Origin of the sequence: Streptomyces sp. G-G2 (genome assembly GCF_030063135.1) — a bacterium.
Classification (GTDB): Bacteria; Actinomycetota; Actinomycetes; order Streptomycetales; family Streptomycetaceae; genus Streptomyces.
On the sequence record NZ_JASISO010000004.1, the window covers coordinates 230,687 to 276,471 of the forward strand.

The window sequence follows — 45,785 nt, forward strand, 5'->3', positions numbered from 1 at the left end:
GGCCTCCAGGGTGGGCGAGGAGGTCCGTACGAAGGCGATGTGCTCGCTGACCAGCGGCGCGCCCAGCGCCACGGCCCGCTCGGCCAGGGCGGCCAGCCGCGCCGGATCGGGCCGGTCCGCGCCGCCGAGGCCCATCCCGACGCCGTGCGGGACCACCGCGGTGCCGCGCTCGCGCAGCCGCAGCAGGGACGAGGGGAGGTGGCCCGGGCAGATGTTCTCGGCCACCACCTCGACCCAGTCCAGGTCCGGCAGCCGTTCCACCGCCTCCGCGATCTCCGGACGCCAGCCGATGCCCACCCCCAGGTGTGCCATGCGTTCCATGAACCCCTCGCCCCCTTCCACCGGCCTGTGCCGGTGTCATGACCCCGGCGAAGACACGCCAACCGCAGGATAGGGACGTTCAGAGCAATATTTGAGGTTCCCCCGGGATGCCCCGAGCTTCCGAGGGGCCCGCTACCGCAGCCGCTCGCGCAGGGCCGGGTGGTCGGAGACCACCGTGCACGAGCCGGGCGCGATCTCGGTGAAACCCGCGTCCCGGACCACCGGCAGCCCGCTCCCGCTCAGCTCCGCCCACCGCTCGGGCGGGGCCGTCCGCACCGCCAGCCGGAACCCGGCCGCCCGCCAGGCGTCGCGCTCGGGGCCGGTCAGCTCCCACCACGCGAGCTGGGCCGCGTGTCCCACCTGGGCCATCTCCTTGCCCGCCGACATGTCCAGCTCGGGGTTGAGCCACAGCACGGGCAGCCCGGGCTCCGCCGGACCCACCGGCTCCGGGTCGTCCAGGTCGGTGCCGGAGACCTGGAGCTTGGCCAGCTCCTTGGGCCAGCCGTCCAGGGGGACCGGCGGGAACACCCGGACCTCGGCCCCCGCGCCGTGCACGGTGAGGCCCGGCAGGGTCTCCGCCTTGTGCCACTCCGCCCCGCGCGCCCGGCGCACCACCTTGCGGATCCGGGCGTCCTGCCAGTCGCGGACCGCCTCGGCCCATTCGCCCTCGCCGAGCGCCCGGTCGTCCGACAGCAGCACCAGCACCGCGCGGGCCGACGTCTCCAGGGCGTCCGTACGGGCGGGCGGTCCGGTCTTCTCCAGTCGCACCACCAGCGGCAGCACGAACTGCGGGGCCTCGTCGCGGGCGGTGGGCTCGGTGCGGAAGGGGTACTCGGGCTCGGCCGAACCGGTGTCGGGCGTACTGGTGTCGGACGTACCGGCGTCGGGCGTACCGGTGGTGGACGTACCGGTGTCGGCCGTGTCGTGGGCGCTCATCCGGCCAAGTCTGCCACCGCGCCCCCGCCCGCCGATTCCGGCCTCCGACTTCAGGAGGATGCCCGGGAGGCCCCGGCCGCGCGAGGATCCGGTGCATGAAGAGTGATCTTTTCGCCTCAGAGAACCTGGCCCAGGCCCCCTCCGCCCCCGGCATGGAGCTGCAGAACGCCAAATCCGTCAAGTACACCGTCAACGGGGAGATGCTCGCCCGCCAGGGCGCGATGATCGCCTTCCGGGGCAACCTCCAGTTCGAGCGCAAGAGCCAGGGCATCGGCGGCATGCTCAAGCGCGCCGTCACCGGCGAGGGCCTGGCGCTGATGGCCGTCCGCGGGCAGGGCGAGGCCTGGTTCGCCCACCAGGCCGGGAACTGCTTCATCGTCGACATCGAGCACGGCGACGCCCTGACCATCAACGGCCGCAACGTCCTGTGCTTCGACCCGACCCTGTCCTACGAGATCAAGATGGTGAAGGGCGCCGGTATGACCGGCGGCGGCCTCTTCAACAGCGTCTTCACCGGCTACGGGAAACTCGCCCTGGTCTGCGACGGCAACCCGATCATCATCCCGGTCACGGCGCAGTCGCCCGTGTACGTCGACACCGACGCGGTGGTCGGCTGGAGCGCGCAGTTGGAGACGGGCCTGCACCGCTCCCAGTCCGTGGGCTCGATGATCCGCGGCGGCTCCGGCGAGGCCGTGCAGCTGATGCTGCGCGGCGAGGGCTTCGTCATAGTCCGCCCGAGCGAGGTCACGGAGACCCCGGCCGCCCACTGAGCCCGACGTCCGGGCGCGATATCCAGCCCGTCCGGCGATTGAGGTCCGGGTCCGGGCGGAGCCCGGGAAACGGAGGAAGGGCGGGGTGGGGTGCGGCTCCGCGCAGCGGCACCCCTGTGCCCCGACCGCCCGGCAGGCCGTGCCCGTACGCTCGTACGCATGGACCAGCGGAACGAGACCACCACGGACCAGCCCACGACGGCCGCGGCCGACGGTCCCGCGGCGTACTGCCCCGCCCCGGCCGCACCGGCCGGGCGGGTGCCCGGGCCGCCGTTCGCGGACTGCCTGGAGTGCGGCGAGCCCACCGAGTACGGGGTCGCCACACCCGGCGTGGTGCTGTGCCCGGTGTGCGAGTGGCAGGAAGCGCAGCGCACCGCCTGCTCGGGCTAGCCCGGGCTACTTCCCGATCAGGTCGGACACCTTCACGAAGCGGTAGCCGCGCTTGCGCAGCTCCGGGACGATCTTGCGGACGGCCTCCTCGGTGACCGGGGCGGCGCTGCGGGTGCAGTGCATGACCACCACGGAGCCGGGCTTCACCCCGGCGAGCACCTGCTCGGCGACCGGGTCTGCGTCCTTGGCGAAGGCGTCTCCGCTGACCACGTCCCACTGGACGGCCGTGACCTTGGCCGTGGACAGGGTGCGCAGGGCCTCGTCGTCGTAGCAGCCGCCGGGGAACCGGAAGTACGGGACGGTGTTGACCGCGCCCGCCGTGCGGAAGGCCTCGAAGGCCCGGTCCACGTCGGCGCGGGCGGCGGCGGCGTCGAGCGCGGGAAGCCCGTAGCAGGGGGACTTGAAGGCGTGGTGGCTGTACGAGTGGTTGGCGATCTCGAAGGTGGGATCGGTGCCGATGGCCTTCGCCTGGTCCGGGTACTCCTCGGCCCAGCGGCCGGTCATGAAGACGGTGGAGGGCACCTTCAGCTCGCGCAGCGTGGAGATCAGTTTCGGGTTGTCGAAGTGCTCGCCGGCCGCCGCGCGCGGCCCCTGGTCCGAGGTCATGTCGGCGTCGAAGGTGAGCGCGACGGTCTTGTCCGTCTGCTGCCGGGCGCGCTCGAAGACCGGGGTGAGGCCGCCCGGGCCGGGGGCGATCGTGGGGGCCTTGGACGGCGCGGCGGAGGCGGCGGGCGAGGGTGCGCTGGGAGCCGGGGCCGGGGCGCCGCCCGACCGGATCGCGCCCGCGGCGGCCCCGGGGGCGGCCGTACCGCTCCCGCAGCCCGCGAGGGCGGCGCCGAGCGCGACAACGACTGCCACTTTGCGTACAGAAATGGTCACGTACGCAAAATATATGACTATGTGGAGAGCAGGCGGGAGCGGCACTCCTTCACATCGAAGTCACCCGCCGGGTAGCGCGGGTCGAGGGCATCCAGATGCTCCAGCAGCAGCGTGCCGACCGCCCAGTTGCGGTACCACTTGCGGTCGGAGGGCACGAGGTACCACGGCGCGGCGCCGGTGGAGCAGCGCTCCAGGGCCAGCTCGTACGCCTCCTGGTAGGCGGGCCACAGGGCGCGCTCGTCGATGTCCCCGGGGTTGAACTTCCAGTGCTTGCCGGGATCGTCCAGGCGGGCCAGGAGGCGCTCGCGCTGTTCCTCGTAACTGATGTGGAGGAAGACCTTCACCACGCTCACCCCGTCGTCCGCGAGGGCCTCTTCGAACTGGTTGATCCGCGCGTAGCGACGGCGCAGCTGGTTGCGCGGGACGAGTGCGCGGGCCCGGGCGATCAGTACGTCCTCGTAGTGCGACCGGTCGAAGATCCCGATCTCGCCGGGCTGCGGCAGGGCCTTCTTGATCCGCCAGAGGAAGGGGTGCTCCAGCTCCTGCGGGGTCGGCGCCTTGAAGGCCCGGATCCGGCAGCCCGAAGGGTTGAACAGGCCGACCACGTGCTTGACGGTGCCGCCCTTGCCGCTGGTGTCCATGCCCTGGAGCACGAGCAGCACCCGGCGGCGGTCCCCGGCGGTACTCGCCGCGTAGAGCCGTTCCTGGAGCGAGGCGAGCCGCTCGCCCATGGCGGCGGTGGCGGCCAGTCCGGCGGCCTTGTCCGTGGGCCCGACCGGGGTCGCCCGGGCGTCGAACCGCTCCAGGGAGAGTGCCTCCCCACCGACCCGGAGGGCCTCCCGGGCGCTCACCGCGTCGTCCGGGCGCCCCGCCGTCCCGGTCGTGCCCGGCTTCGTCTTCCGCTTCGTCATCGCTGCCCCGATCCCGTCGACTCCCTCGCATCCTTCCGCAGGCGGAAGGGAAGCGCGAGGCAGGCGCCGGGCCGGAGCGGGCGGTGGCGCGGGCCGGGCCCGCGCGGGGTCAGAGCAGCTCGGCGGAGAGCGTGATCGTGGTCCCCGTGAGGGCCTGGCTGACCGGGCAGTTCTTCTTGGCGTCCTCGGCCGCGGCGGCGAAGGCCTCGGCGTCCAGGCCCGGGACCTCGGCGCGCACGCTGAGGTGGATGCCGGTGATGCCCTCACCCGGCTGGAAGGTGACGTCGGCCTTGGTCTCGACCCGGGTGGGCGGGGTGCCCGCACCGGCCAGGCCGTGGGAGAGGGCCATCGAGTAGCAGCTGGAGTGCGCGGCGGCGATCAGCTCTTCCGGGCTGGTCTTGCCGTTGGCCTGCTCCGCGCGGGAGGGCCAGGAGACGTCGTAGGAACCGACCCCGGAGGAGTCGAGGGTGACGACGCCCTTGCCGTGGAGCAGGTCGCCTTCCCAGACGGTGTGCGCGTGACGCGTGGTGGCCATGGCGGATCCCTTCACATAGGTGGAAGCGCCGGGCGGTCCCGCGACCGGCCCGGCGCCCCCAAACCTACTGGTCCACCAGGTCCTTCGCGTCGCGGGCGAGCGCGGTGAGCCGCGAGATGGCGCGGAAGTACTTCTTGCGGTAGCCGCCGTTCAGCATCTCGTCACTGAACAGGCGGTCGAAGGGGACCCCGGAGGCGAGCACCGGTATCTCGCGGTCGTACAGCCGGTCGGCGAGCACCACCAGCCGCAGCGCGGTCGACTGGTCCGGCACCGGGCCGACGTCGGTGACGCACACCGCGGCGATGCCCTCCGTGAGCGCGCCGTAGCGGCTCGGGTGGACCTTGGCCAGGTGTTCGAGCAGCCCGGGGAAATCGTCGAGGCTGGCGCCGGGCGTCGCGTACGCCGCCTTGGTCACCTGCTCGTCGGAGTACGGCGCGGGGGCCTCGGGCAGGCCGCGGTGGCGGTAGTCCTGGCCGTCGATGCGCAGCGGGCGGAACCGCGCGGACAGACCCTGGATCTCGCGCAGGAAGTCGGCGGCGGCGAAGCGGCCCTCGCCGAGCTTGCCGGGCAGCGTGTTGGAGGTCGCGGCGAGCGCGACGCCCTGTTCGACGAGCCGGGAGAGCAGCGAGGAGACGAGGACGGTGTCGCCCGGGTCGTCGAGTTCGAACTCGTCGATGCACAGCAGCCGGTGTCCGCCCAGGGTCCGCACGGTCTGCTGGAAGCCGAGCGCGCCGACCAGGTTGGTCAGTTCGACGAAGGTGCCGAAGGCCTTCAGCGCGGGCTCGGCCGGGGTGGCGTGCCACAGGGAGGCCAGCAGGTGGGTCTTGCCGACGCCGTAGCCGCCGTCGAGGTAGACCCCGCGGGGCCCGGTGGACGGGGCGGGCTTCTTCGCGAACCAGCGGCGCTTGCCCGCGCCGCTGGAGTGGGCTCCGCCGAGTCCGGCGGCGAAGCCGCTGAGCACGGTGACCGCCTCGGACTGGCTGGGCTGGTCCGGGTCCGGGTCGTACGTGTCGAAGCGCACCGAGTCGAACCGGGGCGGCGGCACCATCTCGGCGACGAGCCGTTCGGCGGGTACGTGCGGGGCACGGGCGCACAGGGCGAGCGGACCCGCGCCGGGGCCGCCACCCGGTCCCGCGTCGGCTATCGGGCTCCGCCCGGCCGCGTCGGGGGCAGCGGCACCGGAGGGGGAGAGAGATGTTGACACAGCACTTAACTCTACGGGTCGTGTCACACTGCACCGATGCGACGCCTGCTCCCTGTGACCGATCAGACATCTCCCGTCGGTGGCGGCCACCCGTGGTCCCTGGACGAACTGGCGGACGCCTACGCGTACCCCTCGCTCGCCGGGGGAGCGCACTGGCTGCGCGCGAACATGGTCTCCTCGCTGGACGGCGCGGGCCAGCACGACGGCCGCTCGCAGCCCCTCTCCAGCGAGACCGACATGCGGATCTTCGGCACCCTTCGGGCGCTGGCCGATGTGGTGGTGGTCGGCGCGGAAACGGTTCGCCAGGAGGGGTACCGCCCGGCCCGGGCCCGCGAGGAGTTCGCCGCCCGCCGGGCCGCCGCGGGCCAGGGCCCCGCCCCGGTCATCGCGGTGGTCACCGCCAGCCTGGACCTGGACTTCAGCCTGCCCCTGTTCACCGCCCCGCTGGTGCCCACCCTGGTCCTCACCGGAGCCGCCGCCCGCGCGGACGGGGTGGCGGCGGCGACCGCCGCCGGGGCCGAGGTGGTCTTCGCGGGCGAGGGCGCCGGGGTGGATCCCGCCCGCGCGGTACGGGCGCTCGCCGAGCGGGGGCTGCGCCGCCAGCTCACCGAGGGCGGGCCCCGGCTGCTGGGGCAGTTCGTGGCCGCCGGGGTGCTGGACGAGCTCTGTCTGACCCTCTCCCCGCTGCTCGCGGCGGGCGACGCCCAGCGGATCGCGGGGGGCCCGCGGATCGACGTACCGCACCGGCTGGCACTGGCCTCCCTGCTGGAGGAGGCCGGGTTCCTCTACACGCGTTACCGTCGGATCTGACAACGAGCGGAATTTGTTGTTCCGGTTAGCTTCCGCTGGGCACACATACCTGCGCGAGCCCCGTGCGCCAGCGGGGCAGGATGGTTTCCGCAGGGGCCGACCGCGGCCCATGAAGGAGAGGGCGCCCGTGTTCACGAGCGTTTTGATGATCGAGCAGCCTCTGACATCCGAAGACGTGGACTTCGTCACCACCCTGCACGGAGACGACCCGGTCTCCTTCTTCGTCCTGATGCAGCCCCGGGGCGATCAGGACCGGCTGCTGCGCGCCATCGACGATGTCGCGCTCGGCGAACTGCCCGAGGCCCTGCACGAAGGGGACCTCCCCGAGGGGGACGCCGCCCGGGGGCCCGCCGACCAGGCCCTCGCGGCATCCCTGGAGGCCTTGCGCAAGAAGGGCGCCAGAGCCGTCGGGCAGGTCATCGAGGACCACCCGCTCGACAAACTGAAGGCCGTGGTGGAGGAGACGGGGGCGGACGAGGTGATCGTGCTGACGGCCCCGCACTTCGTCGAGGAGTTCTTCCACCGGGACTGGGCCTCCCGCGCCCGGCACAAGGTGGAAGTTCCGGTGCTCAAACTCTTCGCCCACAGCGAATAGGCTGGGCCCGACGTAGACAGCGCAGTTCTCACGACGCATTTCTGACCATCAGGAGCGACCTGTATGACGCCCGGCCTGCCGACCGCCATGGAACGGCCCCACTTCATCGGCATCGGCGGCGCCGGGATGTCCGGCATCGCGAAGATCCTCGCCCAGCGCGGCGCGCGGGTCGCCGGAAGTGACGCCCGCGACTCCGAGACCGCCGCGGCGCTGCGCGCCCACGGTGCCACCGTCCACATCGGGCACGCCCCCGGCCACGTCGCCGACGACGCCACCTGCGTGGTCGTCTCCAGTGCCATCCGCGCCGACAACCCGGAGCTGGCCCGCGCCGCCGAGCTGGGCGTCCCGGTCGTGCACCGCTCCGACGCGCTCGCCGCGCTGATGGACGGCCTGCGCCCGATCGCGGTCGCCGGTACGCACGGCAAGACCACCACCACCTCCATGCTGGCGGTCTCCCTCTCGGCCCTGGGCCTGGACCCCTCCTACGCCATCGGCGGCGACCTGGACGCCCCCGGCTCCAACGCCCACCACGGCGAGGGCGACATCTTCGTGGCCGAGGCGGACGAGAGCGACCGCAGCTTCCACAAGTACGCGCCCCAGGTCGCCATCGTGCTCAACAGCGAGCTGGACCACCACGCGAACTACGCCTCGATGGAGGAGATCCACGACTCCTTCGAGACCTTCGTCGGCAAGATCGTCCCCGGTGGCACCCTGGTCGTCTCCGCCGACCAGGAGGGCGCCGTCGAGCTGACCCGCCGGGTCCGCGACCTGTCCTCCGTCAACGTCGTCACCTACGGCGAGACCGAGACCGCCGACGTCCGCGTCCTGAAGATCACCCCGCGCGGGCTGGCCGGCGAGGTCACCGTCCTCATCGGCGGCAAGCTGCTCACCTTCACCGTCTCGGTGCCCGGCCGCCACTACGCGCTCAACGCCGTGGCCGCTCTCGCCGCGGGCGTGGCCCTCGGCATCCCGGCGCACAACCTCGCCTCCGCCCTCGGCAAGTACACCGGGGTCAAGCGCCGCCTCCAGCTCAAGGGCGAGGCGGCGGGCGTCCAGGTCATCGACTCCTACGCGCACCACCCGACCGAGATGACCGCCGACCTGGAGGCCATCCGCGGCGCCGCCGGGGACTCCCGGATCCTGGTCGTCTTCCAGCCGCACCTCTTCTCCCGCACCCAGGAACTGGGCAAGGAGATGGGCCAGGCCCTCGCGCTGGCCGACGCCTCCGTGGTCCTGGACATCTACCCGGCCCGCGAGGACCCGCTCCCCGGCGTCACCAGCGAGATCATCGTCACCGCGGCGCGCGCCGCCAACGCCGACGTGAACGCCGAGCACGACAAGAGCGCCGTCCCGGACGTCATCGCGGGAATGGCGAAGCCGGGTGACCTCGTTCTCACCATGGGCGCGGGTGACGTGACCGACCTGGGTCCGGCCATCCTGGCCCGGCTGGCGAACTGAAGGGGACGACGCGCGATGGCGTACGAGATCGAGAAGCCCGACGAGCAGTGGCAGGCGGAGCTGACCCCGTCGGAGTACCAGGTGCTGCGCCTGGCCGGGACCGAGCCCGCCTTCCGCGGTGAGTACACCGACACCACCACGGCCGGCGTCTACTCCTGCCGGGCCTGCGGCTCCGAGCTGTTCCGTTCGACCGAGAAGTTCGAGTCGCACTGCGGCTGGCCGTCCTTCTTCGACCCGAAGGACAGCGACGCCGTCGAGCTGATCGCGGACACCGCCCACGGCATGGTCCGCACCGAGGTCCGCTGCGCGAAGTGCGGCTCCCACCTCGGGCACGTGTTCGAGGGCGAGGGGTACCCGACCCCGACCGACCAGCGCTACTGCATCAACTCCATCTCCCTGCGCCTGGCCCCCGCCGAGGGCTGAGCGCACCGCATCCCGCACGCCGGGGCCGCCTGTTACCGAACAGGGGGCCCCGGCGTCGTCGTACCGGGCGGCCGCATTGCCGCGCCCCGCGCCATGTCCCGCGCGCGGCAGTGCAGTTGGCCGGTTGTACCTCGGCAGGTCATGGAGGAGTTCCCTGGAGGAGAGCCGGGCACGTTGTCCTTGGGTCGCCCCCGGCGTCCCGCAACGCCCCTCCTCACCCCCAGAGGTCTTCACACCATGGCAGAACTCGATCGTCGCCGGTTCCTCCAGATCGCCGGTGGCACCGCCGCCACCGCGCTGCTCTCGGAGAGCATCGCCCGCGCCGCCGCCATCCCCGCGCAGGGCGCCACCGGCACCATCCAGGACATCGAGCACATCGTCGTACTGATGCAGGAGAATCGTTCCTTCGATCAGTACTTCGGCACGATGAAGGGCGTCCGCGGTTTCGGCGACCCGCGCCCCGTCCTCCAGGACAACGGGAAGTCCGTCTTCTACCAGTCCAACGGGACGAAGGACATCCCGCCCTTCCACCCCCAGGTGGGCGACCTGGGCATGAAGTTCGTCGAGGGCCTCAACCACGACTGGGCCGGTGGCCACCAGGCCTACAACAACGGCAAGTACGACAAGTGGGTCCCGGCCAAGACCACGACCACCATGTCGTACATGAACCGGAACGACATTCCGTTCCACTACGCCCTCGCCGACGCGTTCACCGTCTGCGACGCCTACCACTGCTCCTTCATCGGAGCCACCGACCCCAACCGGTATTACCTCTTCTCCGGGTACACCGGCAACGACGGTACCGGCGGCGGCCCGGTCCTCGGCAACCAGGAGGCGGGCTACGGCTGGAAGACCTACCCCGAGCGCCTGGAGGCGGCCGGAGTCTCCTGGAAGATCTACCAGGACATCGGCGACGGCCTGAACGCCGCCGGATCCTGGGGCTGGATCAGCGATGCCTTCCGCGGCAACTACGGCGACAACTCGCTGCTGTACTTCACCTCGTACCGCAACGCCCAGCCCGGCGACCCGCTGTACGAGAAGGCCCGTACCGGTACGAACGCCAAGGCGGGCGAGGGCTACTTCGACAAGCTGCGCGCCGACGTGCAGAACGGCGCCCTGCCGGAGATCTCCTGGATAGCCGCGCCCGAGGCCTTCAGCGAGCACCCGAACTGGCCCACCAACTTCGGCGCCTGGTACATCTCCCAGGTCCTCGACGCGCTGACCTCGAACCCGGCGGTGTGGGCGAAGACCGCCCTCTTCATCACCTACGACGAGAACGACGGCTTCTTCGACCACGTCGTCCCGCCGTACCCGCCGGCCTCCTCGGCCTGGGGCCTGTCCACCGCCGACGTCACCAAGGACCTCTACACCGGCGGGGTCACCGGCTACGCGGCCGGTCCCTACGGGCTCGGCCCGCGCGTGCCGATGATCGTCGTCTCGCCCTGGAGCAAGGGCGGCTACGTCTGCTCCGAGACCTTCGACCACACCTCGGTGATCCGCTTCATGGAGAAGCGGTTCGGCGTGCGGGAGCCCAACATCACCCCCTGGCGCCGCGCCGTCTGCGGTGACCTCACCGCGGCCTTCGACTTCACCAGGGCCGACGCCGCCCCGGCCGCGCTGCCGCCCACCGCGGGCTACCTTCCGCCCGACCACAACACGCACCCGTCCTATCACCCGGTGCCGCCCACCACCGGCGCCCTGCCCGCACAGGAGCCGGGCTCCAAGCCCACCCGCGCGCTCGGCTACGCCCCGTACGTGGACGGCGCGGCCACCGTGTCCACCGGCACGTTCACCCTGACCTTCGCCGGCGGCCCCGCGCTGGGCGCGCACTTCCACAGCACCTCGGGCAACCGTACGGACGGCCCCTGGCCCTACACGGTCGAGGCGGGCAAGACCCTCGCCGACACCTGGAGCACCAGCAGCTCCACCGGCAACCAGATCAACCTCACGGTCTGGGGCCCCAACGGCTTCCTGCGCACCTTCAAGGGCCCCGCGAAGAAGGCGGGCCCCGAGGTGAGCGCCCGGCACAACGGGACCACCGGCAACCTGGTCCTGTCCATGACCAACGCGGGCACCACCGCCGTCAATCTCACGGTGACCAACGCCTACGGCGGCGCCGCCCAGACCTTCAAGGTCCTGGCCGGGGCCACGGCCTCCTGCACCGTGAACCTCCAGAGCACCGGCCGCTGGTACGACGTGAAGGTCGTCTCGGACACGGACGCCACCTTCCTGCGCCGCTTCGCGGGCCACGTGGAAACGGGCGTCCCGGGCGTCTCCGACCCGGCGATCAGGACCGCCTGACCCGGTCCCGGGCGGTGTCGGGCACCCGGCGCCGCTCGGGGTGGCGGGGGCGCGGGACCGGACCGTCGACGACCCGGACGCGCACCGTGCGGGATGATCGGCGTCACGGTGTGGTGGTGGGCCCGCTGGGCAGAACGTACGGCGTCGGTTTCCGTCCCGCAGCCGGTCCCGGCTCCGGCACCGGCTCCGTCACCGAGGGAGAACGCATGGCCATCGCCCACCGCAGGATCGGCACCGGTCCCGTCCGCGCCATCGTGCTGCACGACTGGTTCGGGACCTCCGCGCACTGGGGCTCCGCGCTGGAGTACCTCGATCCCGAGGGGTTCTCGTACGCCTTCCCCGACTACCGGGGCTACGGCGACCGCAAGGACGTCCCCGGCCGGTGGACCGTGCCCGAGATCGCCGACGACGTGCTCGCGCTCACCGCCGAACTGGTGCGGAGCACCTGGCAGGCCTGGTACCCGGACTGCCGCGTCCACACCCTCCCGGGCTCCGGCCACTACCCGCCCCACGAGACCCCGGTCGCCTTCGTGACGGAGGCCGAGGCGTTCCTGCGGACATAAGGGCATAGGGGCGCAAGGGGGCAGGAGCACAGCGGCGTGAGGCCACCGCCACACGAAAAACCCGTGGGGGGTACGAGGAAAACCTCGTACCCCCCACGGGATCAGGGTGAGTGACGGGACTTGAACCCGCGGCCACCTGGACCACAACCAGGTGCTCTACCAACTGAGCTACACCCACCACGAAGGGTGGCGGAACCACCCGTTCGATGTGCATGCACAGCATAGCCGATCAGGGGGGTGCTCCCGCGACACCGTTTACCGGGCCGGGCCGCCCGGGTCCCGCCCCGCCGTCGGCCCCCGGCCGCCCGGCGCACCCCGCCCCGGCGCGGCCGTGGCGCTCGCCGTGCGGGGCGCGGCAGGATCGCCCCATGGCCTTTGACACCGCACCCGACACCGCCGGGACCGAACCCGCCCCCTTCACCGCCGCCGACTACGCGGCCCGGATGGCCGCCGCCGCGCGGAGCGCCGCCGACGCCGGGCTGGCCGGGCTGCTGATCGCCCCCGGGCCCGACCTCACCCACCTCACGGGGTACCGGCCCGTGGACACCGAGCGGCTGACCCTGCTGGTCCTCGCCGCCGGACAGGACCCGGTGCTCGTCGTCCCCACCCTCGAAGCCCCCGACGCGGCCAAGGCGGCGGGCGCGGGCGCCCTGACCCTGCGCGACTGGACCGACGGCAAGAACCCCTACGGCGTCACCGCACCGCTGCTCGACGTCAGCGGCCGCTTCGGCGTCAGCGACAACACCTGGGCGCTGCACCTGCTCGGCCTCCAGCGCGAGGTGCCCACCACCTCCTACGTGCCGCTCACCGACGCCCTGCCCATGCTGCGGGCGGTCAAGGACGAGCGGGAGCTGGCCCGGCTGGAGGCCGCCGGGGCCGCCGCCGACGCCGCGTACGCCCGGATCCTCGGCGTCCGCTTCGCCGGGCGCAGGGAGACCGAGGTGGCCGCGGACCTGGCCGCCCTGCTGCGCGAATACGGCCACTCCCAGGTGGACTTCACGGTGGTCGGATCCGGGCCCAACGGCGCCAACCCGCACCACGAGGCCGAATCGCGGGTCATCGAACACGGCGACATGGTGGTCCTCGACTTCGGCGGCCTCAAGCACGGCTACGGCTCCGACATCTCCCGCACCGTCCACGTCGGCGAGCCCACCGCCGAGGAGCAGCGCGTCCACGACATCGTCCGCGAGGCCCAGCGGGCCGCCTCCGAGGCGGTCCGCCCCGGCATCGCCTGCCAGGACGTGGACCGGGCGGCCCGCGCGGTGATCACCGAGTTCGGCTACGGCGAGCGGTTCATCCACCGCACCGGCCACGGCATCGGCGTCACCACGCACGAACCGCCCTACATGATCGAGGGCGAGGAGCAGCTCCTCGTCCCGGGCATGTGCTTCTCCGTCGAGCCGGGCATCTACCTCCCGGGCCGGTTCGGCGTCCGGATCGAGGACATCGTGACGGTGACCGGGGACGGGGGGCGCAGCTTCAACAACGCCCCGCGCGAACTCGCCGTCGTCGAGTAGCCCCGGCACCTTCGCGGCCCGCGCTCACGGGCCCAGGACGACCGCCGACTCACCGGGCAGGCGCAGGCGGCCGTCCGGGCCCGGACGGTCCACCGGCTCCCACGCGGCGAGCACCCGGACCCCGTTGCGGCCCAGCGCGATGGTCACCGGTTCCGGGGACAGGTTGACCGCGACCCGCACGTCCCCGCGCCGGAAGGTCGTCCAGCGCCGCTCCTCGTCGTGGGCCACCCGGACCGCCGCGAGATCGGGGTCGCGCAGGTCGGGCAGGGTCCGGCGCAGCGCGATCAGGGTCCGGTACCACTCCAGCAGCCGGGCGTGGGCCGCCGCGTCCGGCTCGGCCCAGTCCAGGCAGGACCGCTCCCGGGTGGCCGGGTCCTGCGGGTCCGGGATCTCCTCCGCCTTCCACCCGTGCGCCGCGAACTCCCGCCGCCGCCCGCTCCGTACCGCCTCCGCGAGGACCGGGTCGGGGTGGTCGGTGAAGTACTGCCAGGGGGTCCGCGCCCCCCACTCCTCGCCCATGAACAGCATCGGCACGAACGGCCCGGTCAGCGCCAGGGTCGCGGCGCAGGCCAGCGCCCCCGGCGACAGGGACGCGGCGAGCCGGTCGCCGAGCGCCCGGTTGCCGATCTGGTCGTGGGTCTGGGTGTAGCCGAGGAACCGGTGCGCCGGGGTGCGGCGCCGGTCCACCGGACGGCCGTGGGCGCGGCCCCGGAAGGAGGACCAGGTGCCGTCGTGGAAGAAGGCCCGGGTCATGGTCTTGGCGAGGGCGCCCAGCGGGGCGACCGCGAAGTCGGCGTAGTAGCCCTGGGACTCGCCGGTCAGCGCGCAGTGCAGGGCGTGGTGGAAGTCGTCGTTCCACTGCGCGTGCAGTCCCAGGCCGCCGACCGCGCGCGCGGTGGTGGTGCGCGGATCGCACTGGTCCGACTCGGCGATCAGGAACAGCGGACGGCCGCTCTCCGCCGCCAACGCGTCCACCGCCGCCGAGAGTTCCTCCAGGAACGTCAGCGCCCGCCCGTCCGCCAGCGCGTGGACGGCGTCCAGCCGCAGCCCGTCGATCCGGTAGTCCCGCAGCCAGGCCAGCGCGCTGCCCAGGAGGTACGCGCGGACCTCGTCCGAACCGGGCGCGTCCAGGTTGACCGCCGCGCCCCACGGGGTCTGGTGGGTGTCGGTGAAGTACGGCCCGAAGGCGGGGAGATGGTTGCCGGAGGGCCCGAGGTGGTTGAGGACCACGTCCAGCACCACCCCGAGCCCGGCGGTGTGCGCGGCCTCCACGAACCGGACGAGCCCGGCCGGGCCGCCGTACGGCTCGTGCACCGCCCAGGGCGCCACCCCGTCGTACCCCCAGCCGTGCCGCCCCGGGAAGGAGCACACCGGCATCAGCTCGACGTGCGTCACCCCGAGGTCGCCGAGGTGGCCCAGCCGGGCGGCGGCCGCGTCGAAGGTGCCCTCGGGGGTGAAGGTGCCGACGTGCAGCTCGTACAGCACGGCGTCCTGGAGCGGGGTCCGGGGCGCGGGGGCCGGAGAACCGGGGAGCAGCGCCTCGAAGTCGACCACCGCCGAGAGGCCGTCCGGTCCGTCCGGGAGCCGCCGCCCGCGCGGGTCGGGCCGTACGGCCCGATCCCCGGCCGCGGGGTCCGTGTCCAGCAGGAACCCGTACCGGTCCCCGTCGGCGGCCGGGGCCCCGACGGTCCACCAGCCCGCCCGGTCCGGGTCGCGAGCCATGCCCTGCGCGACGCCGTTCAGCCGCAACCCGACCTGTCCTGCCTGCGGAGCCCACACCTCGAACTGCATGGACGGTCCCCTCGTCTCGGCGGTCCCCGGTCTTTCTGCCACGACCGGGTCTTGGCTCGGCCATCATCGCGGGCCCGGCGCGGGAGTTCTGGACACTTGGGGCACGACGGGCCGACAATCACCCTGTGACGTCCAGTTTCGAGTTTCCCGCCTACCCCGTGCACCGGGTCTCCGACGCGGAGCGCGACCGCGCGCTCGGACATCTGCGGGACGGCGCGGCCGACGGCAGGCTCTCGCACGACACCTTCGTGCGCCGGATGGAACTCGCCCTGGTCGCACGCCGGTCGGAGGACCTCGCCGTCCTCACGGCCGACCTCGACACCCGGCTCCGCGGTGCGACCGAAAGCCCCCTGACCCGGCGGCTGTTCGGCTGGGTCGGCCGGGTCTCCGCCGTGAGCGTGGGCATCCGCCGGGCCTGGGCCGCGGAGAAGCTGCCCCGGCTGCTGCTGCCCCAGCCCGGCACGGTCGGGGAGGTCCTGAGCATCGGCCGCGACCCCGGCAGCGGACTGCGCCTCGGCCACGAGACGGTCTCCCGCCACCACGCCGAGCTGCGCCCGCAGAACGGCCAATGGGTGCTGCGCGACCTGGGATCCACCAACGGCACCACGGTCAACGGCCAGCGGGTCGGCGGAGCCGCCGTGGTGCGCGTGGGGGACCAGGTCGGCTTCGGGAGCATGAACTACCGGCTGTCCGCGCAGTAGACGGCGCGGACGGCCCCTGCCGCCTGCTCCACGGAGTTCGCGTTCTGGGACGCGGCGCACTACCTCCACATGGACTGCCTCTACCTCGTCGGGGGCGCGCGCGGGCACGGCCTCGGCGCGGCCCTGATGGCCGCCGTCGCCGACCTCGCGCGCGAGCTGGGCCTCGGAGAGGTCCAGCGGCAGACCCCCGACTGGAACGAGGGCGCGATCCGCTTCTACGACCGGCTCGGCGCGACGGGCGTGGCCAAGCGCCGGTACGGATGGCCCGTACCGGCCGCCGGGACCGCCCCGCGCGCCGGTCCCCGGGCCGCTCAGGGACTGACGGCCAGGAGCCGCTCGTACGTTGCCAGTACGGTCCGGGACTGGTGCTCCACCTGCGTGGCCACCGGCACCCAGCGTGCCTGGAACCGGGCCGCGAAGGCCTCGCACCAGACCGTGACCAGCCGGTCCAGCGCGGGCGCCGCCGGATGCCCGGCCGCGTGCAGCACCCGCAGCAGCATGGCGGCGGCCCGCAGCGCGAGCCTGCGCGCGAAGGCGTCGATGCTCCCGATGTACGCGGCGCTCGCGTCCGGGGGCGCCGCGCCCCCGGACCACTCGGCGGCGACCCGGGGGATCAGCGCGAGCGTCCAGTCCACCGCGCGCAGCAGCGGCCCCGACACCGGGTCCTCGTACGACAGGTCCGGCCGGGTCCCGGCGAGCACCCGGGCCACCTGCTCGGCGTCCGCCGTGAGCCGCCGGGCCAGCATCCGCAGCGCGCTCCGGGGGTCCGGGTGCGGCGCCGGGTCGTCCACCAGGTCACTGGCCCACATGGGGACTTCGACGATGGCGGTGGTGCCGTCGTAGACGTGGGCGTGGTACCAGGTGCTCAGCCGGGTGTCCTCCGGGTGGAACACCCCGGCCGCCCCCTCGCCCGGCGCGGGCATCACGAAGATCCCGGGGCCGGGGGAGGGCCAGCCCGCGGCGTCCGAGGCCCCGGTCTCCACCGGGATCCGCAGTTCGGCCGCCGACTTGGCGAAGGGTTCGGCGAGCCCCGGTATGTCCCGGGTGAGCTGGACCCAGCTCCCGCCGAGGTCCGTCGCGTGCAGGGACACCTGGAGGACCGGGCGCAGTTCGTCGATGAGCGCGGTCAGGGCCAGGGTTTCGGGCGGCAGCCGGTCCGGAGGCAGTAAAGAGGGCGCCCACTCCGGCTGTTCGGGCCCGGGGGGCCGGAAGAAGTTGCGGTGGTAGTCGAGGATCGAGTGCGGGTGGGGCGTGCGGTGCAGCGCCGCGCCGTCGGGATCCGCGCAGAGCAGGAAGTGCCAGCCGCACCCGTCGCGCAGGGCGGGGTCCGCGACGACGCGGCGGGCGACCGACAGGGCGGTGGGCCCGCCGACGGGTTCGTTGGCGTGGGCCCCGGCGACGACCAGGACGTTACGGCCGTCGGCGGCGGAGCCCCGGCCGGGGACGCCCTGGCCGGGGGCGCCCTGGCCGGGGGCGCTTCGGCCGCCGGAGTGTCGGGCAGTCGAGCTTCGGACGGAGAGCAGCCACAGCGGCCGCCCGCCCCGGGAGGTGCCGGTGCGGCGGAGCCGGACCAGGGAGGGATGCCGGTCGGCCAGCGCACCGGCGGCCAGGGTGAGTTCGTCCGGTGTCGGGTAGCGCATGTCTCGGAGGAGGGTCACTGTGATGCTCTGCCCGCCTGACGTGCGCCCCTACCGCTCCGCGAGCCCCGGGTTGCCGGACTGCCGCTCCCGGACCAGTACCGCCACCGGGGCGCCCGCCAGGAGGTCCGCGACGGGGACCCGGCCCGTCCAGGGTCCGGACCCCGGTCCCAGGGCGGAGGCCCAGGAGCCCGGCGGGAGCGGCAGCGCGGTGTCGCGCCAGCCGCCCGCCGCGCCGAGCAGGTACGAGAGGCGGGTGACGGCGACCAGCAGCTCCGGTGAGCGGGTGTAGGCCAGGCAGTGCTCGGCGGCCGGGCCCTCGGCCGCGACCGGGGCGTAGCCGGTGAACAGCTCCGGGCGGTCCCGGCGCAGCCGCAGCAGGGCCGTGGTCAGGGCCCGCTTCCCGGCCCCGGGACCGGAATCCCGCTCGGGGCCCGGGCCGACGGCGGTCCCCGGCGCCGGGAAGGCCACCGCGCGCCGGTTGTCCGGGTCGACGAGGGTCCGGCAGTCGTTCTCCTCGCCCTGGTAGACCTCCGGTACCCCCGGCATGGTCAGGTGCAGCGCGGTCATCGCCAGGACGTTCGCCCCGGCCGGGCCCGCGATGTCCGGCAGCGGCCCGGGTCCGGGGACGTGGTCCGCGAGGGTGGCCTCGTACGCCGGGTCGGGTTCCGTCCAACTGGTCCGCAGCGCGGCCTCCTTGGCGGCCTTGAGCAGGGCGGCCGCGAGCCGCTCCGACCGGTCGGGGGCCTCGCCCAGCCCGAGCGCGCTCTGGAAGGCCACCCAGGCCATCAGCGGGTCCGGCGCCCCGGCGAGCAGCGGCATCAGCTCCGGGCGCTCGGACAGCACCGCGATCCGCGCCCGGACGTCCGCGCTGCGCTTGGTGTCGTGGGTGGAGAGCACGGTGCCGGAGCCGGGCCAGTCCCGTTCCAGGTGGGCGCAGTACGCGTGGAACTCCTCCGGGAGGACCGCCGGACGGTCCGGATCCCCGCCGACCTCGGTCGCCGAGAGCAGCGGGGCGAAGCGGTAGAAGGCGCGGTCCTCCAGGGACTTGGCACGCAGCGCCGCCGAGGTCTGGGAGAACCGGGCCGCGAACCCGGCGTCGCCCGCGACCAGCTTCCGTACGGCGTCCAGCGCGTCCGCACCGACCGCCGCGCCCGTGTCGCCCGCGTGGTCCGCCCCGCCGTCCGCCCCGCCGTCCGCCCCGCCGTCCGCCGGGCCCGGCAGCCGCGTCGACCCCGGGTACGGCCGGTACACCGGGTAGGCGATCAGCAGCTCGCGGACCGCGTCCGCCAGCCCCGGGCCCGCCTCGCGCTCCGCCCACCGGCACAGCAGCGCCAGCTCCGCCGCCAGGTCCACCGTCAGCACCTCGCGGGTGGCGGCCGCGGCCGTCCGCGGCCAGTCGGGCCCGCCGGTGGCCCGCCGGTGGCGGGCGGTCAGTTCGGCGGCCCCGGGCCCGGCGGTCAGTACCCCGTCGACCCGGCTCAGGGCGTCGTAGCCGGTGGTGCCCGCCACCGGCCAGCCGCCGGGCAGCCGTTCCTCCCGGGCCAGGATCTTCTCCACCACGATCCAGACCCCGGGCCCCGCGGCCGCCCGGAGCCGCCGCAGGTACTCGGCCGGGTCCGCCAGCCCGTCCACGTGGTCGATCCGCAACCCCTCGGCCACCCCGTCGGCGAGCAGCTCCAGCAGCTTCGCGTGGGTGGCGGCGAAGACCTCGGGGTCCTCGACCCGGACTCCGATCAGCTCGGAAATGGTGAAGAAACGGCGGTAGTTCAGGTCGGTGCGGGCCTCCCGCCAGTACGCCGGGCGGTACCACTGGGCCGCGAGCAGCTCGGGCGGCGCCAGGGCCTCCGTACCCGCCCGCAGCGGGAAGCGGTGGTCCCCGACGTGCAGGCGGCCGTCCGCCACCCGCACGGCCGCCGGATCCAGCGGCTCGCCCAGCACCGGGAGCAGCACCTGGCCGCCGTTCGCCGCCCAGTCGATGTCGAACCAGCGGGCGTACGGCGAATCCGGGCCCTCCCGCAGCACCTCCCACAGCGGCCGGTTGAGGCTTGAGGGCGCCGGGACCGCCATGTGGTTCGGGACGATGTCCAGGACCAGACCGAGACCGTGCGCGCGGGCGGTGCGGGCCAGCGAGCGCAGGCCCTCCTCGCCGCCCAGCTCGGCCCGGACCCGGGTGTGGTCGACCACGTCGTAACCGTGGGAGGAGCCGGGCGCCGCCTCCAGCACGGGGGACAGGTGGAGGTGGGACACCCCGAGCGAGGCGAGGTACGGCACGGCGTCGGCGGCCGCCCGGAAGGGGAATTCCGGGCGCAGCTGGAGTCGGTAGGTGGCGGTCGGACGCGGGGGCGCGGGCTGCTGGCTCATGAGAACGTACGTACCCAGCCTGCCGGATTCCGTGCCATTACCCAATGCATCCGGGTGACTGCGCCGGGTTAACGTTCCTCGGGTGTTTGGAACCGTCGACACCTATCGAAAAGTCATCGCCCTGACCGGGCCCCTCCTGCCGATCATTTCCTTCTTCGCCCGACTGCCCGTCGCGATGTCCCAGTTCGGGAGCGTCCTGCTGGTCGCCGAGACCAGTGGCTCCCTCGCCACCGCCGGAATCGTCGGGGGCACCCTCTCCGCGGGCCAGGTGGTCTGCGGACCGCTGCTGGGCCGCCTCGCCGACCGCCGCGGCCAGCGCCCCGTCGTCCTGGCCGCCGCCGCGGTCAACGCCCTGGCCACCGGGGCGCTGGTCGCCGGAGCCCTCGCAGGTCTCGACACGCTCCCGCTCGCCGCGATCGCAGCCGTCACCGGGGCCTCGATCCCCCTGATCGGCCCCCTCGCCCGGACCCGCTCCGTCGCCCTCGCGCACCGCGCCGGGGCCGACGAGGGCGTGATCGGCGCCGTCCACTCCCTCGAAGGCACCCTGGACGAGGTGTCCTTCGTCTTCGGCCCGGCCCTGGTCGGGCTCGCCGCGCTCGTCGCGCACCCGGCCGTGGCCCTGGGCGGCGCGGCCGTCGTCGTCGTCGCCTTCGGCAGCGCCTACGCCCTGCACCCGACGGCCGCGGTCACCGCCGGATCGCCCGCGCCGACGCGCGCCGCGAAGGCGCGGCGCCCCCGCCACCCCCGGATCGTGCACGCCGTCCGGGGCTCGCTCGCGCTCCAGGGCGCCATGTTCGGCGCGTGCCAGGCGGGCATAGCCGCGCTCACCGTCCGCCTCGGCGTCCCCGGCCAGGCCGGGATCGTGTACGCCGCGATGGGCGTGGTCAGCGCGGCCGTGGGCCTCGGTCTGGGCGCGCTGCCCGCCCGCTTCGGGCTGCGGCTGCGCTGGCGTACGGCCACCGGCGCGGCCCTCGCGCTCTCCGTCCCGCTGCTGTTCGTGGACAGCCTGTGGAGCCTGTACGCCGTCGTCACCGTCCTCGGCGCGGCGTACGCGCCCCACCTGATCACCGCATTCGCCCTGACCGAGCGTGCGGTGGCCCCCGAGCGGCTCGCCGAGTCGATGGCCTTCGCCGCCAGCTCCCTGGTCGCCGGACAGGCCCTCGCCCTGGCCCTCTCGGGGCGGCTCGCCGAGTGGTACGGGCCCGCCGGGGCCTTCGCGGTCGCGGTCGCCGCGGCCGGGCTGACCCTGGTCCTCGCCCTGTCCTCCCGGGTGCCGTCCGCCCGTACCCATCCGGCCGGGGCGGCCGGCGGCCCCTCGTCCCCGGCCGCCGCCCCGCGTGGGGCCTACGCCGGGCGCTGAAGCACCACCAGGCTCCGTCCCGTCAGCGACACCCGGTCGCCGGCCCCGTACTCACGGCCGGTGCCGGGTGGCAGTACGTCCGCCCGCGCCGTGTCCACGACCGTCCGCCACTGCGACCCGTGCCCCGCCGGGAGGGTGAAGTCCTGCGGTTCGGCGCCCGCGTTGAACATGAGCAGGAAGGAGTCGTCGGTGATCCGCTCGCCGCGGGTGCCCGGCTCCGAGATCGCCTCCCCGTTGAGGAACACCGCCAGCGCCCGCGCGTGCTGCGCCTGCCAGTCGCGGGCCCGCATCTGCTCGCCGTGCGGGGTGAACCACGCGATGTCCGACAGTTCGTCGTCGGTCCCCTCGACCGGCCGCCCGTGGAAGAACCGGCGCCGCCGGAACACCGGGTGGTCGCGCCGCAGCCACACCATCTGCCGGGTGAAGTCCAGCAGTCCGGGCGCCGGCTTGCCCGGCTCCGGCCAGGCCACCCAGGACAGCTCGTTGTCCTGGCAGTACGCGTTGTTGTTGCCGCCCTGGGTCCGCGCGAACTCGTCGCCGTGGCTGAGCATCGGCACGCCCTGCGACAGCATGAGCGTGGCGATGAAGTTGCGCATCTGGCGGGCCCGCAGCTCCAGCACCTCCGGGTCCTCGGTGGGGCCCTCGACCCCGCAGTTCCAGGACCGGTTGTGGCTCTCGCCGTCCCGGTTGCCCTCGCGGTTGCCCTCGTTGTGCTTGTCGTTGTAGGAGACCAGGTCGTTCAGGGTGAAACCGTCGTGGCAGGTCGCGAAGTTGATCGAGGCCAGTGGGCGGCGCCCGTCGTCCTGGTAGAGGTCGGAGGAGCCGGTGAGGCGGCCGGCGAACTCGGCGAGGGTGCGCGGCTGGCCGCGCCACAGGTCCCGGACGGTGTCGCGGTACTTGCCGTTCCACTCGGTCCACAGCGGCGGGAAGTTGCCCACCTGGTAACCGCCCTCGCCCAGGTCCCAGGGCTCGGCGATCAGCTTCACCTGGCTGACCACCGGATCCTGCTGCACCAGGTCGAAGAACGAGGACAGCCGGTCCACCTCGTGGAACTGGCGGGCCAGGGTGGCCGCGAGGTCGAAGCGGAACCCGTCCACATGCATCTCGGTGACCCAGTACCGCAGCGAGTCCATGATCAGCTGGAGCACGTGCGGGGACCGCATGAGCAGCGAGTTCCCGGTGCCCGTGGTGTCCGTGTAGTAGCGGGGGTCGTCGGCGAGCCGGTAGTACGAGGCGTTGTCCAGGCCCCGGAAGGACAGGGTCGGGCCCAGGTGGTTGCCCTCGGCGGTGTGGTTGTAGACCACGTCGAGGATGACCTCGATGCCCGCCTCGTGCAGGGCCCGTACCGCCGACTTGAACTCCAGCACCTGCTGGCCCCGGTCGCCCGAGGCGTAGGCGTTGTGCGGGGCGAAGAACCCGATGGTGTTGTAACCCCAGTAGTTGCTCAGCCCGTCGTTGAAGAGGCGGTGGTCGTTGACCGACTGGTGCACCGGCATCAGCTCCAGCGCCGTGACCCCGAGCTTGGTCAGGTGCCCGATCACCGCGGGGTGGGCGAGCGCGGCGTAGGTGCCGCGCAGCTCCTCGGGGAGATCGGGATGACGCATGGTCAGTCCCTTGACGTGGGCCTCGTACAGCACCGTGTGGTGGTACTCGGTACGCGGCGGCCGGTCATTGGCCCAGTCGAAGTACGGGTTGACCACGACCGAGCTCATCGTGCGCGGCGCGGAGTCCAGGTCGTTGCGCGAATCCGGGCGCCCGAAGTGGTAGCCGTACACCTGTTCGCCCCAGTCGACCGACCCGCTGATGGCCCGCGCGTAGGGGTCCAGCAGGAGCTTCGCCGGGTTGCAGCGCTGCCCGCGCTCGGGCTCGTACGGGCCGTGCACCCGGAAGCCGTAGCGCTGGCCGGGCATCACCCCGGGCAGGTAGGCGTGCCGGACGAAGGCGTCCGTCTCGCGCAGTTCGACGGCCGTCTCCGAGCCGTCGTCGTGGAGGAGGCACAGCTCAATGCGCCGTGCGGCCTCGGAGTAGACCGCGAAGTTGGTGCCCGCCCCGTCATAGGTGGCACCCAGGGGATACGCCTGTCCTGGCCAGACCTGCATAGATGCGACTCTTCCAATCCTGATCCGGCGTCGGACTACGTCTCCCAGATCTTCCCCGAAAGAGCGCGCCTACGCGGGGACTTGAGATGGTCCTACCGGGTGACCGCGTAGAGCCGATTTCCGGGTGAGTGGACAATGCGCGCATCGGATAATGGGTCAACGGGGGTCCGGTGTACGGGCCATCCGGCTGCACCGGGCGGCGCGCGCGGGATACCCTTCCTTGATCGTTGGAGCGGGCGATCCAGAAGCGGGAGGCGGTGCGCGGGTGAGCTCGGGAGGTCTGGAGCTTCCCCCTGGTGACAGCGGTCACGAGGGAGGTCCGGCGGACACCCCGGGAGGTGTACCCGGCGGCGCGGCCGTCGGGGCGGTCTCCCTGGCGGGTCCGGCGGAGAGCGGAAGCACGGGGAGTGCCCGGACCGGGATCGAGCTGGACTGGGGCGCGGACGCGTGGAGCGAGGTCCGGGTCCGGGCCCAGCGCGCGGGCCGTGCCTACATTTGGCTCAATCTGATCGAACAGCGGCTGAGGGCCGTCGTCGGGGCGGTGCTGCGGCCGATCTACGAGCCCGTGCACGGCCAGGACGACTGGGTGGTCGCGGCCGCCGGTCCCGCCGGGCAGGAGTGGGTGCAGCGGGCGGTCGCCGTCCGCGAGGTCAGCCGCCGCAAGGGCTACCTGCTGGACTCGGCCGACGACAACGTGCTGAGCTTCCTGACCCTGCCCCAGCTGCGGGAGCTGATGGTCCAGCACTGGCCGTGCTTCGAGCCGTACTTCGACGACCGGCGCGAGATCGAGCAGGCCCTGGACGAGCTGGAGGTCACCCGCAACGTGGTCTCCCGCAACCGCGCCCTGTCCCGGCCCGTACTGGAACAGGCCGAACGGGCCTCGGCCCGGCTGCTGGAGGTCCTGGGCGGCGGCGCGGGCAGCCCCTCGGCCGACCGGCTGCCGATCGACGCCGTCGAGGACCTGGTGGGCGACCGCTACGCCGACGTCATCTCCGTGCACCCCGACCGGGTGCGGCTCCAGCGCCAGCTCCCGGCCGAGGACCTGTTCGGCGGGGCCCGCCGCCTCGACGCGATCGGCATAGGCCTGAACCTCCTGGTCCAGAACTACTCGGGCCGAAGACTCGTCCGGCTCACGGAGGGGGGCTGCCGGGTCCGGCTGCTGTTCCTGAACCCGGCGAGCAGCGCGGTCAAGCGGCGCGAGCGCGAGCTGGGGCTGCGCAAGGGGGAGCTGAGCCGGTCGGTGGAGATGAACATCCTCCACGTGCGACGGGTCCGGGCGGGGCTGCGGGATCCCTCCCGCTTCGAGATCCACGTCTTCGACGAGACCCCGCGCTTCACGGCCTACCTGGTGGAGGGCGAGTCCTCGGGCATCGCGGTGGTCCAGTCGTACCTGCGCCGGGCCCGCGGCATGGAGGCCCCCGTCCTGGTGCTGCGCGGGGGCGGCCGGGGGATGCCGCGTGACGCGGATCACGGCCTCTTCACCACCTATCGGGAGGAATTCGAATCGGTGTGGGAGGACTCCCGGCCGGTGTCCTGAATCGGTGGGAATGGTGTGAGTGGTGGTACGGGCGTGGCCTGAGGGGAAGTGCGCCGAATCGGTGGTGGCGCGGGAGCGGTACGAGGCCGTGCAGGGCCCACGCGGTCGAGCGGAACACCGCGGCCGTAGCGGCGGCCCCGGACGCCCGCGTCCGGAACCGGGAGCACCTCCGGGTGCGGTGGGAAGGCGGAGCCGACCGGATTCGAACCGGCGTCCTCGCGGTTTTGGAGACCGCGCGCGACGACCTCTGCGCTACGGCTCCGCCCCCGAGCGGCATCCTACGGGCCCGCTCGCGGATGTCCGGGCCCGGGAGGCACCCACGGCGGGCGTCACGGCGGTGTCCGTGCTGCCGGTCGCCCCCGGCCGGTGGGCTGTCAGTGGTGCGTGGCAGGCTGAAAGCCGTTGACCGGATGTGTACGGGGGAGGGGCACGGGGTGGAGGGCGAGCACGGCATGGGGGACTGGCACGGCGGGGTGCTGATCGGGTTCGATCTGGAGACGACCGGTACGGAGCCTGGGGCTTCGCGGATCGTGACGGCCGCGCTGATCGACGTACGGGGCGGGGCGGTGCGGGAGCGGCGGGGCTGGCTCGCGGACCCGGGGATAGCGATCCCCGAGGAGGCTTCGGCGATCCACGGCATCAGCACCGAACGCGCGGTCCGCGAGGGGCGCCCCGCGCCGGAGGTCGCCGACGAGGTGGCGTCGGCGCTGGTGGAGTACTGGCGCCAGGGCGGGGTGGTCGTCGCCTACAACGCGGCCTTCGACCTGACCATGCTCGCGGCCGAACTCGCCCGGTACGGGCTGCCCTCGCTGGCCGAGCGGCTCGGCGGCCCCGAGACGGGGCCGGTGGTGGACCCGCTGACCATCGACCGGGCGGTGGACCGCTACCGGCGCGGGAAGCGGACCCTGGAAGCGGTGTGCGGGGTGTACGGGGTCACCTTGGAGGACGCCCACGACGCGGGCGCCGACGCGCTGGCCGCGGTCCAGGTGGCCCGGGCGATAGCCGCCCGCCACCCCGAGGTGGCGGTGCTGGCCCCGGCCGAGCTGCACACCCGGCAGGGCGGCTGGCACGCGCGCTGGGCCCGGGACTTCGAGGCCTACCTGCGGCGCCAGGGCACCCCGGACGCGGTGATCGACACGGCGTGGCCGCTGCGGGCGCTGATACCCGCCCAGCTCTGATTCCCGCCCAGCGCCGAGTCCTACGTGCCCGTACCGGGCCGGGGCGGCCATTGGGCGTGGTATGCGATGTGGAGTTCGCGGCCGTCCCCGAGCAGGCCGGGGGAGTACAGCCCGGGGCAGCAGCGGGCGTGGGGCGAGCGCGGGGGGACGTGGCCGGGGCCGAAGCGGGCGACGTCGTAGAAGGGGCCGGCCGTTTCCCGCAGCAGCCGCGCGCTGCCGGTCATGAACAGGGTCTCGGCGTGGACGCGCTGGTGGAACCGGTCCCGGTTCTCGTGGTGGCGCCGGGTCTCATGGTCGATCCACGCCGCGGTCGCCTGGTCGCCGTCGCGCAGGTCCACCGTCCGCGGGCGCCCGGGGCCGAGCCGTGCGCGCAGCTCCGGCCAGCGCGAGGGCGCGAACTGGAGCGAGTGGTGCAGCAGCACCAGGTCGAGCTGCCGGGTGCCGGGCCGTACCTCCTCGTACGGTGGCCGGTTCGCCCGGATCGGCAGGTGGACCAGGGCGTTCGGCGACGACGCGGCGAGGGTCCACAGCCCGGCGGTCCGGCGCGCGCCGTCGTGGTCCAGCGAGGCGTGGAGGTACCGGTCGCGGTCGACCAGCACGGCCCGGGTCAGCGGCCGGGCCGGGCGGATCACCTTGAACTCCCGGGCCCCGAGCCGGGCCTCGTGGATGACGACGGCCAGCTTCATCGGCGGCGCTTCATCGGACGAGCGTCATCGGGCGGGCTTCATCGGACGAGCGTCATCGGGCTTCATCGGTGCTCCGGCGGGATCAGAAGGGGTGCCAGCGGACCTGGGGGACGTTATCGCGCAGCGAGGCGACCCGTCGACGGAATTCCGCCAGCGCCCTGGGGTTGGTCGGGGCGTGCTGCGCGACCCAGGCGCAGCTCGCCGTCTCGCGGGCGCCGCGCAGCAGGGCGCAGCCGCCCCACGCCCGTACGTCCCACCCGTACGCCGTCACGAACGCGTCGTAGGACTCCGCGGGCAGGCCGTAGCGGTCCCGGGACAGGGCCATCACGACCAGGTCGTGCTCGCGCAGGTCCATCGCGAAGGTCTCCAGGTCGACCAGGACCGGGCCGTCGGGTCCCACGTGGACGTTGCGGGGCAGCGCGTCCCCGTGCACCGGGCCCGGGGCCAGGTGCGGGGTGAGCGCGGCGACGCCGGCCGCGTAGCCGTCGCGGCGGTCCCGCAGGTACGCCGCGTCCTCGGGGTCGATCGCGTCACCGGCCAGCCGCAGCCACCGCTCGACCCCGCCGAGCAGGTCCCGGGGCGCGAGGGCGAACGGCGGCGCGGGCAGGGCGTGCACCCGGCGCAGCAGCGCGGCCAGGTCCGCCGGGCCCGCCGGGCGCACGGCCGCGGGGAGGCGGTGCCACAGGGTCACCGGATGCCCGTCGACCAGCCGGGGGACCGGTTCGGCCGCCCGTACCGCCGGAACGTCCACCTCCGCGAGCCAGCCCGCCACCCTCAGCTCCGCCTCGGCCCGCGCCACCAGCGCCGGATCGGTGCGGCCGACCTTCACCACCAGGTCGCCGTCGGCGAACACCGCGTTCTCGCCCAGGGCGAGCAGTTCGGCCTTGCGGCCGAGACCCGCCGCCGTCAGTACGTCCCTGGCCCGCGTCTCGTCCATGCCGCTCTTCCGCTCCGGTCCTCATCGCCCCGGCCGTCACCCGGTACCTCGGCGTCGTGAATGGGCCAAGTCTCGCATCCCGGTGTGCGGTGCCTCGACGTGCCATGAGGGCCTGCGCGCGATGACGGAGACGGACCAGGACGCTGGTCCACCACCCCGACGCGGGCGTCCTCGACGAGACCCTGCGCGGCCTCGGCCCCGGCGGCGGCGCCGACCGGCTCGGCGGCCTGGCCACCGCCCTCCCCGCCGACCCCGAAGTCGCCGAGCGCGCCCGGAGCATCCCGGAGCGGATGGCGGGCGCGGGCGGCACACGGGCCGCCGCCGACCTCATCGCGGCCGAACGGGCCGGATCGGCCGAACTGTCAGTGCCCCGCCCTATCGTTCGCCCATGACCACACGGACGTACGCCGCCCTGCTGCGCGGCATCAATGTCGGCGGCCACAAGAAGGTCCCGATGGCCGAGCTGCGCGAGGTCCTCGCGGGCCTCGGCCACACGGGCATCCAGACCTACCTGCAGAGCGGCAACGCCGTCTTCACCAGCGAGCGGGCCGACCCGGACGCGCTCGCCCGGGAGCTGGAGGCGGCCATCGAGGCCCACTTCGGCTTCCGCGTCCCCTGCCTGGTGGTCGACGGCGACCACCTGCGGGCCGTCGTCGCCGGCTGCCCCTTCCCCGCCGCCGAACTCGAAGGCAAGCAGCTGCACGCCACCTTCCTGTCCGAACGGGCCGACGCGGAACGCTTCGCCGCGCTCGACCGGGACGCGTACCTCCCGGAGGAGTTCCGGCTCGGCGACCGGGTGATCTACCTCTACGCCCCCGAGGGCCTCGGCCGCTCCAAACTGGCCGAGGCCCTCGCCCGCCCGGCCGTGGTCAAGGGCCTCGACGTGACCACCCGCAACTGGAACACCGTGGTCAAGCTCGTCGAACTCACCGGCCCCCGGTAGGGCTCAGGGCGCGAGCGCGTCCAGCAGGCCAAGCTCCGCGGGGGACAGCAGGATCGAGGCCGCCGCCAGGTTCTGCGCCAGGTGTACGGGCGACCCGGTGCCCGGCGTCGGGCACAGCACCGGCGCGTGGTGCAGCAGCCAGGCCAGCGCGACCTGCCCCGGCCCGGCCCCGTGCGCGGCCGCCACCGCGGCCAGCGCCGCCGACCCGTCCCGGGTCAGCGCACCGCTGCCCAGCGGGTAGTACGGCAGGAAGGCGATCCCCTCGGCCTCGCACAGCGCGAGCACCGGGGCGGCCGAGCGGTCCAGCAGGTTGAAGGGGTTCTGGACGGCGGCCACCGGGGTCGTCTCCAGGGCCCGCGCCAGCTGGTCGGCGCTCACCGTGTCCAGCCCGATGTGCCGGATCTTGCCCTCCGCCCGCAACTGGTCGAGCACGCCCAGCTGTTCGGCCTCCGGCAGCGCCGGATCGAAGCGGTGCAGCTGGTACAGGTCGATCCGCTCCACCCGCAGCCGCCGCAGACTCGCCTCGCACGCCGCCCGCAGCTGCTCCGGCCGCCCCGCGAGGTGCCACTGGTCGGGGCCGGTCCGCACCACCCCGCCCTTGGTCGCGATCACCAGCCCGTCGGCGTACGGGTACAGGGCCTCGGCGACCAGCTCCTCGGCCAGCTCCGGACCGTAGTTGTCGGCCGTGTCCAGGAGCGAGGCCCCGCCCGCGACCGCCGCCCGCAGCAGCTCCCGGGCCTGCTCCCGGTCCCCGCGCGGCCCCCAGAACCCCGGGCCGACCAGACCGCCCGTACCGAATCCGAGCCGCCGGACCGGCAGGTCCCCACCCAGACTGAACACCGTGTCCACCATGCCCCGACGGTAACGCAGCCCACCCGATGTGCCAGGCTCGCCCCATGCGTTACATCATCATCGGCGCGGGCGCGATCGGCGCCACCATCGGCGGACTGCTCGCACAGGCGGGCGGCGAGGTCGTCCTCGTCGCGCGCGGCCCGCACGCGGACGCCCTCCGCGCGGACGGCCTGCGGCTCACCACCGCCGACGGCACCCGCGTCCACCGGCTGCCCGTGATCGGCGGACCGCAGGCGCTGGGCGAACTGCGCCCCGACGACGTCCTGCTGCTGACCGTCAAGACCCAGGACGCCATCGCCGCGCTCGACGCGTGGGGCGACGCCGAGGTCACCGGCGGCGGCACCGCCGCCCAGCGGCTGCCGCTGGTCTGCGCGCAGAACGGAGTGGAGAGCGAGCGCCTCGCACTGCGCCGCTTCGACCGGGTCTACGGCCTGTGCGTCTGGCTGCCCGCCAGTTTCCTGGAACCCGGCGCGGTCTCCGCCCTCGGCAGCCCGCACCCCGGGATCCTGCACCTGGGCCGGGCCGCCGGGGGAGCGGACGAGCGGGCCCGGCGGATCGTCGCCGACCTGGCGAAGGCCGGGTTCGAGGCGGTGCTGACCGAGGACGTGATGCGCTGGAAGTACGCGAAACTCCTCGGCAACCTCGGCAACGCCGTCCAGGCCACCACCGGGCCCGAGCCGGACCCCGCCAAGGGCGCCCTGCTGCTGCGCGCGATCCGCGAGGCCAAGGCCGCCTTCGCGGCGGCGGGCATCGCCCACGCCTCGGAGGCCGAACAGTCGCAGGCCCGCGACGGCAAGGCCGAACAGCCCCCCGGGGTGCGCGGGGGTTCCTCCTGGCAGAGCCTGCGCCGGGGCACGGGCAGCATCGAGGCGGACTACCTCAATGGGGAGATCTCCCTGCTGGGCCGCCTGCACGGGATCCCGACCCCGGTCAACGACGTCCTGCGGCACGCGGCGAACATCTTCGCCCGCGAGGGCCTGCCCCCGGGATCCATGAGCGTCGAGGACCTCACGGCCCTCGCCGACGAGGCCGAAGCCCGCGCGTGAGCCCGTGCGTCCTCTTCGACGTGGACGGCGCGGCTCAGGCGCTCAGCGCGGGGAGTGCGCTCAGCGCGGCCGGGGCCAGCGCCGCCGCGTCGTAGCGGCGCAGCAGCAGCCGGGCCACCTCGGGGGCCGCGCCGAGGACCCCGGCCACCAGGTCCGCCCCGGCGGCCGCGGCGCCGGCCGCGATCCGGTCCGGCAGCCGGCCGGGGGCCAGGACGTACGGGGCGACCACCACGCGGTGGACGCCCTCGGCGCGCAGCGCCCGTACGGCGTCCTCCGTACGGGGCAGTGCCGCGGAGGCGAACGCGGGCCGCACGGCGCACCAGCCGGTGTGCCGCCACTCCCGCGCGATTTCAGCGATCACCGCGATCGCCTCCGGGTCTGAGGAACCGGCGGACGCGAGCACCACGCCGGTGGTCGGACGGTCGGCCGGACGCAGCCCGGCCTCCGTCAGCCGGCGCTCCAGGGCGCCGGTCAGCAGGGGCGAGGGACCGAGTACGCCGGCCACCCGCACGGACAGGCCGGGCAGCGCGGCCGTGGACCGGGCGAGCGCCGCCGGGATGTCGGCCTTCGCGTGGAAGGCGCGGGTCAGCAGCAGCGGCAGGGCCACCACGTCCCGCACCCCGTCCTCGTACAGCGCCGCGAGGACCTGCGGCACGGCCGGGGCGTTGAAGTCGAGGAACGCGGTCTCCACCCGCAGCCCCGGCCGCAGCGCCCGGACCCGCCCGGTCAGGGCGTGTACGGTCGCCGCGTGCCGCGGGTCGCGGCTGCCGTGGGCGATGACCAGCAGAACGGGCTGCACGGCGGGCTCAGCTCTTGACCAGCAGACCGCGGCTGCGCAGCACCCAGCGCTCCAGCGGGCTGAAGATGATCAGATCGATGGCGATGCCCACGAGCAGGATCAGGATGATCGCGAGGAACACCCCGGGCATGTCGATGTTGTTGCGGCCGTTCTCCAGCAACTGGCCCAGTCCCAGGCCCAGATCGGGCGAGGAGGCGATGATCTCGGCGGCCATCAGGGAGCGCCAGGAGAAGGCCCAGCCCTGCTTGAGACCGGCGAGGTAGCCGGGCAGCGCGGCGGGCATCACCACGTGCCAGGTGCCCTTGAGGCCGGTGGCGCCCAGGGTGCGCCCGGCCCGCAGGAACAGCGGCGGGATCTGGTCGTGGCCCGCGACGAGGCCGTTGGCGATCGAGGGGACCGCCCCGAGCAGGATGACGGCGAACATCATCGAGTCGTTCAGGCCGAGCCAGATGACGGCCGGAGGCACCCAGGCCACGGACGGCAGGGACTGCAGGCCCTGGAGGATCGGGCCGATCGCCGCGCGGACGAACTTCACCCGGGCGACCAGCAGCCCGAGCGGGGTGCCGATGGCCAGGGCCAGCAGGAAGCCGAGCAGACCGCGCGACACGCTGGTCCAGATGACCTCCAGCAGGGTGCCCTTGAGCCACATCGCGGACAGGCCGTCCCACACCGCGGACGGCGAGGGCAGCTTGCTCTCCTGGGTGACGTGCGCGGAGACCAGGATCTGCCAGACGGCGAGGACCAGGCCGACGGCGATGACCGGCGGCAGGATCTTCTTGACGAGGACTTCGCGGACCGGGGTGCGGTGGGTCTGGACCGCGTCGAGCGCGTCCAGCCCGGCCTCCAGGCCGGCCAGGTCGTCGCTCGTGGTCCTGTTCTTGGCCGTGGCCGTTTCGGTGATCTCAGTGCTGGCCATGGCGGCGGATCTCCCCACGCAGGTGTTCAGTGATCTCGACGGACAGCTCCGCGACGTCCGGGTCCTCGATGCGGCGCGGCTGCGGGATGTCCACGGTCCATTCCTTGGCGACCCGGCCGGGCCGCGAGGAGAGCAGGACCACGCGCTGCGCGAGCCGGACGGCCTCGCGGACGTTGTGCGTCACGAAGAGGACGGAGAGGTTGGTCTCCGCCCAGATGCGGGTCAGCTCGCCGTGCAGCACGTCGCGGGTGATGGCGTCCAGGGCCGCGAACGGCTCGTCCATCAGCAGCAGCCTGCTGTCCTGGGCCAGGGCCCGGGCGAGCGCCACGCGCTGGCGCATGCCGCCCGACAGCTCGTGCACGCGCTTGCCGTACGAGCCGCCGAGGCGGACCAGCTCCAGCAGCCGCTCCGCCTCCGGCCGGCGCTCGGCCTTGGCCACCCCGCGCAGCCGCAGGGCGAGTTCGATGTTCTTGCCCGCGGTGAGCCACGGGAAGAGGGCGTGCTCCTGGAACATCAGGGCGGGCCGCCCGCCGGGGGTCTCGATGGCCCCCGCGGACGGGGCGTCCAGCCCCGCGACCAGGTTGAGCAGGGTGGACTTGCCACACCCCGAGGCCCCCAGGATGGTGACGAACTCGCCGGGCGCGACATCGAGGCTGATGTCGTCCAGGACGAGCTGTGAACCGGCCGGGCCGGAGAAGGACTTCGAGACGTGCTCGATCCGAGCGGCGTGCGTCGCCGTCGTCGTCGCTTCGGCGCCCTCGGCAGCCTTGGCAAGCGTGGTGGCCATGGTCGTCACCTCCTGGGGGTCAACTGAACTGACGGGTGGGTTACTTGACGCCAAGACCGGCGTCGGAGACCTCGGGCTTGCCCGTGGCCTTGAGCACCTTGTTCAGGAGCGACAGGTCGTAGATACCGGCCAGGTCGGGCTGCTCGATGAGCTTGGCCTTGACCGCCCAGTCGGACTCCGTCTTCAGCGTGCTCGCCAGCGGGTCGTCGGTGACGAGGATGCTCGGCCACGCCGGGTCGATGACCTTGGCCTCCAGCTCCTTGCCGCTCAGGGTCTTGAGCGCGGCGTTCGCGGACGCCTTCGCCTTGTCCTGGTTGGCGTTGATCCACTCGTTCGTCTTGACGGTGCCGCGCAGCACGGCCTCCACGACGTCCGCGTGCTCCTTGAGGAACTTCTGCGACACGATGATGTTCGTGATCACGAACTTCTTGTCGGGCCACAGGCTGGTCTCGTCGAGCAGCACCTGACCGCCGTCGGAGACGAGCTTGGAGGCCGTCGGCTCCGGCACCCAGGCGCCGTCGATCGAGCCCTGCTTGAAGGCGTCCGGGGTGACCTTGTTGTCCGTACGGACGACGGAGACGTCACCCTTGCCGGACTCCGGGTCGACCTTCCAGCCCTTCTCCGAGATCCAGTTGAGGAACGCGACGTCCTGCGTGTTCCCCTTCTGCGGAGTGGCGATCTTCTTGCCCTTGAGGTCGTCCAGGGTCTTGATCTTGTCCGGGTTCACGACCAGCTTCACGCCGCCGGAGGCGGAACCCGAGATGATCCGCAGGTTCGAGCCCTTGGACTTCACGTAGCCGTTGATGGACGGCGAGGGGCCGATGAAACCGATGTCGAGAGAGCCGCCGTTGAGGGCTTCGATCTCGGACGGACCGGCGTTGAAGGTCTGCGGCTTGATCTTGGTGCCGGCCAGTTCCTTCTCGATCAGGCCTTCCTGGATGCCGACGAGCGCCGTGGCGTGCGTCAGGTTGGGGAAGTAGCCGATCCGGACCTCGGAGGCGGAGAGCTTCTTGGCGTCGGCCGGAGCGGCGCTCGCCTTGTCGGCGGCGGGCTCGTCCTTCGCCGCGTCGGAGCCGTAGCCGCAGGAGGCGAGCGCCCCGATCAGCAGGGGCAGGGCGGCGGCGACGATGCCGCGGTGCAGGGTCTTACGCGTGGTACCGATGGCAGGCACGGGAGGTGTTCCTCTCGTAGCGTCGTGGGATCACGACACACGTCTTCGTCTATGGAGCAAGGGCGGGTACAGCTCGTGGTGCACGTGGGGGGTGTGGGCGCGCATGCGGTGCGCGTACGTCATCGCGCACATCGCGCCACCCCTCCCTGGCCGCTGCCGAGGGCGCCGCTGCCCACGCGGCCGCCCTCCTTCGCGAAGGTCGAGAACATGTCGTTCGGCATGATCAGAAATCCCACTCCGCGTCGTCGTGGGGAGCCTGGTCGGCGGCGTCGGGCCGGGAGGCGAAGGCCGCCCCCGCCATGCCCGCCGCCAGGGTGGTTCCGTCGGCCGGGTCGATCAGCAGGAAGGACCCGGTACGGCGCGAGTCGGCGTAGGAGTCGAGCGCGAGCGGCTCGGCGGTGCGCACGACCACACGGCCGATGTCGTTGGCCACCAACTGCCCGGGCTCCGGGTGCTGGGACAGGTCGTCCAGGGTCAGCCGCGAGGGGATCTCCTTGACGATCGCCTTCACCGTGCGCGTGGTGTGCTTGAGCAGCACCCGGGCCCCCACGGCGAGCGGCTGGTCCGCCACGTGGCAGACCGTCGCCTCGACGTCCTGCGTGGTGGCGGGCGCGCTCGCGGACGGGGCGATCAGGTCCCCGCGCGAGATGTCGATGTCGTCCTTGAGGCGCAGGGTCACCGACTGGGGGGCCCAGGCGATGTCCACGCTCCGGCCGAGGGCGTCGATCCCCTCGATGGTGCTCGTACGGCCCGACGGCAGGACGGTGACGGCCTCGCCGACGCGCAGCACGCCGGAGGCGATCTGGCCCGCGTAGCCGCGGTAGTCGGGGTGCTCGGCGCTCTGCGGGCGGATCACGTACTGCACCGGGAAACGGGCCGGGCAGGCGGTGAGGTCGTGGCTGACCGGGACGGTCTCCAGGTGCTCCAGCACCGTCGGGCCGCCGTACCAGTCCATGTTCGCGGAGGGCTCCACGACGTTGTCACCGGCCAGCGCGGAGATCGGGATGGCGGTGATCTCGGGGACGCCCAGCTCCGAGGCGTACGCCGTGAACTCCTCGGCGATCGCCGCGAAGACCTTCTCCGCGTAGTCCACCAGGTCCATCTTGTTGACGGCCAGGACCACGTGCGGCACCCGCAGCAGGGCGGCGACCGCCGCGTGCCGGCGGGTCTGCTCGATCACGCCGTTGCGCGCGTCGACCAGCACCACGGCCAGGTCGGCGGTGGAGGCGCCGGTGACCATGTTCCGGGTGTACTGCACGTGCCCGGGGGTGTCCGCGAGGATGAACCGGCGCTGGGCGGTGGCGAAGTAGCGGTAGGCCACGTCGATGGTGATGCCCTGCTCGCGCTCGGCCCGCAGGCCGTCGGTGAGCAGCGCGAGGTCGGGGGTGTCCTGGCCGCGCTGGGCGGAGACGGCCTCGACGGCCTCCAGCTGGTCGGTCAGGATCGACTTGGAGTCGTGCAGGAGACGCCCGACCAGGGTGGACTTGCCGTCGTCGACGGATCCGGCGGTCGCGAAGCGCAGCAGGGTGGTCGTCGACACGTCGGCGAACTGCTCGGTGGTGGAGGTCATGTCTAGAAGTACCCTTCGCGCTTGCGGTCTTCCATCGCGGCCTCGGACATCTTGTCGTCGGCGCGGGTGGCGCCCCGCTCGGTGAGCCGGGAGGCGGCGATCTCGGCGATCACGGCGTCGAGCGTGGTGGCGTCGGAGTCGACGGCGCCCGTGCAGGACATGTCACCGACGGTGCGGTAGCGGACGAGCCGCGTCTCGGTCTCCTCGCCCTTCTTCGCGCCGCCCCACTCGCCTGCGGTCAGCCACATGCCGTGCCGCTGGAAGACCTCGCGCTCGTGGGCGAAGTAGATCTGCGGCAGCTCGATGCCCTCGCGGGCGATGTACTGCCACACGTCCAGCTCGGTCCAGTTGGAGAGCGGGAAGATCCGCACGTGCTCGCCGGGCGCGTGGCGGCCGTTGTACAGGTTCCACAGCTCGGGGCGCTGGCGGCGCGGGTCCCACTGGGAGAACTCGTCGCGCAGGCTGAACACCCGCTCCTTGGCGCGGGCCTTCTCCTCGTCGCGGCGGCCGCCGCCGAATACCGCGTCGAAGCGGTGCTGCTGGATCGCCTCGGTCAGCGGGACGGTCTGCAGCGGGTTGCGGACCCCGTCGGGGCGCTCGCGCAGCTTTCCGGCGTCGATGTAGTCCTGTACGGACGCCACGTGCAGGCGCAGCCCGTGCTCGGCCACCGTGCGGTCGCGGTACTCCAGCACCTCGGGGAAGTTGTGGCCCGTGTCGACGTGCAGCAGGGTGAAGGGGACCGGCGCGGGCGCGAACGCCTTGAGCGCCAGGTGCAGCATGACGATGGAGTCCTTGCCGCCGGAGAACAGGATCACCGGCTTCTCGAACTCGCCCGCCACCTCGCGGAAGATGTGCACCGCCTCGGACTCGAGGGCGTCCAGGTGGGACAGCGCGTAGGGCACGTCCGCCTCGGCGTGGACGTGGGCGACCGTGGTGGTCATGCCAGACCCCTCTCGTTGAGCAGCGCGAACAGGGCCGCCGCGGACTCCTGCACCGACTGGGTGTGCGACTCGATCCGCAGGTCCGGCGTATGCGGAGCCTCGTACGGGTCGTCGACCCCGGTCAGACCGGAGATCTCGCCCGCCGCCTGCTTGGCGTACAGGCCCTTCACGTCGCGCTCCGAGCAGACCTCGACCGGGGTGGCCACATGGACCTCCAGGTACGTCGCCCCCTCGGCGGCGTGCCGCTTGCGCACGGCCTCCCGGCTGTCCGCGAACGGAGCGATGACCGGGACCAGCGCCTTGACGCCGTTGCTCGCGAGCAGTTCGGCGACGAAGCCGATCCGCTGCACGTTGGTGTGCCGGTCCTCGCGGGTGAAGCCCAGCCCGGCGGAGAGGAATTCACGGATCTCGTCCCCGTCGAGCACCTCCACCCGGTGGCCCTCGCCGCGCAGCCGTTCGGCCAGCGCGTTGGCGATGGTGGTCTTGCCCGCGCTCGGCAGCCCGGTCAGCCACACGGTGGCGCCCTGGTCGCTCACGCTCATCTGCTTGCTCTCCGTCGGTTCCGTACGGTTCGTGGACTCGTGCTCCGGCTGCGGCTGGGTCATCAGCCGTGCAGCCCGCATTCGGTCTTGCCCAGGCCCGCCCAGCGACCCGCCCGCGCGTCCTCGCCCTCCGCGACCCGGCGGGTGCAGGGGGCGCAGCCGACGGAGGGGTAACCGTCCATCAGCAGCGGGTTGGTGAGGACGCCGTGCTCGGCGACGTACGCGTCCACGTCGTCCTGGGTCCAGCGGGCGATCGGGGAGACCTTGACCTTCCGCCGCTTCTCGTCCCAGCCGACCACCGGGGTGTTCGCCCGGGTCGGGGACTCGTCGCGGCGCAGGCCGGTCGCCCACGCGTCATACGCCGTCAGGCCCTCTTCCAGCGGCTTGACCTTGCGCAGCGCGCAGCACAGGTCCGGGTCGCGGTCGTGCAGCTTCGGGCCGTACTCGGCGTCCTGCTCGGCCACGCTCTGGCGCGGGGTGAGCGTGATGACGTGGACGTCCATCACGGCCTCGACCGCGTCCCGGGTGCCGATGGTCTCCTCGAAGTGGTAGCCGGTGTCGAGGAAGACCACGTCCACGCCGGGGAAGGCCCGGGAGGCGAGGTGGGCGACCACCGCGTCCTCCATGGAGGAGGTCACGGCGAACCGCTTGCCGAAGGTGTCGGCCGCCCAGCGCAGGATGTCCAGCGCCGAGGCGTCCTCCAGGTCGCGGCCCGCCCGCGCGGCCAGTTCCTTGAGGTCGTCCGTACGCGCGGCCTGAGTCGACGTCATATTTCTTCCTTTCCAACGGTGTTGGACTGAAGTCCGCGGGCCAGCAGCCCGAGGTACTTCAGCTGGAAGGCTCGATTGCAGGACCTGCATTCCCAGGCGCCGTGGCCCTGTTCGTTCGGGAACAGGTCCTCGTCGCCGCAGTACGGGCAGTAGAACGGTGCGGCGCGCTCGCTCATGCCAGGCTCTTCTCGTCGGCGCGCGCGGCCCACGCCGCGAAGCGCTCGCCGTCCTCGCGCTGCTCCTCGAAGCGCGTGACGACCCGCTCGACGTAGTCGGGCAGCTCGGTCGCGGTGACCTTGAGGCCGCGGACCTTGCGGCCGAACCCGGCCTCCAGGCCGAGCGCTCCACCGAGGTGGACCTGGTAGCCCTCGACCTGGTTGCCGTCGTCGTCCAGGACCAGCTGGCCCTTGAGACCGATGTCCGCCACCTGGATGCGCGCGCAGGCGTTGGGGCAGCCGTTGATGTTGATGGTGAGCGGCTCGGCGAAGTCCGGCAGGCGGCGCTCCAGCTCGTCGATCAGCGAGGCGCCGCGCGCCTTGGTCTCGACGATGGCCAGCTTGCAGAACTCGATGCCGGTGCAGGCCATCGTGCCGCGGCGGAACGGCGACGGGTTGACCCGCAGGTCCAGCGCCTCCAGGGCGGCGACGAGGGACTCCACCTGGTCCGCCTCGATGTCGAGCACGACCATCTTCTGCTCGGCGGTGGTGCGCAGGCGTCCGGAGCCGTGGCGCTCGGCCACGTCGGCGATCTTGGTGAGGGTGGCGCCGTCCACGCGGCCGACCCGGGGGGCGAAGCCGACGTAGAAGCGGCCGTCCTGCTGCTGGTGCACGCCGACGTGGTCGCGCCACTGGCCGGTGGGCTGCGCGGGGGCGGGGCCGTCCGTCAGCTTGCGCTCCAGGTACTCGTCCTCCAGGACCTGGCGGAACTTGGCCGGGCCCCAGTCGGCGACGAGGAACTTCAGCCGGGCGCGGGTGCGCAGGCGGCGGTAGCCGTAGTCGCGGAAGATCGAGATGACGCCCTCGTAGACGTCCGGGACCTCGTCGAGCGAGACCCAGGTGCCCAGGCGCACGCCCAGCTTGGGGTTGGTGGAGAGCCCGCCGCCGACCCAGACGTCGAAGCCGGGGCCGTGCTCGGGGTGGTTCACGCCGACGAAGGCGATGTCGTTGATCTCGTGCGCCACGTCGAGCAGCGGCGAGCCGGAGACGGCCGACTTGAACTTGCGGGGCAGGTTGGAGAAGTCCTTGTTGCCCACGATCCGGCGGTAGATCTCGTCGATGGCGGGGGTGCCGTCGATGATCTCGTCCCGGGCGATGCCCGCGACCGGCGAGCCGAGGATGACGCGGGGGCAGTCACCGCAGGCCTCGGTGGTGGACAGGCCGACGGCCTCCAGGCGGCGCCAGATCTCGGGGACGTCCTCGATCCGGATCCAGTGGTACTGCACGTTCTGGCGGTCGGTGAGGTCGGCGGTGCCCCGGGCGAACTCCTCGGAGATCTCGCCGATCACGCGCAGCTGCTCGGTGGTCAGCCGGCCGCCGTCGATGCGGACGCGGAGCATGAAGTACTCGTCATCCAGCTCCTCCGGCTCCAGGATCGCGGTCTTGCCGCCGTCGATCCCGGGCTTGCGCTGGGTGTAGAGGCCCCACCAGCGCATCCGGCCGCGCAGGTCGTTGGGGTCGATCGAGTCGAAGCCCTGCTTGGAGTAGATCGTCTCGATGCGTGTCCGCACGTTGAGACCGTCGTCGTCCTTTTTGAACTGCTCGTTGCCGTTGAGGGGCGTGTGGTGACCGACGGCCCACTGGCCCTCGCCGCGGTGGCGGCCGGGCTTGCGGCGCGCGGCTGCGGGAGCGGCTGCGGGCGTTTCGGGGGTGGCGGCCATGGCGGTACGTCCTTTTGTGGCGGCTCGAAGCAGGGGCAGGCGAAGCGGCGGTGCCCCACGGCGTGACCTGCGGTGATGCGCGGCGGTGCGCTGACAGGTGCGGCGGATCACCCCCCGTTCGCCGGTGGGCGGGGGCGGTTCTCGGCCTGCGGGGGCTTACGGAATCGACGCGTCCGCGGAGGCGGCGGCGACGAGGTGCGGCGGGGGCTGGTTCCGTCAGCGCGCCGGACAGATGGCGCTGGACATGCGGCCGAGGTCGACGTGCCGCCGACTCACCAAGGCAATTCCAGCTCCATTCATGGCGGAAGCGTGTCACGGGGCGATTGGAGGAGTCCACTACTGTCCAGCATTCGGACGAATGCGTCCCGCATCCCGAGATGTTGTGTCCCGCATCACCCCACGCACCCCCTGGGCCCCACCTCGGGGCCCCGCAGGGGGCTGAAAGGGACCCCTCCAGCCCTCCAGGCCCGTCGGCGGTCGAGGCGCCCCCGCGGACGCGGACGGGAGCGGGCCGATCCCGACGGGCGCCGCGCGTCAGGGGCTACGCCGCCCGGCATGGCCTACGTCGCGCGTCAGGGGTTACGCCCCCCCCACCATGGGCGACGCCCCCGCCACGACTACGCCCCCCGCCACGGGCTACGCCCCGGGCCACGGCCCCGGCGTAGGGGTGTCCGGCTTGGACTCCGTTTCCGTTCGGAAGACCGTGAAACCGCGCCGCAGGTAGTTGTCCATCGCCGTCGGCCCGTCCTGGCTGCACGTGTGCAGCCACACCCGCTTCGTCGCCTCCCGCTCCGGCCAGCGGTCCGCCAGGTCCCACGCGCGGGCGATGCCCACCGACAGCAGGTGCCCCCCGATCCGGCGCCCCCGGAAGTCCGGCAGCAGGCCGAAGTACATGATCTCCACCACGCCGTCGTCCTGCGGGTCGAACTCCACGTACCCCGCCGGCGTCCCCCTGTCGTACGCCACCCACGTCTCCACACCCGGCCGCCCCAGCTGCTCCACCCACTGCGCCCGGGTCAGTGACAGCCGGTCCGTCCAGTGGATGTCGCCGCCCACCGACGCGTACAGGAAGCGGCTGAACTCGGGCGAGGGGACCCGCGCGCGCGAGACTGTGATCTCGGCACCCGGAACGACCGCCGGAACGAGGTCGTCCGGAGAGGTCATCTCCAGGGACCAGGTGGTGAGGGTGAGGTTGCTCATGCTGGTCAGGGAATCACGCCCGTCCCGTTCCGGCCCAGCCGGGCCCTGATCACCGCCGGGGCGGTGGAGTGCGGCAGGAGGACGGACGGCGGCCGCGGACGGATCACCTCCACCTCCACGTCCTCCGCGAACCGGTACGGCCGGTGCGTCAGCACCCCCGCCAGGTGCCGCCGTACCCGCGACATCTCCGCGCGGACCGTCACCGTCCGCGTCGAGTCCCCGAAGAGCTCCAGCGCCAGCTCCGCCGCCGACCGCCCCCGCGGGCTCTCCGCGAGCAGGAACAGCAGCTCCGCGTGGCGCGGGCTCAGCTCCTGGGTCCAGCTGCCCGCCGCCCCGTACACGGTCGCCGACCAGGCCCGCTCCCGGCTCAGGTCGAGGACCACCCGGCCCGCCGCCGCGCCCGTACGGGCCTGCTCGACCCGGAGCAGCCAGCCGCCCGGCAGCGGCTCCACCGCGCAGTCGCCCAGCTGCGGCACCCACTGGCTGCCCGGCCCGAAGCCCTTCGGCAGCGGGATCCGTTCGGCCGGGGCCAGCCCGGTGACCGCCGCCGTCCAGCCGTGCGGGTCCACGGCGATGGCCCGCCCCGACAGCCGGGCCAGCAGCGGCGCCGCCACCGCCCGCAGCCGCTCCAGGGACTCCAGGTGGCGGATCCGCAGCTCCCGCTCGGCCAGCCGGGCCACCGAGGCCACCCAGGTCAGCGTGGCCGGATGCATGGTGGCCAGCGGCCCGCTGACGTCGACCACGCCCAGCAGCTGCCCGTCGCGCGGATCGTGCACGGGCGCTCCCGCGCACGTCCAGTCGTGGTGACTGGAGACGAAGTGCTCCGCCGAGAACACCTGCACCGGGCGCCGGGTGACCAGGGCGGTACCGACCCCGTTGGTGCCGACCACCGCCTCGTCCCAGTCCGCGCCCACCCCGAAGCCGAGCCGGTCCGCCTTGCGCAGGATGGAGGCGGCCCCCTCGCGCCACAGCAGCCGCCCGTCCGCGTCGGCGACCACCATGATGTGCGTCACCTCGTCCAGGGCGGGCAGCAGCCCCTCGCGCAGTATGGGCAGCAGCGGCCGCAGCGGCGACACCTGGCGCCGTTCCTCCGTCTCCGCGGCCGACAGCATCCGCGAACGACTGTCCCGGTCGGGGTCCACCCCGCACGCCAGCATCCGCCGCCACGAAGCGGCGATCTCGGGGCGCGGCGAGGTGGGCGGCCGGTCCCCGGCCAGTGCCGCCGCCCGTACCCCCCTGAGCAGCCGGGCCGCGTCGTGCGCGTCCATGGCGGCGAGCCGCGCCACTTCGACCGCAGCCCCCGTGGTACGCGCGCCACCTGCAGTGGTTGCCACCGGATCCTCCCCGAACGAACCGGACCGAGCGTTTGGACTCCCCATCGGACTCACAGGTTGCAACGGTCTGCAACTCTCGCCAAGTCCCGGTCGTCCGACCGAAACTGTGCGTCACGCCGACAGGCGGCGTGAAGGCTCCTCCTCGGGGCTACCCGGAGCGGGAGTGGTGCCGAGTCGGCGCGGCGCCACCCCGCTTCCGGAAGACGGGCCCGGATCCGGTCTCGGAGTGGTTTGGGGACCGCTCCTAACCCGCGATCCGCGCCCGTTCGACCACCGCGCCCAGATCCAGGGTGTGCGGCAGCGTGCCGAAGGCCGCCCCCCAGTCCCCGCCCAGCCGCGAGGCGCAGAAGGCGTCCGCCACCTGCGGCGGGGCCCAGCGCACCAGCAGCGAACCCTGGAGGACCAGCGCCATCCGCTCCACCACCCGCCGGGCGCGCGCCTCGATCCCGTCCAGGTCGGCGAGCTCCGTCAGCAGGTTCTTGATCGCCGCGTCCAGCCGGTGATCGGCGCCCCGGGCCAGGCCGACCTCCTGGAGGAACGCGTTCAGCGCCAGCGGCTCGCGCTGGAGCGCACGCAGCACGTCCAGCGCCTGCACGTTGCCCGAGCCCTCCCAGATCGAGTTCAGCGGGGACTCCCGCAGCAGCCGCGGCAGCCCCGACTCCTCGACGTACCCGTTGCCGCCCAGACACTCCAGGGACTCCGCGACGGCGGGGGTGCACCGCTTGGTCACCCAGTACTTCGCGGTGGGCACGGCGATCCGCAGGAAGGCCCGCTCCTGCTCGGTCCCGGCGTCGTACGCGGCCGCCAGCCGCAGGGTCAGCGTGGTGGCCGCCTCCGACTCGACGGCGAGGTCGGCCAGCACGTTGCGCATCAGCGGCTGGTCGATGAGCTTCGCTCCGAAAGCGGAGCGGTGCTCCGCGTGGTGCACGGCCTGGGTCAGCGCCTGCCGGACCAGCGAGGCCGAACCGATCACGCAGTCCAGCCGGGTCGCGGCGACCATCTCGATGATCGTGCGCACCCCCCGGCCCTCCTCGCCCACCCGCCGGGCCCAGGTCCCGTCGAACTCCACCTCGCTCGACGCGTTCGAGCGGTTGCCGAGCTTGTCCTTCAGCCGCTGGATCGCGAACACGTTCCGGGTCCCGTCCGCCAGTACCCGGGGCACCAGGAAACAGGTGAGCCCGCCGGGGGCCTGCGCCAGGACGAGGAAGCCGTCGCACATCGGAGCCGAGCAGAACCACTTGTGCCCGGTCAGCAGGTACTCGCCCGACGCGTCCAGCGCCGTGGCCGTCGTCGTGTTGGCGCGTACGTCGCTGCCGCCCTGCTTCTCGGTCATCCCCATCCCGAACAGGACGCCCGTCTTCTGCCCGGCCGGCCGCAGCCCCTGGTCGTAGACGTGCGAGGTGAGCCGGGGCTCCCACTCGGCGGCCAGTTCCGGATCCGTGCGCAGCGCGGGCACCGCCGCGTGGGTCATGGAGACCGGGCAGCCGTGCCCCGCCTCGGCCTGGGACCAGACGAAGAATCCGGCGGCCCGGCGCAGATGGCCCCCCTCGCGCCCCCAGGCGTCGGTGAGCCCGGAGGTCACGGCGTGCCCGAGCAGCCGGTGCCAGGAGGGGTGGAAGTCCACTTCGTCGATCCGGTTCCCATACCGGTCGTGTGTGCGGAGTTTCGGTGGGTTCTCGTTGGCCTGGGCCCCCCATTCCTGGGCCTGCGCGGACCCCGCGGCGCGGCCGAGCACGGTGAGTTCTTCCCTGGTGACGTCGAGGAGTCCAGGTGCGATGTGCCGTTCCACGCCCTCGGTGAGGGCGCGGTCCCCGCCGTAGACGTCGTACCCGGCCAGGAGCGGTACCTGGTTGATGACTGTGTGGGTGGTGGCTGCCATGCCGATACGGTAAGGAGGTGCAGCCAGCAAATGAAACACCCGAGCGGCCCACGGGGCGGCTCCACCGGGCCCGTGCCCTCTACCGCAACGTCTCCAAGCGCAAGATGGCCTGGCTGCTCCTCAAAGACACCGTCAATTCGTGCATCGAGTACCGGATCCTGGGACTCGCGGCCGAGGCGGCCTTCTTCACCCTGCTCTCCCTGCCGCCGCTGTTCCTCGGCCTGCTCGGGCTCGTCGGCTACGTGGACGGCTGGAGCGGCACCACCTCGGTGCAGAGCATCGAGGAGAACGTCCTGCGGGCGGTCGGCACGGTCCTCTCCGACCGGGGCGTCAACGACATCGCGCGCCCCATGCTCGACGACGTGACCGGACGGGCCCGCCCCGACCTCATCTCGCTCGGCTTCGCCTTCGCCCTCTGGTCCGGCTCGCGCGCCGTCAATGTCTTCGTCGACACCATCACCGTCATGTACGGCCTGGACGGGCAGCGCGGCATCGTCAAGACCCGGCTGCTGGCCTTCGTGCTGTACGTCGTCGCCCTGCTGGTCGGGTCGGTCGTGCTGCCGCTGCTCGTGGTGGGCCCGGACGCGGTGGTCCGGTGGCTGCCGTGGGGGACGGAGCTGGTGGCGGTGCTGTACTGGCCCACCGTCACGCTGCTGTCCATCGTCTTCCTGACCACGCTCTACCACGTGTCGGTGCCGGTGCGCTCGCCGTGGATCGAGGACGTGCCGGGCGCGCTGATCGCCCTGGCGATGTGGGTGCTGGGCTCGTTCCTGCTGCGGATCTACCTCACGAACACGGTCGAGGGCCCGACCATCTACGGCTCGCTGGCCGCGCCCGTCGCGGTCCTGCTGTGGATCGGCATCTCGGCCTTCGCCGTGCTCGTCGGCGCCGCCGTCAACGCCGCCATCGACCGCGTATGGCCCTCACTGGCCACGGCGGCGGCCCGCGAGGCCAACGAGCGGGTACGGGAGGCCGAGGCGGCCCAGCTGGTCGCCCGCGCGGCGGCCTGGCGGGCCCTCGCCGAGGGGGAGTCGGAGGACGACGAGGACGCGGGCATGCCGTCCGAGTTCCCCGAGCGCTGGTCGAAGTTCCTCCCCCCGGAGGACTACTCGTCCCGGCTGCGCAAGCACTAGATGATTGATTCCAAGGGGTCAGTGATCGTAGGCGGTCAGTGAGCGGAGCACTGGTTCGCCGGCCTTGGTGTTGTGCCAGATTGCGGCGGTGAGGGCCAGGATGCGTTGCAGGACGCGGACTGT

At 73.1% G+C, this 45,785-nt stretch carries 43 protein-coding genes, 2 tRNA genes and 3 pseudogenes (1 of these 48 cut by a window edge); 18 read left to right on the plus strand and 30 right to left on the minus strand.

Annotated features, from left to right (window positions below; genetic code table 11):
* On the minus strand, positions 1–312 hold the beginning of the coding sequence (locus QMF80_RS05350; protein ID WP_283450048.1) for an MbnB/TglH/ChrH family RiPP precursor modification enzyme. Its footprint begins 1,137 nt before the window's first position; only the first 312 of its 1,449 coding nucleotides appear in the window; it begins with the start codon at positions 310–312; its stop codon lies beyond the left edge, outside the window.
* 141 nt (positions 313–453) lie between these two features.
* Positions 454–1,257, minus strand: a complete 804-nt coding sequence (locus QMF80_RS05355) for a peptidyl-tRNA hydrolase (protein WP_283449956.1) — start codon at positions 1,255–1,257, stop codon at positions 454–456.
* A 95-nt stretch (positions 1,258–1,352) separates the two neighbouring features.
* On the opposite strand from QMF80_RS05355, the gene QMF80_RS05360 reads away from it, so the two are divergent.
* Together QMF80_RS05360 and QMF80_RS05365 are read left to right on the plus strand one after the other, a co-directional pair.
* Complete coding sequence (locus QMF80_RS05360; protein WP_283449958.1) at positions 1,353–2,027, plus strand: AIM24 family protein; 675 nt, start codon at positions 1,353–1,355, stop codon at positions 2,025–2,027.
* A 159-nt stretch (positions 2,028–2,186) separates the two neighbouring features.
* Positions 2,187–2,417, plus strand: coding sequence for a hypothetical protein (locus QMF80_RS05365; protein WP_283449960.1), 231 nt, complete (start codon positions 2,187–2,189; stop codon positions 2,415–2,417).
* A 6-nt stretch (positions 2,418–2,423) separates the two neighbouring features.
* Here QMF80_RS05365 and QMF80_RS05370 read toward each other — a convergent pair whose 3' ends face one another.
* The 4 genes from QMF80_RS05370 to zapE form a co-directional block, all read right to left on the minus strand.
* A complete protein-coding gene (locus QMF80_RS05370; protein ID WP_283449962.1) occupies positions 2,424–3,296 on the minus strand; it encodes a polysaccharide deacetylase family protein in 873 nt (290 codons plus the stop codon).
* A gap of 17 nt (positions 3,297–3,313) precedes the next feature.
* Positions 3,314–4,207 (minus strand): PPK2 family polyphosphate kinase, encoded by an 894-nt coding sequence (locus tag QMF80_RS05375; RefSeq protein WP_283449963.1) that lies wholly within the window; start codon positions 4,205–4,207, stop codon positions 3,314–3,316.
* A gap of 109 nt (positions 4,208–4,316) precedes the next feature.
* Entirely contained in the window at positions 4,317–4,742 is a 426-nt protein-coding gene (locus QMF80_RS05380; RefSeq protein WP_283449966.1) for an OsmC family protein, read from the minus strand.
* Between the two features lie 64 nt (positions 4,743–4,806).
* Complete coding sequence (gene zapE / locus QMF80_RS05385; RefSeq protein WP_283450049.1) at positions 4,807–5,886, minus strand: cell division protein ZapE; 1,080 nt, start codon at positions 5,884–5,886, stop codon at positions 4,807–4,809.
* A gap of 96 nt (positions 5,887–5,982) precedes the next feature.
* Between zapE and QMF80_RS05390 the strand changes: the two genes are divergently transcribed.
* From QMF80_RS05390 to QMF80_RS05415, 6 genes are all read left to right on the plus strand, one after another.
* A complete protein-coding gene (locus QMF80_RS05390) occupies positions 5,983–6,756 on the plus strand; it encodes a pyrimidine reductase family protein (protein WP_283449968.1) in 774 nt (257 codons plus the stop codon).
* A 127-nt stretch (positions 6,757–6,883) separates the two neighbouring features.
* Positions 6,884–7,351 (plus strand): indole-3-glycerol phosphate synthase, encoded by a 468-nt coding sequence (locus tag QMF80_RS05395; RefSeq protein WP_283449970.1) that lies wholly within the window; start codon positions 6,884–6,886, stop codon positions 7,349–7,351.
* Between the two features lie 63 nt (positions 7,352–7,414).
* Positions 7,415–8,809 carry a UDP-N-acetylmuramate--L-alanine ligase gene (murC, locus tag QMF80_RS05400; RefSeq protein ID WP_283449972.1) on the plus strand — a complete coding sequence of 465 codons (1,395 nt, stop codon included), beginning with the start codon at positions 7,415–7,417 and terminating at the stop codon, positions 8,807–8,809.
* A 15-nt stretch (positions 8,810–8,824) separates the two neighbouring features.
* Complete coding sequence (msrB, locus tag QMF80_RS05405) at positions 8,825–9,232, plus strand: peptide-methionine (R)-S-oxide reductase MsrB (protein ID WP_283449974.1); 408 nt, start codon at positions 8,825–8,827, stop codon at positions 9,230–9,232.
* 237 nt (positions 9,233–9,469) lie between these two features.
* Positions 9,470–11,533: a phosphocholine-specific phospholipase C gene (locus tag QMF80_RS05410; RefSeq protein WP_283449976.1), complete on the plus strand. Its 2,064-nt coding sequence runs from the start codon at positions 9,470–9,472 to the stop codon at positions 11,531–11,533.
* A gap of 206 nt (positions 11,534–11,739) precedes the next feature.
* Positions 11,740–12,096 carry an alpha/beta fold hydrolase gene (locus QMF80_RS05415; protein ID WP_283449978.1) on the plus strand — a complete coding sequence of 119 codons (357 nt, stop codon included), beginning with the start codon at positions 11,740–11,742 and terminating at the stop codon, positions 12,094–12,096.
* Positions 12,097–12,201: 105 nt separating this feature from the next.
* Here the strand turns inward: QMF80_RS05415 and QMF80_RS05420 are convergent.
* Positions 12,202–12,274 (minus strand) — tRNA-His (locus QMF80_RS05420).
* Between the two features lie 190 nt (positions 12,275–12,464).
* Between QMF80_RS05420 and QMF80_RS05425 the strand changes: the two genes are divergently transcribed.
* Positions 12,465–13,613 (plus strand): aminopeptidase P family protein, encoded by a 1,149-nt coding sequence (locus tag QMF80_RS05425; protein ID WP_283449980.1) that lies wholly within the window; start codon positions 12,465–12,467, stop codon positions 13,611–13,613.
* A 24-nt stretch (positions 13,614–13,637) separates the two neighbouring features.
* Here QMF80_RS05425 and treZ read toward each other — a convergent pair whose 3' ends face one another.
* Positions 13,638–15,404, minus strand: coding sequence for a malto-oligosyltrehalose trehalohydrolase (treZ, locus tag QMF80_RS05430; protein ID WP_283449981.1), 1,767 nt, complete (start codon positions 15,402–15,404; stop codon positions 13,638–13,640).
* Positions 15,405–15,529: 125 nt separating this feature from the next.
* On the opposite strand from treZ, the gene QMF80_RS05435 reads away from it, so the two are divergent.
* Both QMF80_RS05435 and QMF80_RS38245 read left to right on the plus strand, forming a co-directional pair.
* Positions 15,530–16,105, plus strand: coding sequence for an FHA domain-containing protein (locus tag QMF80_RS05435; protein WP_283449983.1), 576 nt, complete (start codon positions 15,530–15,532; stop codon positions 16,103–16,105).
* A 54-nt stretch (positions 16,106–16,159) separates the two neighbouring features.
* A pseudogene (locus QMF80_RS38245) lies at positions 16,160–16,324 on the plus strand (GNAT family N-acetyltransferase); the annotation flags it as partial.
* Positions 16,325–16,416: 92 nt separating this feature from the next.
* Here QMF80_RS38245 and QMF80_RS05445 read toward each other — a convergent pair.
* On the minus strand, positions 16,417–17,745 hold the full coding sequence (locus QMF80_RS05445) for a M14 family zinc carboxypeptidase (RefSeq protein WP_502962775.1): 1,329 nt from the start codon (positions 17,743–17,745) through the stop codon (positions 16,417–16,419).
* 48 nt (positions 17,746–17,793) lie between these two features.
* Entirely contained in the window at positions 17,794–20,106 is a 2,313-nt protein-coding gene (gene treY, locus QMF80_RS05450; RefSeq protein WP_283449987.1) for a malto-oligosyltrehalose synthase, read from the minus strand.
* Between the two features lie 82 nt (positions 20,107–20,188).
* On the opposite strand from treY, the gene QMF80_RS05455 reads away from it, so the two are divergent.
* Positions 20,189–21,466 (plus strand): MFS transporter, encoded by a 1,278-nt coding sequence (locus QMF80_RS05455; RefSeq protein WP_283449989.1) that lies wholly within the window; start codon positions 20,189–20,191, stop codon positions 21,464–21,466.
* Here QMF80_RS05455 and glgX read toward each other — a convergent pair.
* Positions 21,451–23,565 carry a glycogen debranching protein GlgX gene (gene glgX, locus QMF80_RS05460; protein ID WP_283449991.1) on the minus strand — a complete coding sequence of 705 codons (2,115 nt, stop codon included), beginning with the start codon at positions 23,563–23,565 and terminating at the stop codon, positions 21,451–21,453. The two genes, QMF80_RS05455 and glgX, sit on opposite strands and share 16 nt — an antisense overlap.
* A gap of 265 nt (positions 23,566–23,830) precedes the next feature.
* Here glgX and QMF80_RS05465 point away from each other — a divergent pair, with 265 nt between their 5' ends.
* Complete coding sequence (locus tag QMF80_RS05465; RefSeq protein WP_283449993.1) at positions 23,831–25,102, plus strand: DUF5919 domain-containing protein; 1,272 nt, start codon at positions 23,831–23,833, stop codon at positions 25,100–25,102.
* 187 nt (positions 25,103–25,289) lie between these two features.
* Here QMF80_RS05465 and QMF80_RS05470 read toward each other — a convergent pair.
* A tRNA-Trp gene (locus QMF80_RS05470) sits at positions 25,290–25,364 on the minus strand.
* Between the two features lie 190 nt (positions 25,365–25,554).
* Here QMF80_RS05470 and QMF80_RS05475 point away from each other — a divergent pair.
* Positions 25,555–26,280, plus strand: a complete 726-nt coding sequence (locus QMF80_RS05475) for a 3'-5' exonuclease (protein WP_283450051.1) — start codon at positions 25,555–25,557, stop codon at positions 26,278–26,280.
* 20 nt (positions 26,281–26,300) lie between these two features.
* Here QMF80_RS05475 and QMF80_RS05480 read toward each other — a convergent pair whose 3' ends face one another.
* Together QMF80_RS05480 and QMF80_RS05485 are read right to left on the minus strand one after the other, a co-directional pair.
* Positions 26,301–26,966 (minus strand): hypothetical protein, encoded by a 666-nt coding sequence (locus QMF80_RS05480; RefSeq protein ID WP_283449995.1) that lies wholly within the window; start codon positions 26,964–26,966, stop codon positions 26,301–26,303.
* A gap of 82 nt (positions 26,967–27,048) precedes the next feature.
* A complete protein-coding gene (locus tag QMF80_RS05485) occupies positions 27,049–27,903 on the minus strand; it encodes a phosphotransferase enzyme family protein (RefSeq protein WP_283449997.1) in 855 nt (284 codons plus the stop codon).
* A 143-nt stretch (positions 27,904–28,046) separates the two neighbouring features.
* Here QMF80_RS05485 and QMF80_RS05490 point away from each other — a divergent pair.
* Positions 28,047–28,151, plus strand: a pseudogene (locus tag QMF80_RS05490) (sugar ABC transporter permease); the annotation flags it as partial.
* A gap of 140 nt (positions 28,152–28,291) precedes the next feature.
* Positions 28,292–28,846, plus strand: a complete 555-nt coding sequence (locus tag QMF80_RS05495) for a DUF1697 domain-containing protein (RefSeq protein WP_283449998.1) — start codon at positions 28,292–28,294, stop codon at positions 28,844–28,846.
* A 3-nt stretch (positions 28,847–28,849) separates the two neighbouring features.
* Here the strand turns inward: QMF80_RS05495 and QMF80_RS05500 are convergent, their stop codons facing one another.
* Complete coding sequence (locus QMF80_RS05500; RefSeq protein ID WP_283450000.1) at positions 28,850–29,698, minus strand: aldo/keto reductase; 849 nt, start codon at positions 29,696–29,698, stop codon at positions 28,850–28,852.
* 44 nt (positions 29,699–29,742) lie between these two features.
* Between QMF80_RS05500 and QMF80_RS05505 the strand changes: the two genes are divergently transcribed.
* Complete coding sequence (locus QMF80_RS05505; protein ID WP_283450002.1) at positions 29,743–30,744, plus strand: ketopantoate reductase family protein; 1,002 nt, start codon at positions 29,743–29,745, stop codon at positions 30,742–30,744.
* A gap of 34 nt (positions 30,745–30,778) precedes the next feature.
* On the opposite strand, the gene QMF80_RS05510 is transcribed toward QMF80_RS05505, so the two are convergent.
* The 14 genes from QMF80_RS05510 to QMF80_RS05570 all read right to left on the minus strand — a co-directional run bounded on the left by QMF80_RS05510 (position 30,779) and on the right by QMF80_RS05570 (position 44,529).
* Positions 30,779–31,543: a sirohydrochlorin chelatase gene (locus QMF80_RS05510; protein WP_283450004.1), complete on the minus strand. Its 765-nt coding sequence runs from the start codon at positions 31,541–31,543 to the stop codon at positions 30,779–30,781.
* A gap of 7 nt (positions 31,544–31,550) precedes the next feature.
* Positions 31,551–32,459: an ABC transporter permease gene (locus QMF80_RS05515; RefSeq protein WP_283450006.1), complete on the minus strand. Its 909-nt coding sequence runs from the start codon at positions 32,457–32,459 to the stop codon at positions 31,551–31,553.
* Positions 32,446–33,246 (minus strand): ABC transporter ATP-binding protein, encoded by an 801-nt coding sequence (locus tag QMF80_RS05520; RefSeq protein ID WP_283450008.1) that lies wholly within the window; start codon positions 33,244–33,246, stop codon positions 32,446–32,448. Before QMF80_RS05520 ends, QMF80_RS05515 begins: the two co-directional genes overlap by 14 nt.
* A 40-nt stretch (positions 33,247–33,286) precedes the next feature.
* Positions 33,287–34,408 carry an aliphatic sulfonate ABC transporter substrate-binding protein gene (locus QMF80_RS05525; RefSeq protein WP_283450053.1) on the minus strand — a complete coding sequence of 374 codons (1,122 nt, stop codon included), beginning with the start codon at positions 34,406–34,408 and terminating at the stop codon, positions 33,287–33,289.
* 232 nt (positions 34,409–34,640) lie between these two features.
* On the minus strand, positions 34,641–35,987 hold the full coding sequence (locus tag QMF80_RS05530) for a sulfate adenylyltransferase subunit 1 (protein WP_283450011.1): 1,347 nt from the start codon (positions 35,985–35,987) through the stop codon (positions 34,641–34,643).
* Positions 35,988–35,989: 2 nt separating this feature from the next.
* Positions 35,990–36,928: a sulfate adenylyltransferase subunit CysD gene (gene cysD, locus QMF80_RS05535; RefSeq protein WP_283450012.1), complete on the minus strand. Its 939-nt coding sequence runs from the start codon at positions 36,926–36,928 to the stop codon at positions 35,990–35,992.
* Positions 36,925–37,533 carry an adenylyl-sulfate kinase gene (gene cysC / locus QMF80_RS05540; RefSeq protein ID WP_349372181.1) on the minus strand — a complete coding sequence of 203 codons (609 nt, stop codon included), beginning with the start codon at positions 37,531–37,533 and terminating at the stop codon, positions 36,925–36,927. The genes cysD and cysC overlap by 4 nt, the downstream gene beginning before the upstream one ends.
* Positions 37,533–38,240 (minus strand): phosphoadenylyl-sulfate reductase, encoded by a 708-nt coding sequence (locus QMF80_RS05545; RefSeq protein WP_283450014.1) that lies wholly within the window; start codon positions 38,238–38,240, stop codon positions 37,533–37,535. Before QMF80_RS05545 ends, cysC begins: the two co-directional genes overlap by 1 nt.
* Positions 38,237–38,416: a hypothetical protein gene (locus QMF80_RS05550; RefSeq protein WP_283450016.1), complete on the minus strand. Its 180-nt coding sequence runs from the start codon at positions 38,414–38,416 to the stop codon at positions 38,237–38,239. The genes QMF80_RS05545 and QMF80_RS05550 overlap by 4 nt, the downstream gene beginning before the upstream one ends.
* On the minus strand, positions 38,413–40,116 hold the full coding sequence (locus QMF80_RS05555; protein WP_283450018.1) for a nitrite/sulfite reductase: 1,704 nt from the start codon (positions 40,114–40,116) through the stop codon (positions 38,413–38,415). The genes QMF80_RS05550 and QMF80_RS05555 overlap by 4 nt, the downstream gene beginning before the upstream one ends.
* Positions 40,117–40,332: 216 nt before the next feature.
* Entirely contained in the window at positions 40,333–40,416 is an 84-nt protein-coding gene (locus QMF80_RS38005) for a putative leader peptide (RefSeq protein WP_312847410.1), read from the minus strand.
* 336 nt (positions 40,417–40,752) lie between these two features.
* A complete protein-coding gene (locus QMF80_RS05560) occupies positions 40,753–41,316 on the minus strand; it encodes a GNAT family N-acetyltransferase (protein WP_283450020.1) in 564 nt (187 codons plus the stop codon).
* Between the two features lie 5 nt (positions 41,317–41,321).
* Complete coding sequence (locus tag QMF80_RS05565) at positions 41,322–42,584, minus strand: GAF domain-containing protein (RefSeq protein ID WP_283450057.1); 1,263 nt, start codon at positions 42,582–42,584, stop codon at positions 41,322–41,324.
* 310 nt (positions 42,585–42,894) lie between these two features.
* Positions 42,895–44,529 (minus strand): acyl-CoA dehydrogenase family protein, encoded by a 1,635-nt coding sequence (locus tag QMF80_RS05570; RefSeq protein WP_283450022.1) that lies wholly within the window; start codon positions 44,527–44,529, stop codon positions 42,895–42,897.
* Between the two features lie 17 nt (positions 44,530–44,546).
* On the opposite strand from QMF80_RS05570, the gene QMF80_RS05575 reads away from it, so the two are divergent.
* Positions 44,547–45,662 carry a YihY/virulence factor BrkB family protein gene (locus tag QMF80_RS05575; RefSeq protein ID WP_283450024.1) on the plus strand — a complete coding sequence of 372 codons (1,116 nt, stop codon included), beginning with the start codon at positions 44,547–44,549 and terminating at the stop codon, positions 45,660–45,662.
* An 18-nt stretch (positions 45,663–45,680) separates the two neighbouring features.
* Here QMF80_RS05575 and QMF80_RS05580 read toward each other — a convergent pair.
* Positions 45,681–45,785 (minus strand): annotated as a pseudogene (locus QMF80_RS05580) (IS982 family transposase); the annotation flags it as partial.

Bases quoted from the DNA above. Each gene is read 5' to 3' on its own strand.
- msrB (WP_283449974.1), top strand. From the start codon at position 8,825: ATGGCGTACGAGATCGAGAAGCCCGACGAGCAGTGGCAGGCGGAGCTG.
- QMF80_RS05355 (WP_283449956.1), bottom strand. From the start codon at position 1,257: ATGAGCGCCCACGACACGGCCGACACCGGTACGTCCACCACCGGTACG.
- QMF80_RS05365 (WP_283449960.1), top strand. From the start codon at position 2,187: ATGGACCAGCGGAACGAGACCACCACGGACCAGCCCACGACGGCCGCG.
- QMF80_RS05520 (WP_283450008.1), bottom strand. From the start codon at position 33,246: ATGGCCACCACGCTTGCCAAGGCTGCCGAGGGCGCCGAAGCGACGACG.
- QMF80_RS05570 (WP_283450022.1), bottom strand. From the start codon at position 44,529: ATGGCAGCCACCACCCACACAGTCATCAACCAGGTACCGCTCCTGGCC.
- QMF80_RS05480 (WP_283449995.1), bottom strand. From the start codon at position 26,966: ATGAAGCTGGCCGTCGTCATCCACGAGGCCCGGCTCGGGGCCCGGGAG.
- QMF80_RS05485 (WP_283449997.1), bottom strand. From the start codon at position 27,903: ATGGACGAGACGCGGGCCAGGGACGTACTGACGGCGGCGGGTCTCGGC.
- QMF80_RS05550 (WP_283450016.1), bottom strand. From the start codon at position 38,416: ATGAGCGAGCGCGCCGCACCGTTCTACTGCCCGTACTGCGGCGACGAG.
- QMF80_RS05500 (WP_283450000.1), bottom strand. From the start codon at position 29,698: ATGGTGGACACGGTGTTCAGTCTGGGTGGGGACCTGCCGGTCCGGCGG.
- QMF80_RS05415 (WP_283449978.1), top strand. From the start codon at position 11,740: ATGGCCATCGCCCACCGCAGGATCGGCACCGGTCCCGTCCGCGCCATC.
- QMF80_RS05555 (WP_283450018.1), bottom strand. From the start codon at position 40,116: ATGGCCGCCACCCCCGAAACGCCCGCAGCCGCTCCCGCAGCCGCGCGC.
- QMF80_RS05515 (WP_283450006.1), bottom strand. From the start codon at position 32,459: ATGGCCAGCACTGAGATCACCGAAACGGCCACGGCCAAGAACAGGACC.
- QMF80_RS05390 (WP_283449968.1), top strand. From the start codon at position 5,983: ATGCGACGCCTGCTCCCTGTGACCGATCAGACATCTCCCGTCGGTGGC.
- QMF80_RS05360 (WP_283449958.1), top strand. From the start codon at position 1,353: ATGAAGAGTGATCTTTTCGCCTCAGAGAACCTGGCCCAGGCCCCCTCC.
- QMF80_RS38005 (WP_312847410.1), bottom strand. From the start codon at position 40,416: ATGAATGGAGCTGGAATTGCCTTGGTGAGTCGGCGGCACGTCGACCTC.
- QMF80_RS05475 (WP_283450051.1), top strand. From the start codon at position 25,555: ATGGGGGACTGGCACGGCGGGGTGCTGATCGGGTTCGATCTGGAGACG.
- cysD (WP_283450012.1), bottom strand. From the start codon at position 36,928: ATGACCACCACGGTCGCCCACGTCCACGCCGAGGCGGACGTGCCCTAC.
- QMF80_RS05505 (WP_283450002.1), top strand. From the start codon at position 29,743: ATGCGTTACATCATCATCGGCGCGGGCGCGATCGGCGCCACCATCGGC.
- QMF80_RS05560 (WP_283450020.1), bottom strand. From the start codon at position 41,316: ATGAGCAACCTCACCCTCACCACCTGGTCCCTGGAGATGACCTCTCCG.
- treY (WP_283449987.1), bottom strand. From the start codon at position 20,106: ATGAGCCAGCAGCCCGCGCCCCCGCGTCCGACCGCCACCTACCGACTC.
- QMF80_RS05565 (WP_283450057.1), bottom strand. From the start codon at position 42,584: ATGGACGCGCACGACGCGGCCCGGCTGCTCAGGGGGGTACGGGCGGCG.
- QMF80_RS05375 (WP_283449963.1), bottom strand. From the start codon at position 4,207: ATGACGAAGCGGAAGACGAAGCCGGGCACGACCGGGACGGCGGGGCGC.
- QMF80_RS05545 (WP_283450014.1), bottom strand. From the start codon at position 38,240: ATGACGTCGACTCAGGCCGCGCGTACGGACGACCTCAAGGAACTGGCC.
- QMF80_RS05495 (WP_283449998.1), top strand. From the start codon at position 28,292: ATGACCACACGGACGTACGCCGCCCTGCTGCGCGGCATCAATGTCGGC.
- QMF80_RS05530 (WP_283450011.1), bottom strand. From the start codon at position 35,987: ATGACCTCCACCACCGAGCAGTTCGCCGACGTGTCGACGACCACCCTG.
- QMF80_RS05410 (WP_283449976.1), top strand. From the start codon at position 9,470: ATGGCAGAACTCGATCGTCGCCGGTTCCTCCAGATCGCCGGTGGCACC.
- QMF80_RS05425 (WP_283449980.1), top strand. From the start codon at position 12,465: ATGGCCTTTGACACCGCACCCGACACCGCCGGGACCGAACCCGCCCCC.
- glgX (WP_283449991.1), bottom strand. From the start codon at position 23,565: ATGCAGGTCTGGCCAGGACAGGCGTATCCCCTGGGTGCCACCTATGAC.
- treZ (WP_283449981.1), bottom strand. From the start codon at position 15,404: ATGCAGTTCGAGGTGTGGGCTCCGCAGGCAGGACAGGTCGGGTTGCGG.
- cysC (WP_349372181.1), bottom strand. From the start codon at position 37,533: ATGACCCAGCCGCAGCCGGAGCACGAGTCCACGAACCGTACGGAACCG.
- QMF80_RS05380 (WP_283449966.1), bottom strand. From the start codon at position 4,742: ATGGCCACCACGCGTCACGCGCACACCGTCTGGGAAGGCGACCTGCTC.
- murC (WP_283449972.1), top strand. From the start codon at position 7,415: ATGACGCCCGGCCTGCCGACCGCCATGGAACGGCCCCACTTCATCGGC.
- QMF80_RS05445 (WP_502962775.1), bottom strand. From the start codon at position 17,745: ATGCGCTACCCGACACCGGACGAACTCACCCTGGCCGCCGGTGCGCTG.